This window comes from Hymenobacter sp. IS2118 (assembly GCF_000715495.1).
Classification (GTDB): domain Bacteria; phylum Bacteroidota; class Bacteroidia; order Cytophagales; family Hymenobacteraceae; genus Hymenobacter.
The window spans coordinates 1-57,671 of record NZ_JNLX01000196.1 but is presented as its reverse complement, the minus strand read 5'-3'; the positions used below and the strand labels follow the sequence as shown (position 1 = coordinate 57,671).

Below are 57,671 nucleotides of genomic sequence, written 5' to 3'. Positions count from 1 at the left end.
TGGCTTGGGAAAGCCGCCTGGCTTCCCTGGCCGGCCGCAAGGAGGTGTTCATGGGCAAAGCCAAGTTTGGCATCTTTGGCGATGGTAAGGAAGTGCCGCAGCTAGCCATGGCCCGCGCCTTCCAAAAGGGCGACTTCCGGTCCGGCTACTACCGCGACCAGACTTTTATGGTGGCCATCGGCCAGCTCACCTGGCAGCAATACTTCGCCCAGCTCTACGCCAACCCCGACCCCGAAGCCGAGCCTGCCACCGCCGGCCGCGCCATGAACGGCCACTTCGCCACCCGCATGCTGGACGAGGACGGCAACCTCACCGACCTCACCCAAACCAAAAATTCCTCGGCCGACGTGTCGCCCACCGGGGCGCAAATGCCGCGCCTGCTGGGCATGGCCTACGCCTCCAAGCTCTTCCGCCAAAACCCCGAGCTGCACCAGTTTACCAACCTTTCCACCAACGGCAACGAGGTGGCGTTTGGCACCATTGGCAACGCCAGCACCTCCGAAGGCATGTTTTTTGAGGCGCTGAACGCGGCGGGCGTGCTGCAGGTGCCCATGCTGGTGAGCGTGTGGGACGACCATTACGGCATTTCGGTGCCCGCCGAATACCAGACCACCAAGCAGAGTATTTCGGCCATCATGGCCGGCTTGCAGCGTGAGGGCGAAGGCGAGCAGGGCTTCGAGATTTACGTGGTGCGCGGCTGGGATTATGCCGGCCTCGTGGATACCTACCAGCGCGCCGCCGCCGTGTGCCGCGAGCAGCACGTGCCCGTGCTCATCCACGTTACCGAGCTCACGCAGCCCCAGGGCCATAGCACCAGCGGCTCGCACGAGCGCTACAAAAGCAAGGACCGGCTGGGCTGGGAAGAGGCCCACGACTGCCTGCACAAGCTGCGCGAGTGGCTGCTGGCTGAAGGCCACGCCACCGAAATCAAGCTGGACGAAATCGAAAAAACGGCGGCTGGCGTTATCAAAACGGCCCGCACGGCGGCCTGGTCGGCTTTCTTCGATACCATTAAAGCCGAGCGCGACGAAGCCGTGAAACTGCTCGACCAGCTGGTGGCCGACACCGGCACCGAAAACACCATGCACGAGCTGGTGGAGCAGCTCAAAACCAACCCCACGCCCATCCGGGCCGACATTGTGCGGACCCTGCGCCGGGCCCTGCGCCAGGTGCGCAACGAAAAAAAGAGCTTCGGCCGCCGCAGCGTGCAGCGCCACCTGGAGCAGCTGCTGGCCGAAAATGCCGACCGGTACAACTCCAACCTGTTCAGTCAGAGCGAATACGCCGTTGGCAATATTGAGGAAGTGCCCGCCGTATTTGCCGCCGACTCGCCCACCGTGGATGCCCGCGAAGTGCTGCAGGCCTGCTTCGATGCCAACTTTGAGCGCGACCCCAGCATTTTTGCCATTGGCGAGGACGTGGGCAAGATTGGCGACGTAAACCAGGCCTTTGCCGGCTTGCAGGAAAAGTTTGGCGAGCTGCGCGTGACCGACACCGGCATCCGCGAGTGCACCATTATAGGGCAGGGGATAGGCGCCGCCCTGCGCGGCCTGCGCCCCATCACCGAAATTCAGTACCTCGACTACCTGCTCTACGCCGTGCAGATTTTGAGCGACGACCTCGCCTGCCTGCAATACCGCACCAAAGGCGGCCAGAAAGCGCCCCTGATTGTGCGTACCCGCGGGCACCGTCTCGAAGGCATCTGGCACTCCGGCTCGCCGATGGGCATGATACTGGGCAGCCTGCGCGGCATGCACGTATGTGTGCCCCGCAACATGACCCAAGCCGCAGGCTTCTACAACACCCTGCTGCGTAGCGACGAGCCCGCTTTGGTGATTGAGTGCCTGAACGGCTACCGTTTGAAAGAGCGGATTCCAAGCAATGTGGGCGAATTCACGCTGCCCCTGGGCCGGCCCGAAGTGCTACAAGCCGGCACCGACGTAACGGTGGTAACCTACGGCTCGATGTGCCGCATTGTGATGGAAGCGGCCAAACAATTGGCTGAAGTCGGAATTTCGGTTGAAGTCATCGACGTGCAAACCCTGCTACCGTTCGACATCGAGCACCAGATTGTGGACAGCATCCGCAAGACCAACCGCGTGCTTTTTGCCGACGAGGACGTGCCCGGCGGCGGCACCGCCTTCATGATGCAGCAAGTAGTAGACGAGCAGCAGGCCTACCGCTTTCTGGATTCGCAGCCGCGCTGCCTGGCCGCGCAGCCCCACCGCCCGGCCTACAGCTCCGACGGCGACTACTTCAGCAAGCCCAACGCCGAAGACGTGTTCGACACCCTCTACGAGATGATGAGCGAGGCCGAGCCGGCGCGGTTCCCCGAAATTTACTAAGCGGTGTAAAAATAAAAGAGTTGTCGGTTGCGGGTTGTCAGTTGTTAGGGTGCGTGGCCGCAGGGCTAATAACTGACAACCCGCAACCGACAACTAAGCCAGAACGGCTGAATTTACCGGCCCAGCTTCACCTCGCTGGTTACTATTTTGTTGCTCTGGTGCAGCTGCCGGTCCATGATGCTGATTTCGAAGCGGAAGACATTGCCGGCCGCGAAAACGGAACCATCCAGAAACACCGGCAGCTTGTAGCGTAGCGTGCCGCGGAGCGGAGCAGCCTTGGCATCTTCTTCCTTTTCACTGTCGAGGCGTGGGTAGCGGCCATCGTACTCGCCAAGGAAGCCGCCGGGGGTGATGTAGGGTTCAAAAACGCCGTTGAGGACGTTTTTCTTGAACGGCTGAATGAAGTAATTGAACCGATAGCCACGGTTGTTGGGCCCGCCCGTGGTGGAGTTGAAAGGAGCACTGGTAATGTCACTGCCCGAGAGCCCGAGGTCACCATCACCATCTTTGAAATTGACGGCGAATACCAACGTGTCCACGGCCAGCTGGCCACCCGCCGAGGGCACGGAAATTTTGGTGAGGCTATTGAAATCGATTTCCGGCTCGTCGGGATAATTCGGCGGGGTGAGGCAGCTTGGCAGAGCTGCTGCCGCGAGGCAAACCAGGGCAACTCCGCGCAGGGTACGAAACAGATTCATAGAAGAGCAGTGAATAGACTTGAGCACAACGGCCGAAGCGGCCCCAAAGTACATTTTTTCCAACGAATAGCGGCCCCGGTTGGTTCGCCCGGCGTTGTTAACCTTGGGGCCCGGTCATGAGTTTTCGCGCTGATTTCTTGCGTTCCCTGCCGCAGGTTACGGCCGGCACGTTCGAGGCGGCGGCTTTGGCGCTGTTTCGGCACCAGGCCGTGCACTGCCCCCCCTATGCCGAGTACTTGCAGGCACTCGGGCGCAACCCGGTATCGGTGACGCGCATGGCGGATATTCCGTTCCTGCCCATAGCTTTTTTCAAGACCCACGAGGTGCGCACTGCGCCCGCTGAGTGGGAGGAGCAGGAAGTATTCCTGAGTAGCGGCACCACCTTGCAGCAGCGCAGCCGCCACCTGGTGCGCGACCCCGCCCTATACCGCGAAAACGCCGCCCGCATTTTCGAGAGCAGCTACGGCCCGCTCAGCGGCTGGACGTTTCTGGCGCTGCTGCCGTCGTATCTGGAGCAGGGACAGTCCTCGCTGGTGGCCATGGTGGATTATTTCGCCCGGCAGTCGGGCCAAACCCAGCCCGCTTTTTTCCTGCACGACCACGCCGCCCTGCGCGCCGCCCTGGCCGAAGCCAAGCAAGTGCACGGCCGCCGCGTCATGCTCATCGGCGTGAGCTACGCCCTGCTGGACTTTACAGCCGAAATGGGCCCCGCGCCGGAGCTGCAGGGCCTCACCGTGCTGGAAACCGGCGGCATGAAGGGCCGGCGCCGCGAGATGATTCGGGAAGAACTGCACCAGGAATTGCAACTGTCATTTGGTCCGGCCGGCATCCATTCCGAATATGGCATGACCGAGCTGCTGGGGCAGGCTTACTCCTTGGGCGACGGTCGGTTTCGCAGTCCGGTGGCGCTGCGCGTGCTGCTGCGCGACCCGTCGGACCCGTTTACGATTGGAGGCCGGAACGATGGTGCCATCAATGTAATTGACCTGGCCAACATTGATTCCTGCGCTTTTATTGAAACGAAGGACCTGGCGCGCATGCACCCGGATGGCAGCTTTGAAGTGCTGGGCCGGATGGATAATTCGGACGTGCGGGGGTGCAATCAGCTGGTGTGAGCAGCGTGGGAAATTATTCGCGCGGTGGTAGCTTGTAGCGCAAACACGACCAGCGGTAGTCGGATACCCGCTACTGCATAAGCGAGTGGTGGCGGATATCTGGGTGTTAGCGGTGATTTTAACAAGAAAACCCCTAGAAAGTAAAACCAAAAATAATCTTAAATTATAAAACCAAAATGATATTAAAATATTTGAAATTCGGCATTTCATTAGGATTTATTTCATTTATGGTTGGACTGATAATGATTGCCTTGATTAAAAAAACAGATTTCTACAACATAAAAATATCAAATCTTAACTTTATAAAAAACGAAAATATTAATGAAATTATAGGAGTTGGAGTTATAAAATGGATTGTAAAAAATACTTTTTTTAAGTTTTTCAACCAGACAATAAAAATAAATGGAAGAGTTAATCTTATGGATTTAAAATTTTTAAGAGATGAAATGACAAAATCAGAAATAGCCCACTTATTTGCGTTTCTATTTCCTTGTATTTTTATCATCATTAAACTTCACAATCAAGAATATGTGTTTGCATTTGTAATATTAGTAACAAATATACTTATGAATTTATATCCTTCCTTACTACAACAACAGAATAAGAGGAGAATTGACAAACTAATTGCGAGATTTAAAAATTAAAACAAGATAAAAAAAACTGCCACTAACATGGGTTTGTGGCAAGCGGAGCTGACGTAAGTAATTGAGCTTTAGTGATTTTATTGTAATTTTGTTTCGGCTGACGGAAATCTTTTGAACATTTGTAAGTAACTTAACAGCAGTAATTTATATCGGCTGACGTTCAGGCAGACGAGTTTCAAATTCCCCACCTGCCACAAGCCCTGCACGTAAGCTGAAATCATATTGTGGCAAAAAGGAGCGCCAGCATCAATCGATGCTGGCGCTCCTTTTTGTGCTGCGTGGTACCTTCGCTACTTCCCCGCGAACGCCTTCGCGTCGCCTTCGGAAATTACGTCGTCGCTCATAATCACGAGGCGTTCCACCACGTTGCGTAGCTCGCGGATGTTGCCGCGCCAGTCCAGGCCTTTGAGGTAGGTGAGGGCGGCGGCGTCAATCTTCTTGGGCTTGTTGCCGTAGTCGGCGGCGATGTCGTTCAGGAATTTCTCAATCAGCTCGGGCACGTCGTCGCGGCGGTCGTTCAGCGAAGGGACCTGGATGAGGATGACCGAGAGGCGGTGGTAGAGGTCTTCGCGGAAGTTTTTGTCCGCAATTTCCTGCATCAGGTCTTTGTTGGTGGCGGCGAGGACGCGCACGTTCACCGAGATTTCCTTTTCGCCGCCTACGCGGGTGATTTTGCTTTCCTGCAGCGCCCGCAACACTTTGGCTTGGGCCGAGAGGCTCATGTCGCCGATTTCATCGAGGAACAGCGTGCCGCCGTCGGCCTGCTCAAACTTGCCGATGCGCTGCTTCACGGCCGAGGTGAAGGAGCCTTTTTCGTGGCCGAACAGCTCACTTTCAATCAGCTCCGAAGGAATGGCGGCGCAGTTTACCTCCACCATGGGGCCCTGGGCGCGGTTGCTGAGCTCGTGCAGCTGGCGGGCTACCATCTCCTTGCCGGCGCCGTTGGGGCCGGTGATGAGCACGCGGGCGTCGGTGGGGGCCACTTTTTCAATGGCTTTGCGCACGGCGCCCAGGGCCGCCGAAGAGCCCACCATGGACGAACCTTTGGCAACGGAAAGCTTCTTTTTGAGGGTTTTGGTTTCGCTCACCAGCTTGGTGCGGTCCAGGGCGTTGCGCACGGTCACGAGCAGGCGGTTGAGGTCTGGCGGCTTGGAGAGGAAGTCGTAGGCGCCTTTTTTGGTGGCTTCCACGGCCGTGTCGATGCTGCCGTGGGCCGATACCATGATGAAGGCCGCGTCGGTGCCCATGGCCTGGGCGCGGGTGAGGACTTCGAGGCCGTCCATTTTAGGCATTTTGATGTCGCAGAGCACCACGTCGTACCGCTGCTGAATCAGCATGTCGAGGCCGGCGGGGCCGTCTTCGGCCTGGTCCACGGTGTAGCTTTCGAATTCGAGGATTTCCTTTAGCGTGTGCCGAATGGCGCGTTCGTCGTCGATGATGAGGATGCGGGGCATAGAAACGGAGATGGTAAGTCGGCCCGAAAGTAATGTATAGCAGCCCGACCCCGGCGCGCGGTGGCCGGCGCGGGCAGTTATTATCTTCGCCAACCATCTGCTTGGTGCCCCGGTTACGCTTTTGCGCGTAAGTGACGCAGTGGGGCCGCCACAATGTTGTGGCAGCCAGCAAAAATCAGTTTCAAATGAGACGCGGCGGCGCACTGTTTTCGCCCCTTTGTGGTTTCCCCTCTTCCGTACAAATCGAATCAATTTCATCTATGAAAAGCACCACTAGCCGGTACCTGCTGCTCGCAACGGCCGTAGCCGGCAGCCTGTCCTTAGCCGCTCTGAAAAACGAGGATAAAATAGTGGCCGATGCCGACAACGCCGGGCTCACGCTGCCCGCTGGCTTCGGCGCCCTAAAAGTGGCCGACACCGGCACCCGCGCCCGGCACATCACCGTGACGCCCCAGGGCACCATCTTCGTGAAGCTAAACCGGCCCACCAAAGAAGGCCAGGGCATTTTGCAGCTGCGTGAGGGCGGTACCGGCAAAGCCACCGTGGTGGCCGGCTTCGGCAACTACGGCGGCACGGGCATCTACAGCACCAAGGATTACCTGTACGCTTCTTCCGATGAGGAGGTGTTTCGCTACAAGCTCAACGCCAAGGGCGAAGTGACCAACCCCACCCAGCCCGAAAAAGTCATCACGGGCCTGCTCAACCGGCAGCAGCACGAGAGCAAGTCCATCACCCTGGACCAGGCGGGCAACATTTACGTGAACGTGGGGGCCTACGCCAACTCCTGCCAGGTGAAAGACCGGCAAAAGGGCTCCATGGGCCGGCCCAATTGCCCCATCCTGGATTCGGCCGGCGGCATCTGGCAGTTCCGGGCCGACAAGCTGAACCAGACCTACGGCGACGGTACGCGCTACGCCACCGGCCTGCGCAACGTGGTGGGCCTGGATTGGAACGCCAAGAGCAACCAGCTGTTTGTGATGCAGCACGGCCGCGACCAGCTGCACGACAACTTCCCCGAACTCTACGACACTAAGGAATCGGCGGAGCTGCCGGCCGAGTGCCTCTACGCCCTCAACAAGGGCGATAATGCCGGCTGGCCCTACACCTACTTCGACCCCGCCAAGAACAAAATAATGGTGTCGCCCGAATACGGCGGCGACGGCAAAAAGGTATCGACCGGCAGCTACCTGGCGCCGGCCATGGCCTACCCCGCCCACACCGCTCCCAACGCCCTGCTGTTCTACACCGGCACCATGTTCCCGGAAAAGTACCGCAACGGCGCGTTCATCGCCTTCCACGGCTCCTGGAACCGTGCGCCTGAGCCTCAGAAGGGCTATTACGTGGTGTTCCAGCCGTTCGAAAACGGCAAGCCTTCCGGGCCGTATGAGGTGTTTGCCGACAACTTCGCCGGCACACCCGAAAAAGCCAACGCCGGCCGCCCCGACCACAAGCCCTGCGGCCTGGCCCAGGGCACCGACGGCTCGCTCTACGTCACCGACGACAAGGCTGGCTCCATCTACCGCATCGTGTACGCTAAGAAATAACTCCTTTGATGAAGCAAATGATGTTCGTTTTGGGCGCGCTGGTGTGGGCTGCCACGCCCGCCGCCGCCCAAAAGAAACCAATTTCCAAAGCCAAGCCCGTGGCTAAACCGGCTGCCGCTGCTATTCCCGCCGCCTCCCTGGCGCTGGGCAAGACCTTGTACGTGCAGAATTGCCTGAGCTGCCACCAGGCCGACGGCGGCGGCGTAGACCGCATGAATGCGCCCCTCACCAAGACAACTTGGGTGCTGGGCGACAAAACCCCGCTCGTAAAAGTGCTGCTCAACGGCATGCAGGGCGTGGAAATCGACGGGGAGCGGTACGCCAATGTGATGCCCGCCTTCGACTACCTCACCGACCAGCAAATTGCCGACGTGCTGACCTACGTGCGCAACAGCTTCGGCAACAAAGCCACCGCCGTGAAAGCCGCTGAGGTGAAAGCCGTGCGGGCGGCGAATAAGAAGTAGCCGCTCTACTGCTTCGTGCGGACGAAACCTCACCCCCGGCCCCTCTCCCTCAGGAGAGGGGAGCCAGACGGCGCGGGAGGGATGCTTCGGCTGCGCGGACGCCAGATGAGCATAACGGTTTCTTGTTTTATAATTAAGCCAAAATCAAAAACGGCCGCCCCTTCCAGGGCGGCCGTTTTTAGGTCAGGTGATGGGTCTGTAAGCCGGGTTTTGTCCACTGCCGAGGCAGTTGCCCCACCATTTATCTAGGCCAGTCGTTGCCGAAAGGCTCCATCAACCTACCCGCTGGCGCCGAACGAGCCGCCCGGTGCCGATGCTTCCGAAGAAGCGCCGGCGTACCAGCTTATTTGGTCTTTCAACCCCTGAGGTTTACCCAGCCGGAACGGTCACCCGCCCGCTGGTGCGCTCTTACCGCACCTTTTCACCCTTACCGGTTTCTAGGGTAAGCGGGTGAGGGGGTAGGAGGGCTTGAGTTAAAAACTCCTACCCCCTCATCCGCTTACCCGCCTGCCCTTTAAAACCGGCGGTACTTTTCTGTGGCACTGGCTGTCCTGGTTCGCATTATACTTGCCAGTCCTTCCCGTTAGGAAGCAGGGTGCTCTGCGTTGCCCGGACTTTCCTCGTCGGCCTTCTTGCGTTGGCCGCCGCGGTGGGGCGACCCATCACTGCGGGCAAAGGTACACCTAAGTGCCTGCACCTATTTAATTCTACAATCGTGCCCAGCTGCCAACCTCACCTCCTAGCCCCTCTTTTTTGGGGCTCGCCTTCGTGGGTATGCAAAAAAGTGCCTCAGCCGACTGAGCCAGCTGAGGTGGTATAAGTGAAGGCGGAGTGTCCAGCCCTAGTAGGGGACGTTGGTGAACGAGCCGGTGATGGTCCGGGTGCCCGTGGTGGCGCTGGTAGCGGGGTAGGCCGTTGCGGTGAACGTGCCCGAAACGCGCCGGGGATTGGAGCCAACCGAAGTCACGACAACGCTACCGCTGCCCAGGTTGTTGCTCAGAAAACCTGCCGTGGTCCACTGCTGGGCAGTAGTGCCTACCTGCTCACTATATATGAGTTGTGTGGCGGTAAACAGCTGATTAGCTAGCGAGTAAGTGCGTGCCGTGCTAGTATAGCCATCCAGGTTGAACACGACCGAACGGCCAGTTGTGCTGGCAAGGGTGATGGAAAGATTGCCACTCAACAGATTGCCCAAGATAAGGGTGGGTGTCGTAGTCGTGCTGCCTACGGTAAAGCGGCCGCTACCGCCCTGCGTGAGTGTAACTGCCGCCGCTGTAACCGTTTTGCCGGCCGTGACGGTGAGCGACTGCGTTGCGGGGGCCGAATAGCCTGTTGCCGGGGTGAAGCTCAGGGTGTAGGTGCCAGCAGCCAGTCCGTCAATAGAGTAGGCCCCAGTGCTGGAAGGCTTGGCCGTGAAATCTTTGTTCGAGGCATCGGTAGCCGTTACGGTTGCAACCGAATTGACGGGCTGTACCTGACCGCTGATAATGCCCGTAGTGGGCGTAGGGTCGCTCTTTGAGCTGTCGCAAGCAGAAAAAAGTAGACTGGTAGAGATGGAAAAGACCAAAAACAGAATGTAAGAGAGGTGTTTCATGAACGGTTTTTTTTTATTGTTTGAGGTTAAGTAGTTAGAGACAAAGGTAGGGTAGCACTTTCTCAGTAACCTATGTATTTTATATAAAAAATGTACAGTGCTTTGCGGTTCTATTTGCCTGTCCACACATCGTCCTTCGCATAGCTATCCGAAACCAGCGTGCTACCCAGCGTCACCTGCTTCACCAGCTGGTTTGTGGCCACAGGCACCGTGACGGACGTGGCGCCCGACTCCCAGACGCCGATGGTGCGGTGAATCTGCTGGGTGGTCTTGTCGGCGAAGGTCACAGTTAGGTCTACCGGGACGGGTTTGCTACCTTTGGCTTGCACGATGATGTCGTAGCCGGCAGCGGTTTTGGTGACGGTGGCGATGGCCAAATCCGGGTAGCCGTCGTCGAAGAACCAGCGCTGCCAGAACCAGTTGAGGTTGCGGCCCGCCCCGGCGTTCATGCTGTTGAAGAAGTCGTAGGGCATGGGGTGCTTGCCGTTCCAGTTGCGGATGTAGGTGTGCAGGGCCTTGGTAAACAGCTCGTCGCCCAGCAAATCCTTCACGTACAGGTAGCCCATGCCGGGCTTGGGGTAGGAGTTGAGGAAGAAGGGCACACCGCTCTGCTGGGTGCTGAGCGTGACAATGGGTGCGTCGTTTTCGGTGGCGGCGTGGGTGCCGTAGCGGGCCACGCCGTAGTCGTCCACTATGGTGGGGTCGATGAGGGGCGAAATCAGCCACTCGCCGATGGTGGCCCAGCCCTCGTCCATCCAGCCGTACTTGGTTTCGTTGATGCCCATGTAGAAGGGAAACATCGTGTGGAAGATTTCGTGGTCGGTTAGCTCAATGGCGTCTTTGCGGGTTTCGGTGGGGTTGTCGTTCACCATCATGGGGTACTCCATCTGGTCGAGGCCGTCGAACACGGTTTCATGCGCGTAGGGGAAGGGCCACTTCGGGAAGGTGTAGCTCATGGCCTCCACCGTTTTGCGGCTGAAGTCGATGACTTCCTCGAAATCCTTGTGCTTGGGGTTGTAGGCCACGTCCACGCGGGTGCGGCGCTTGGTGGCGGGGTCCACCACCAGGCTGGTGCTTTGCCACACGTAATGGTCGGCGGTGGCAAACACGAAATCCGTCACGTTGCGGGCCTCAAAGCGCCAGGTGTTCTGGGCGTTGGGCGCGGTAATGTCGCGCCGCTTGGCGTCGTCAGCGCTGATAACGAAAGCTACGGCGTCCTGGCGCTCGGCATCCTGCAGGCGCTGGGCGTACTTTTTGGTGAGCACCTGGTCGGCGTTTTTAAGGTCGCCGGTAGCCCACACCACAAAGTTTTTGGGCACCGTGATGGCCGCCCGGAAATTGCAGAAGTCGTTGTAAAACTCCTGGTCGCCGGTGTAGGGCTGCTTGTTCCAGCCGTCGATGTCGTCGTACACCGCAATGCGGGGGAAGAAATACGCCAGAAACGCGGCGCCCGGCTCAACTTCGCCCGTGCGGATGTGCGACCCTTTGTTCAGCGTGTAAGAGTACGCCACTTTTACCGTGGCCGCCTGGCGCGCGCCAATGGCGCGGCGCAGCGGCACCGTGAGGTTGGTGGCGTCAATGGCCAGCTTCTTCACATCAAACACTTCTCCGTTGATGGTGAGGGCCGAAATAGCCACGCCCTCGCCGATGTCTTCCGGGGAGATGGCCCGGTTGCGGGGCGCGCCCTTTTTATAGAGGTTGGGGTAGAGCTTAAACCAAAGCTGGCGCAGCGAATCGGGGCTGTTGTTCTGGTAGTTGATGGCCAGCGTGCCCGCCACGCGCCGCGTGGTGGGGTCGAAGCTCACGTTTAGGTCGTAGTCAGCCGTGTTTTGCCAGTAGTTGGGGCCGGGCAGGCCGCTCTCGGCGCGGGTGCCTTTGGCGAAGGTGGCCTGCAGGTTGCGCGGCACCGGCAGCGGTTGCTGCGCCAACGCCGGCAGGGTGAGCAGAAGGCAAACGAATGAGAACAGGTGACGCATGAGTAAGAAAGAAGCCGAAGTGAATGAGGGAGAAAATAAAAGAACGTCATGTTGAGCTTGCCGAAGCATCTCTACCGCAATAGTAAATGAATTACTTGCGCAGTAGAGATGCTTCGGCTACGCTCAGCATGACGTTCATTCAATATGACGTTCTGTTGGGAGTATTACCGGAGCAGGGCAACAAAAGCTACTTCAGTCGCACCAGCGTGGCGCCGAAGCCGAACTTCTCCTTGCGGGCATCCTCGAAGAACTTGATGTCCTTGTTGCGGCTCAGCTGACGGTGAATTTCCTTGCGCAGCACCCCGTTGCCCATGCCGTGAATGAACACGATTTCGTGCATGTTGGTGGCCAGCGCCCGCACCAGCGCATCCTCAAACGCATCGAGCTGAATGCGCAGGATGGCCGTGCTGCTCATTTCCTCCTTGTTGTCGGGCCGCAGGGCCTCCAGGTGCAGGTCAAACTCGTGGGGCGGGGCCACTACGGGCGCTGTGGGCGCGGGCGTGGCCGCTGCAATCACGGCCGCCGGCTTGGCCGGCGCGTCGCCGCTGAGCTGGGCTTTCAGGGCCGCGATGTCAACGCCGGCCGGTTTGGTGGGCTCTGGTGTGGGGGCTGGGGCTTCCTGCACCAGCTTCTCGGGCGTGATGGCCGCCGCGGCGCGCTCATCGAGCTGAAACAGGTAGGCATCTTTGCCGATGACGGGCGCGGGGCGGCTGCTCGAATAAAACGTGCTGGCTTTGAAGCCCTGCCGCTTGGTGAGCAGCTCGTAGGCGGCGTCGCCATTCAGGCGGGTGGGCAGGAGCTGGATAATAACGGCCGGCCACGTCTCGAAGTCCTTCATGTGCAGGAAGGAGAGGGGCTTGGTGCTGGACTTGGGCGCCAGCTTGTCGGCTGCCAAGGCGCGGTAGGGGCGGGCGCTGGTTTCCTCGCCGTAGGTGAAGAGCACGTCGGCCTCGGTGTTGTTGATGAGCGTGACGCCCAGCAGCTCGGGCGACTGGTGCACCAGCGCCAGAAACAACCCCTTGGCCGCCGCCGCCTGCTTGGGCGCACCCGCCGCCGGGCCGCCTATTTTGGCCACGCCCGCGCCACTCGACGCCACCGCGGCCAGGGCTTCCTGCAGCGATGGCTGCACGGCTTTAGCCGCTACGGGTGCTGATGGCCGTTTGCTGCGGTCTTTTTTGCTGGCGTTGGCGCTTTTGCCCGGCATTTGGCCCGCGCTGTACTCAATGGCCGTGCGGTCGAAGTTCTTACCTTCTTCCTGGGCCACCACCACCACTTCGCGGCGCAGCACGGGAATGGTAAAATCATTGTCGATGGCTACTTCCACCAGCTCGCTGTCGAGCAGGCGCGTAACGATGCCTTCTTCGGTGCCGGTCAGCAGCCGGACTCTATCTCCTACATTCATAACCACGGATTTTTCGAATTTAGACGGATTTCACGGCTTTTGTGGACGATTATCGGCCCGCCGGAAATGTTCCGTTTTGCTCTCAGTTGACCCTGCCCTAAGGAAGGGGTTTGCAAAAGTACGTTTTTGAGGGGGCGGCAGATACTTTGTGGCCATTTAAAGCCTGCGCCCGGACCCCTGACTGCTCCGAAAATTCAACCAAGCTCCCCATCAGATAGTTGTTCGCAACCAAAAAAGTCAGCTACAGAATCTGTGAAATCTGCTAAAATCCGAGCCAATCCGTGGCTACAGGTAGAGGCTGTGGAAGCGGAAGCCGTTGCGGCCGTTGTACTCCAGCGCCGGGGCCGGGAGGTGGAAAATACTGAGCGTGTAGAATACTTTTTTCAGCAGCGGGCTGCGGGTGGGAATGCGGCGCAGGTCCACATCGAGCGACAGATAGTACTGCCGGTAGGGGCGTAGGCCGGCCGCGGCGTTGGCGGCGGCGTCGTTGTACACCAGGTCCTGGCCGCCGTAGCCCACGGCGGGCTGCAGCCAGCGCGGCCAACGGTTGCCGGGTTTTAGGAAGGCGCCCACGTCGGTGCAAAGCCAATAGGTTTGGCCGTTGTAGTCCTTGAGCCAGCGTTCGGGCACGGTGCTGCCCAGCACGTTGGGGCGCTGGGCGGCGTAGCGGGTGAGGTGAAACGACCATTTGGGCATGATGCGCACGTCGTGCCACGCCAGCTGCTGGGCCAGCAGCGCCGAGGAGCCCAGAAAGTTGGCCACCAGGTCCGTGGCCGAAGCGCCGTAGGCCGGGTCGCGGCCGTCAAGCAGCTCCAGCGGGCTCTGGATGGCAAACCCTACGAAGGAGCCGTACCAAATTGATTTTTTCTCGCTTAGCCCGGCCCAGCGCAGCATGTCAACGGCACCGCGGCTAATCTGGAACGCGCCCCAGAAGTGCCCGGCCTTATCGAGCTGCTTCCATTCCGACAGGTCGTCGAACCAGCGCAGCGGGCCCCGCTCGCCGGTGTACCACGAGGTGGTAAGGCCGGTGTAAATAACGCCATAGCCCACGGCCGAGCCGCCTATCAGCCAGCGCAGGCGGCGTTGGCGCTGCGCCGCGCTATCGGGCACCGTCCCGGCCAGGGCCAGGGGGCGGGTCAGGCTGTCGGCGCCCATCGGCGGCGGCGCCTGGGCCGCGCTGCCAATGGGCGCCGACAGGAGCAAAGCAGCTATAAATGCTGCTTTTGAGCACCGATTTTGGAGCGCAAACGATTGGGGAAAAAAAGGCATCATGCGGGCACAAATTGACCATAAAAGTACGTTGGCAGCAAACGTATGCGGGTTAAGTCGCCGTATATTGTCAGGCAGTTAGGCCTTTTTTGGTCACTTTCCCATCCCTTGTCCATTTTACTATTCCATCTCACATTCCCACTAAAAAATTCCCCAATGCAAATATTTCGACGAATTACGGTTCTGCTCCTAACCCTGGTAGCGTGGACCACCCAGGCGCAGGTTGTGACCACCCAGCCGGTTTTTTTTACTGAAACCACCCCCGTTACCATCACCTTCGATGCGACGCAGGGCAACGCCGCCCTTAAGGACTTTACTGGCCCGGTCTACATCTGGACCGGTACCGTTACCAACCTGAGCGCCAACAACACTACCTGGCGCAACGTGAAGAGCCCCAGCTTTGGCCAGGCCGACCCTGCCGCGCTGATGACCCGCGACGCGACCAACCCCAACCTTTACCGCATCACGTTCACGCCCCGCACTTTTTACCCCGTGCCGGCCAACGAAACCATTCTGCGGCTGGGCATGATTTTCAAGAATGCCGACGGCTCGACAGTGGGCCGCGCCAGCGACGGCGGCGACATTTTTGTCGACGTTTACCAGGGCGGCGCGGCCGTCCGCATCACCACTCCCACCCGCTCGGCTAATCCACAGTTCGTAGCTGCCGGCGTCGCGCTGGCCGTGACGGGCGAAAGCGCGCAGGCCACCAACCTTGTTTTGACCCTGAACGGTACCCAGATTGCGCAGGCGGCCAACGCCACTACCATCAGCGGCAGTGCCACGCCCACGCTGGCCGGCCGCAACGTGCTGAGGCTGACCGCCGGCACCGGCGCCACGGCCGTGTTCGACGAGGTTATTCTGATTGTGCGGCCCATCGTGACCGTGGCTGCGCTGCCCACCGGGGCCAAGGAAGGCATCACCTACCTGCCCGGTGGCACCTCGGTTATTCTGGCCCTCACGGCTCCCAACAAGCAGTTTGTGTACGCCGTGGGCGAGTTCAATAGCTTTCAGGCTGACGCTGCGGGCTTTATGAACAAAACGCCCGATGGCAACATGTGGTGGGTGCAGCTCAACGGCCTCACCCCCGGCCAGGAATACGCCTACCAGTACCTCGTTGATGGTACCATCCGCGTGGCCGACCCCTTCACCGAAAAGGTGCTGGACCCTAACAACGACCGGTTCATTCCCGCCGTCACCTACCCCAACCTGAAGCCCTATCCGGCGGGCCAGACCACGGGCATCATGTCCACGTTCCAAACCAACCAGCCGGCTTATCAGTGGCAGACTACCAACTTCACGCGCCCCGCTAAGGCCGACCTCGTGATTTATGAGCTGCACTTGCGCGATTTCATTGCCCGCCACGACTTTCAGACCCTGCGCGACACGCTGAACTACCTCTCCCGTCTCGGCGTGAACTGCATCGAGCTGATGCCGGTGAACGAGTTTGAGGGCAACGACAGCTGGGGCTACAACCCGAGCTTCTACTTTGCCGTGGACAAGTACTACGGCACCAAGGACGCCTTCAAGGCTTTCATCGACGAAGCCCACCGTCGCGGCATGGCCGTGGTTATCGACATGGTGCTGAACCACTCCTTCGGCCAGAGCCCCATGGTGCAGCTGTACGCCAACGGCGGCGAACCAACAGCCGACAACCCGTGGTTCAACCGCGTGGCACGTCACCCCTTCAACGTCGGCTACGACATGAACCACGAAAGCACCTTCACGCGCGCCTTCAGCAAAAAGGTGATGGACTTCTGGGTGAATGAATTTCGGGTCGATGGCTACCGTTTCGACCTGAGCAAGGGCTTTACGCAGGTGAACTCCGGCAACGACGTGGGTGCCTGGGGCCGCTACGACCAGTCGCGCATCAACATCTGGAACGACTACAACAACCACATGCAGGCCAACAGCCCCAATACGTATGTCATCCTGGAGCACTTTGCCGACAACAGCGAAGAAGTTGTGCTGGCCAATGCCGGCATGATGCCGTGGGGCAACATGCACGGCGCTTACTCGAATGCCATAAAGGGAGCGGCCAGCAGCGCCAACCTTTCGGGCGCTTATCATGGGGCCCGCGGCTATCAGCAGCCCAACCTCGTTTCATACATGGAGAGCCACGACGAGTCGCGCATGGTGTACGAGGCGCTCACTGCGGGCCTGTCCAACAGCACAACGGGTTACAACGTGCGTAACCTGCCCACGGCTCTGGCCCGGGCCGGCATGAACGCCGCTTTCTTCCTGCCTATTCCGGGCCCGAAGATGATTTGGCAGTTTGGCGAGTTGGGCTATGAAGTCGATATCAACCTCAACGGCCGTACCGGGGCCAAGCCCATTCGTTGGAATTACACCCAGGAAGCCGACCGGGCGCGCCTGCGCGACACTTATGCTAACCTGATTGCCCTGCGTAAGCTGCCCGGCTACAGCAACGCTACTTTTACCTACCAGCTGGGCGGCCAGTCCAAGGTTATGCAACTCACCAGCCCCGAGCTTAATGTGACGATTGTTGGCAATTTTGGCATTTTTGGCGACGAGGTGAACCCCCGCTTCCAGCAAGCTGGCAAGTGGTACAACTACCTTACCGGCGACAGCATCACGGTGACTAACCCCAACGCCTTGCTCACCCTGAACGCCGGCGATTACGCGGTGTACACCAAAACGCGCATTCGCCGCGTCACGCTGGCCGCGCGCGGCAGCCAGCAGCAGGACATCTTCCGCTTCAGCGCGGCGCCTAACCCGGCCAGGGGCACTGCCACCGTGTACTACAGCCTGCCAACGGGCGGGGCCGTGCAGCTGTCGGTGCGCAATGTGTTGGGCCAAACGGTGCTAACCTTGCCAGTGGTTCGCCAGTCGGCCGGTGCACACAGCCGCGAGCTGCCATTAGGCAAGCTGGCGCCGGGGGTGTACCTGGTAGAGCTGCGGGCCGAAAGCCGTCAGCAAATGCTTCGTCTGGTAGTGGAATAAGGCCTCAAAAGCCCGCCAGCCGGCCATAAAAAACCCCGCCTGAATTATCAGGCGGGGTTTTTTATGGCCGGCTGGTTGAGTGACTATTTCAAATTAAACACGCAATCCATTGGTCATACTCGTTTGTGAATGCGTGAAAAAAGCTAACGGCTATCAGCTAAAAGCTTACCAATTAGCGGCCTTCTTCGTGGTACGTCACCAGGTCGTCGATGGGGGAGCGGATAATCTTGCCTACTTCCATGCCGTGCGTGCGGGCCACCTGGGTCAGCACGTCACGGAAGTTGTAGCCTACCGAACCGATGCAGTTGAAGGTGTAATCCTGATAGTTCGGGTAGTGCAGCACGAGGTTCTGGAAGAAGGTTTCGAAGCCTTCGAGCACTATTTCGCGGCAGTAGCTCACGTTGTTATGGTCGTAGGCAAACTTGGCGAAGTGGGCCAGGTAGCGGTTGGGCAGCGGCTGATTGTAGATGCGGTCGAGAATGCTGTTGCGCGAGCCCAGGCTGTAGGTTTCGCGAAATGCCTCCTCTAGGCCTTCGGGCAACAGACCGCGGAGGTAGTCGCGCAGCAGGCGCTTGCCGAAATACGAGCCCGAGCCTTCGTCGCCCAGAAAGTAGCCGAGCGAATCGACGTTGTAGGTGATTTTTTTGCCGTCGTAGAGGCAGGAGTTGGTGCCCGTGCCGAGAATAGCGGCAAAACCGGGCTTACGGCCCAGCAAAGCGCGGGCAGCGGCCAACAAATCTTCCGTGACCGTGACCGTGGCCTGGGGAAATAGCTGGCGCAGGGCGGCGGCAATTACCTCCGCTTTTTGGGGCGACGAAACGCCGGCACCGTAGAAGTGAATTTCCCGCACTTCATCACGCGGAAGTGTATCGGGCAAGTGCTGGCTAAGCGAGACCACAATGGCCGCCGTATCCACAAAATCAGGGTTGTACCCTTCGGTGTTGAAATACACGCGGTTGTTGTTCCCATCGAGCTGGCACCAGCTGCATTTGGTCGAGCCGCCGTCGGCAATTAGAATCATAATATCGGTTGGTATGGGGAGTGATGGCGAAAGTAACAACCAGCCGGCTATTCGCCCGTGCGTGAAGATTAAGCAGTGATTTCTAAATAAGATAAAAACAAGCCCGGTATTCTCGTTTGGAGTTGCTTTTTTGGTGCTCACGCGTGTATATTTACTTCGTTAAAACACCCTGCAGCCCATAATTCAGTGGGTCATGGCTTTCTTTTAAAATTCTCACCATTTTCACTTTTCAGGTTCCCATGAAAAAACTATTTACCCTCGCCGCTGCCAGCGTTTTAGCCGCTGGAGCACTTAATGCGCAAGCCCAGGTTGTCCTCGACGGCCAACTGACCGCGCCCGAAATTACGGCCGGCAATTACGTGTTGATTGGCAAGTACACCAACCCCCGCGGCTTCGGCGATTGGGGTTTGCTCAGCCTGTACGCAGCCACTACGCCCACAAAAGTTTATTTCTTTGTTGGCGGCACGGTTCAAGACAACGGTAATGCCTTCCAGCTTTTCCTCGACTTGCCAGGCCGGGCCGGCGTGCCCGTGGGCACGGCTCTGCCCGCTGGCATGGGCGGTACGTCGTTTGAAGGCATGGTAGCTAAGCTTGACCTTGCCACCGATTTAGCCCTGGCCCTGCGTTCAGAAGGAACTGACTTCCAGATTGAAGGTGCTTCGTACACTTCCGCCACGGCAGGTTCTTCGATGAAACTTACCTCTACTGCGGGTGTAGTAGCGGGCAACGGCACGCCACAGACCTTGTCGGCTGCCGCGACAGTTGGCGATTTCGCCGCCCTGGCTGGTACGCGGGTAGCTTACCGCAACTCGAGCGATGGCAAAGTACTCACTAACCCTGGCAGCACCACGCCCAACACGAGTGCTTCTTACGGTGGCGTAGGTTCCTTTGGCTGGGAAATTGAGTTGGACCGTACGGCTACGGGCCTGGCCACCGGTACACCCATGCTCACTTTCTTCGTACTGCAAAACAGCGGAAAAGGCGATTTCCTTTCTTCAGATTACATCCCGCAGACTTCCGTACCTGTTGCAGGCAACGGTAACGTCGGTAGCGCTGGCGCCGCCGACTTCACAAAAATCGCTGACCGTCAGGCGGCTACTATTACCTTGGGCGCTACCGGTGTGCTCGGCACCCGCGCGGCCGATGCCGCTGCCATTGCCATGGGCGTATATCCCAACCCGGCGCAGGGTGTAGCTACGGTGGCCTACAACGTAGGCAGCCGTTCCGAAAACGTCAACATTGTCCTGACTGACCTGGTGGGTCGTCAAGTGCAAGTCCTTTCCAACGGCTTGGAGTCGGCAGGTGTTAAAACCAAATCGGTGAGCACTGCTGATGTAGCAGCCGGTACCTACATGGTCCGCGTGCAGGTTGGCGACAAAGTAGCTACCCGCAAAGTGGTGTTGCTGTAAGCATAATTAATGGCCAAACAAAAAGCCCCGACGCAATTGCGTCGGGGCTTTTTGTTTGGCCATTAAACCCAATAAGAAATGGATTCTATAAGAGAAGGGAATCTGGTCAGCTAGTGCTTACAACAAGTAATAAGACTTACGAAAATGCGCCGTTTGCGAGCCCCAGCGGGGCGGCATATCGGTAGTAATTCATTCGTAATGAGTGATAAAGCCCCAGCGGGGCGATACTCTTTGCGAATCCTGGTGAGTGTCGCCCCGCTGGGGCTTCGTGCTTTACATAAAACACTTTACTACCGACATATCGCCCCGCTGGGGCTTGAAGTGTGTAAGTCCTGAGTAATCAACTATAATGCCGATGAGAGACTAAAAGCATGAGTTGAACCTTCATTTGGAATACTATTATACTCGTCCGAAAGCCGATTAATACCACGAGAATGTGCAGATAGCATTTACTAAAAAAATAATTTAGACGCTTCGCTGATGTCTGCTATTGCATACAGTGACAATGCTTCGGAAAGCACATTGTGGGTGCTTTTCTGCCACGTTTTATCATCCAGAAGTCAGGATGTTATGAGCTCAATACTTTGATTTTATGGCTGAGTAAATACTGCTTTGATAACCGAGCTTTGAAATAATTATGTCTGGCTGAAGCAAAAAAAGAAGCCGCTGAGGTGACCAGCGGCTTCTTTTTTTGTGGTTTTGGAAAAGCTACGGAGTAACAGTCAGCTTAGCCGCAGTTGTGCCAGCACCCGAGCCGGTTACTTCGAGCTTGATGGTATAAACCCCAGCGGTTTTAACGGTCATGTCCTCGCCGCCTGGCTTCAATTCGATGGTAGTAGCACCAGGCGTGATGGGCTTGATGAGGGCACCCAGGTTAGTATCCCATTTTTTGTTCAAACGGAACTTAAAGTCTCCAACATTGAGCGTGGTGGTCAGCACATAAGCTTTGGCGTCGCAATCCCAAACCAATGGGATATCGGTATCGGTAGGACCAGGCCAGCCGTTGCCGGCGGGGCCTACTAGGCCCCAGCTGTCGGTGTTGGGAGCCAGGCAAACTTTGTAAGGGGTTACGGTAAGAGCTACTGGTTTCGAAACAAAGGTCTGTTCATCAGTACCAATTACGGCGGCAACCCGCGCATATACGGTCACCGGGACACCGGGCGTCAGGCCCAAGCCAATCAGCAGGGCTTCGTTTAGCTCTGCCACAGTGATGGATTTGGTACTGCCGGTACCGGCCGCAATCTTAGCCGGATAGCCGAAAATTTTCTCGGATTTAGAAAACTGGATTTGGTAGCTGGGGGTAGGTGCCGCCATCTTACCTGCTCCGCTCATAGTGAACTTGGTGACCGGGGTCCAGGTATAAGTAGCTGCCGTTTGCTCGGCATTAGCCTGCACCAGCACGGCTGCACTAGTAGACGTACTCAGGGTAATAGCATTGGAAGGGGTGATAGTTGCCTTCTCTTCATCCTTTTCACAAGATGCGAGCGTAGCTACGGCAAACAAGCCTGCCACCACTTGGGTAAGCCAATTTTTCATGATTAATGATTTAAAGAATGGTGAGAACCAGAACCGGGTATATTTCTCCGTGCAACAGCACCGTTTTAATAAAAGTGTCGGTGAGGGCATCCGAAATTACGCAAGACCCAAGCATGTGAGAAAAATTATTTCTGGTCATTAAAATTTGTAAAGCAAAAGAGGGGTGAGCCACTCAGCAATGGCTCACCCCATCAAAAACCGGTTAGTAACCTGGGTTTTGCTTCAGATTGGGGTTAGCTGTTAAGTCAGAGGTGGGCAATGGAAACAGGTTCCGAAATTCATCCACGCTCCGGCCAGGGGCAACACCGCCTTTCCAGGGCCACAGGTAAGCAGCACTAGTGAATTTGCCGTGCCGAACGAGGTCGGTGCGGCGCTGGGCTTCCCAATGCAGCTCGCGGGCGCGTTCGTCAAGGATAAAGTCCGTAGTCATCTGCGCATCGGTGATGTCAGCTGCCGCGCTGGAGGCATTGATGTCGAGGCCAAACGCCCGACGGCGAATCTTGTTCACGTACTCAAGGGCAGTAGGCCGGGCGGCGGCGCCGCGGGCAGCCGCTTCGGCATAGATGAGCATCATGTCCGACAGGCGCAGCATGGGAAAGTCGACGCTGGAGAAGTTCCGCGAACCCACGATGACTGAACCGTCTGAATTGATGTTGCGGTACTTAGTTACACCCAACCCCTGCGTAAACTGGCTCTGGTCGTTGATTTCCAAGGTCTGGCCAGCCGTCCAGAAGCGGCCGCGCCGGTCAACCGTGGTGTCGGCGCCTAACAAGAAAAACTTGTTAAACAGCGCCCGCGTGGTGCGCATGCCGCCCCAGCCCGTAGTCTGACCTACGTATCGCTGCCAACCGGCCGATGCTCCATTGGTCGAGCCATTCACCAAGAAGGTGGTGCCTCCGTAGGTAGTAGTGCGGGTGGCATCCAGCAGAATCGACCAGATGATTTCATTGGCGGCCGGAGCCAGGTTATTGTCGGCCAAAAAGTTGCGACCATAAGCCGAGGAGGCCGAGCTTGCTTGCGTCACCAGCGTATAACCGCCATTTATTACTGCCTGTGCTTCGGTAGCCGCCTTGCCATACTGCGGCGTGCCAGTGTACACCCCTGCGTTCAGGTACAGGCGGGCCAGCAGGCCGCTGGCCGCAGCCTGGTCTACGCGGCCAAACTCGTTGCTGCGGGTCGGAGCTAGTTCCGCCTTGAGCGCTAGCAGCTCACTTTCGACGTAGGTGTAGAGTTGCTGCCGGGTATTGTAGGGCGGCGCCGCTACCCCTACAGCGTTGGCTTCGGTCACAAACGGGCCACCACCGAACAAGTCGATGACGTGCATATAGGACACAGCCCGCAGAAAGCGGGCCTCGGCCCGGAAGCGCTTGGCTTCCGCCACGTCGTTCGCCGGCAGGCGGCTGGCTAGCTTGTCATCCGATGACTCCCGGATAAGCTCGTTGCAAAGGCTGATTTCGTAATAGGCTCGGTTGTATAGGCCACGCAACAGTGGGTTGTTGGCGTCCCAGTTCATGTTGTGCCAGTCCTGGATGCCGGGGTCGTTCCAGGCTACTACAGCTTCATCAGTGGTCAGCTCCTGAGCGCTCCACAGCTGGCGCAGGTAGTTGCCGGTACCGCCATCGATGCCCAGAATGTCGCTGCCGCCATCAGCACCACCCAGACTGGTAAGGGCAAAACCGCCATATAGCTTGCCCAGTACGCTTTTGTAAGCAGCCAGGCTCACGTATACCTTGTCGGGCGTGGGCTCAAATTTTGGGGTTTGTTCAAGGTCTTTGTTACAAGAGGTAGCAAGTCCGGTCAGGGCCGTACCCAGTGCGAGGGTAATTAACCCACGGGAAAAGGAGTTATTCTTCATGATTGGTGGGAATTAAATGCCGAGGGCGATGCCCAAAGTGTAGGTACGGGCGACAGGGTAGAAATTACGGTCAATTCCACCGTTGATTTCGGGCTCCACCCCATCATACTTGGTGATAATGAACGGGTTTTGCACGTTGCCAGTAACGCGCAGCGACGAAGCACCGAATACTTTGCCCACGTTGTAGCCCAGCGAGATGTTCTGGCAGCGCAGGAAAGAAGCGTTCTGAACATAGTAGTCCGAGAACAGCTGCGGACGGGCAAAGTTCGTATTGCTCACGTCGGGGGACAAGTTGCTCACGAACAGCGTCGAGGCTTGGGCATTGCCAAAGTTGGCACGGTCGGCGGCGTTGGCGTTGTACACGTAGTTGCCCAGGTTGCTGCGCAGCGTGAAGGCCAGCGCCAGCTTCTTGTAGGTCACGTTCGAGCTGAAGCCCAGCGTCACGAGCGGCGCGGGCTGCTTGTAGCGGTAAAAGTCATCCGTGGTCGAGCCGTTGTTGTTGCGGTCCACGTACGCGCCCTCCACGGGCCGGCCATCGGGGCCGTACACCTGCTGGTACACATAGAAAGCATCAGTTGGGAAGCCCACGCTACGAATCTGAATCTGGTTGCCGGTGCCACCACCAATGCCGCCCACCTGCACGCCGGGGAAAGTGGCATCCTGTAAGCCCAAGCTGGTGATTTTGTTAACATTGTAAGCTCCGTTCAAGTTCACGTCCCAGTTCAGTTCTTCCGAACGCACCACGCCGTAGTTCAGGCCCAACTCGATGCCGCGGTTGCGTAGCGCACCCTGGTTGGCGTTGAGGCGGTTCACGAGGTTCGAGCCAGCCGGCACGTTTACTTCCTGCAACAGGTCGCTGGCAGTGCGCTGGTACACGTCAACGGTCGCCGTGAGGCGGTTGTCGAAGAAGCCCAGGTCCAGGCCGGCATTGTAGGTATTGGTGGTTTCCCAAGTTAAAACCGCGTTGTAGCCCAGCGGACCGGTGATAAAGCCGGTGGCAGCATTGCCGAACAGGTACTGCGACTCCGACGTGCCCAATGCGTAGCGTGGCTGCGTATCGTAAGCGCCGCCGATATCCTGCTGGCCAGTGCGGCCGTAGCCGGCGCGCAGCTTCAACTCCGAGATGGTGTTGTTGTCCTTCAGGAATTCTTCATTCTTCACGCGCCAGGCCAGGCCCAGGGCCGGAAACCAGCCGCTATTGTTGCCATCGCGGAAGCGTGAGGTGCGGTCATTACGCAAGGTCGCCGTCAGCAGGTATTTGTCCTGCACGTTGGCCGTGGCCCGGCTGAAGTACGAAATCAGCACGTATTTATTGTAGAAGCCGGGCACCGCCAGCTTGGCGTCTTTATTAACCAAGGTCTTGCGGTCCGAGCGGAAAGGCAGGAAGTTCGGGCCCTGGTCCGTAAAGGTCTGATAGGCGTAACCACCCTGAATGTCAAACTTGGTGCCGCCAAACTGCTTGCCGTAAGCCAGGTAGGCTTCGAGCAGGTTCATATCTTTTTCCTGCTCTTCCTGGGAGTACGAGCCGTTCAGGCCGGGCGTATTGGGCGCATCGGCGTTGTAACCACCAAAGGCGGCCGGCGAGGTGTCTTTGCTGCCCTTGCTGCGGGTAAGGTCGAGGCCCAGGTTAAGGTTGGCTCGCAGGCCTTCTACGCCGTGTACCTTATAGTCAAACTGCACGTTGCCGATAAGGCGTTTCACCGTGCTGATGTCGTTCAGGTTGTTAAGGGCCGCAATCGGATTGCCTGGGGCATTGCCCAACGGTCCGCCCGTGGGGCCCAGGAACTGATAATAGCCGCCGTAGCGGGCAAATCGCGCCTCAGTGGCACGCACCGGCTGCGTGGGGTCGAAGAAGGCCGCGTTGGCAATCTGGTCGTAATTCGCGAAGCGATTTTCCAGCACACTACCCTTGGCGTTGACGTCGATGCGCAGCCGGTCATCAAGCAGTTTGGGGCTCAGGCTGATAGAGCCCGTGTTACGCTTCAGCTTGTTGGTGATGACAATGCCTTCCTGGTAGAGGTTGCCGTACGATACCCGGAACGGCACCTTGGCCACGCTTCCAAGCAGGCTCACGGTGTTATCGAAGGTGGCACCGTTGCGGAAAACCTCATCCTGCCAGTTGGTGTTGGCCGTGCCGAGGGTGGCTAGCTGCGAAGGAGCACCATTTTCGGTTACCAATCTGCGAAATTCCCCCGCCGATAACGTTTCGTAGCGACGAGCGGTGGTCGAGATGCCGGTTTGCGAGTTCAGCTCCACGCGCAGCTTTTCGCCTTGCAGGCCCTTTTTGGTGGTGATGAGGATAACGCCACCCGAAGCCCGGTTGCCGTAGATAGCCGTGGCCGAGGCGTCCTTCAGCACGGTGAAGGTTTCGATGTCGCTGGGGTTGATGAGCGACAGCGGATTCGAAGCGCCGTTGATGCCGCCTTTATCCACGGGCACCCCGTCGATAACGTACAGCGGGTCGCTGTTGGCGTTTAGCGAAGAATTACCGCGGATGCGAACGGTCGAAGGTGCGCCCGGCGCGCCACCGCTCGTGGTAATGCTCACGCCGGCCACTTTGCCCTGAATAAGTTGGTCGGGGTTGGTTACCTGGCCCTGCACGAACTGCTTGGCGTCGACGGTTGCCACTGCGCCGGTAATATCCTGGCGGCGCTGGGTACCGTAGCCCACGACCACGGCTTCGGCAAGCGCGGTGGCGTTCTCAGCCAGGCTGGCAGCCGTTTCCGTATTCTGGCCGGCCACCACGGTGATGGGGCGGCGTACGGTGTTATAGCCCACAAACGAGATAACCAGGGTTTTGGCCCCGGCCGGCACGTTCTGGATGCTGTAGGTGCCATCCACATTGGACGAGCTGCCCAGTGTAGTGCCTTCAATCAGGACCGTGGCACCAGGAATGCCTTCGTTCTTACTATCGGTAACCCGGCCGCTCACGGAGCCAGTCTGGGCATAAGCCCCCGAAGGAAAACCGAACGCCGCGAATAATAGCAGAAACAGCAGTTTCGCTAGATAGGGGTGCTTCATAGGAAACAAGAATTTGGTGGGAAAATTGGGAATGGTGGGAAAAGAAAAAAATCGATTGGGAAACAGTGTGCAAGTTATCTAATAAATAGCATGTAAGAGCCTGCTAGGCGGGTTTTTGTGGTCGATAAAGCTGCTGTCATCGACTCGATTGTTAACAATTGTCGAAAGGACATAGGCCTTTGCATAGGGTTGGATGCAATCAAGAATTAGGTGGTTAAACAATTGATATCTAATTAATTAAACAGTAATAATGGAATAATATGAGCCTGCCATTCTCCTTCAATCGATTGGGAGAGCTGCAAACGTTGCTTACGACTTTGTAATAAACTGACCTGCAAACGTTTGCGACATGTGCCGGAGCCTGCTAAAAGGTAAGGCCAGTTGATGCGTATTCTCGCTCTAAATCAGTGTAATTAAAGCTGTCAAAATGCATTGGACCCAGCATGTTTTTGGCCAAGCGTAGGTTTTGGGCGAATGACTTTGCTAATTTTCGGCGGTAGCTTAGCTTAAGAGCATCGCCATCGGCCCCGATTGCGGCTAGTACTGGTGGCGCCCGGCTGGTTAGGAGATGGCCTTGTAAGGCTACGTAGTCCTTTTTACATTTGGCTTTCCCTAAGATAATGAAAAAGAACTTTCTGCTCGTGATGTGGCTGCTGCTGGCCACATTGACCAGCGCAGTGGCCCAGTCGCGGTCGGGCTCGCGCAAGCCTTCGCCAGCTAAAAACAGCAAATCGGGTGCGGGCACCAAGGGCAAGCAGCCTGCGGCCTACCCGGCCGGCCGCCGCTCCATCGGGGGCGAGGACGAGGTAGCACCGGAAGTGTTTGTGGGCAAGCTTAAGTTGAAGAAACCGGTGCTGGTGTACTACGAACAGGCCGCGCCCGGCAAATCGGTACAGCAGCTCATCATGGCCGAGGAAAACCTGGGCTTGCTCAAAACCCTGGACCTGGAGCAGCTCATGAACCGGCGCGAGGTGTTCGTGGACGGGCTCGGCAACCGCCCGCTGCCGGGCAGCGACGACCCCAAGTACCGCCTGCTGGGCACCAGCGCCGTGGCGGAGGACGCCCGCCGCCCCGCCGGCGATGGCCGCAGCTTCTACTCCCGACTACGGGTGCCGTCCTCGGGCATCCTCTACGTGGTGCGCGAGTCGGCCGAGGAATACCGCCATTTCGTGAAAGGTCCGCAGAAAAACGGGGCGCTGCTCGACTTCCAGGCCAACGGCCTGCCGGGCCTCGATTCGGTGCGCGCCGTGTACACGCTGCGCAAAATGGATTCGGCCGAGCTCGGCGCGGGCAGCGGCGAAACTATTCGGTAGGGGAATAAGGCTTCAAACTACAAGCGGCAAGCCACAAGCTCTTTTGATAAGTGGGCACGATTGTGCAATTGAATACGACGGTTACTGATTTGATTTATAGTATGATGCGCGTGTTGTTGATTTTGGGCTTGATGGGGTTTTCCGCGCTTGCAGTACCAATTGCCGCCCAGACGGTTTTAAAAGTAACCCGTGTTCCAACCACTACTGCCGCGAATGATACGCTCTTCGTAGCGGGCTCCTTCAACGTCTGGAACCCGCGCAATCCCGCCTATCGCCTCACCAAAGGCGATGACGGAACCTATCAGATTACCCTGCCTGCCAGCCTGGGGGCCGTGGAATACAAGTTCACTCGTGGCAGCTGGGAAACCGCCGAAGCCGGCCCCGCCAACGCGCCCATTGCCAACCGCAAAGCCGACCTGCACCAGGCGGCCGTCGTCACCCACGAGATTCTGGCCTGGAGCCAGCCCGGCCCGGCGGCGACCAAAAAGCACACGGCCTCGCCGCAGGTGCAGGTGCTGAATGAGCAGTTTCAGATTCCGGAGCTGGGCCGCACGCGCCGCGTGCTGGTGTACCTGCCCGCCGACTATGCCCAGCAGCCCCGGCGGCGCTACCCCGTGCTCTACATGCACGACGGCCAGAACGTGTTCGACGAAGCCACCAGCTACAGCGGCGAGTGGGGCGTGGACGAAACCCTGGACCGCCTCCACGCCTTGGGCCAGGACCCTACGAGTTGCATTGTGGTGGCCGTGGACAACGACAGCCAGCACCGTTCCGATGAATACATTCCCTGGCGCAATGCCGAAATCAAAGCCGGCGGTCAGGGTGGGGCCTACATCGATTTTTTGGCCCGCACCCTCAAGCCCTACGTCGACGCCCGCTACCGCACCCGGCCCGACGCCGCGCACACCGGCATTGCCGGGTCCAGTCTGGGCGGACTGATTTCGGTGTATGCTGCGCTGAAATACCCACGGGTTTTTGGCCGGGTGGGCGCTTTTTCGCCGGCCTTCTGGGTTTGCAACGACTCGCTGCTCGCTTTTGCCAAAACGCACCCCGCCGCCCGCAGCACCCGCTTTTACTTCGTGTGCGGCCCCCAGGAATCCGAAACCATGCTGCCGCTCATGGCGGCTTGGCGCAACAAGCTGCGCGCCCAGGGCGTACCGGCCGCCAACCTGTCGTTGCACGCCCCTGTCGACGGCCAGCACCGGGAGTGGTTCTGGCAGCGGGAGTTTCCGGCAGCTTATCAGTTTCTGTTTCGCGCGATGCCGGGCAAGGGGCAGGCCAGTAAGTAATCGAATTAGCGCGCGGCCTGTAGCTGAAAGCTTATGGCTATCAATGTAAAAAGTAAAACGCTTAGTTTGTGATACTGTTGACGATACTGAACATATGCTGCCACTATTGCATGATTTTTTGAATGCGGTTGCTGCTTTTTCAAAAAAGGCGCCATATCTTTGCGTCGCGTTTCAGAAAAGCGCTTATCCAATCATGATACATCGTACTTCCCAGGCTTGGTGGTGGCAGCTCCGAAACATCGGACCGGCCTGCCTGTGCGCCTAGCGAAGTCACCTTTGATTTTGCTTTTGACCACAAAAGCCCGGCCGCCAGCCGGGCTTTTTGCATTTTACTCCAACGCAGGTTCAACGCCTGCCTCGCCTGCCAACTCACCCGTTCCGTGTCGTACCAACTCACCACTGCCCACCGCCGCCTGCTTGCCGACACCGTGACGCCGGTGGGCCTGTACCTGCGCCTTCGCGACCAGTTCTCTAATTGCCTGCTGCTGGAAAGTGCCGACTATCACGGCCAGCAAAACGCCTTCAGCTACCTGGCCTGCGAGCCGCTGGCCACGTTTGAGTTGCGGCGTGGCGGCGAACTGCGTCAGTCGTTTCCCGACGGCCGCACCACGAGCCAGCAGCTGCCCGAACCGCGCCAGGCGCTGGCCGAGCTGCGGGCCTTCGCCGCCGCCTTTGTGCCCGATGCCTCCGCGGCCAAAATGCCGTTCATCAACACTGGGCTCTTCGGCTACATGGGCTACGAGGCCGTGCAGAGCTTTGAAGACGTGACTTTCGATGCCGAAAAAGTGCCGGCCGGCGACGTGCCCCTTATCCGCTACGGCGTGTACCGCTACGTCATTGCCTTCAACCACTTCCGGCAGGAGCTGTTTCTGTTTGAGCACGGCGTGGCCGGGCAGGAAGCCCAACCCGGTGGCCTGGAACGGCTCGAAAACCTCGTGCGCAACCCCAGTGTGCCGGTTTTCAACTTTGCCACGGTAGGAGAGGAGGCCAGCAACCAGACCGATGCCGAGTTCTTGGCGCGCCTCACCAAGGGCCAGGCCCACTGCCTGCGCGGCGACGTATTTCAGATTGTGCTCTCGCGCCGGTTCCAGCAGGAGTTTTCCGGCGATGAATTCAACGTGTACCGGGCGCTGCGTTCCATCAATCCCTCGCCTTATCTGTTTTATTTCGACTACGGCGACTATAAAATTTTCGGCTCCTCGCCCGAAGCGCAGGTATTGGTGCAGGGCCGCGAAGCCAGCCTGTACCCCATTGCCGGCACCTATCGCCGCACCGGCGATGATGCCGCCGATGCCGCCGCCGCCCAGCGCCTCGCCGCCGACCCCAAGGAAAACGCCGAGCACGTGATGCTCGTGGACCTGGCCCGCAACGACCTGGCCCGCCACGGCACCCAGGTAAAAGTGCGTACCCTGCGCGAAATCCAGTTCTACTCCCACGTCATTCACCTCGTCAGCCACGTCACGGCCGAGCTTGACGCCGGTACCGACACCCTGCAAGTGGTGGCCGACACCTTCCCGGCCGGCACGCTCTCGGGCGCCCCCAAGCACCGCGCTTTGCAGCTCATCGACGGGCTGGAGCCCACGGCCCGCGGCTACTACGGCGGCTGCATCGGCCACCTGGGCTTCGATGGCAACTTCAACCACGCCATCATGATACGCTCGTTTTTGAGCACGGGCAACCAGCTGTATTTCCAGGCGGGCGCCGGCGTGGTGGCCGCATCCAGCGTGCAGTCGGAGCTGGAGGAGGTGCACCACAAGCTGGGCGCGCTCCGGGCAGCGCTTGTTGCCGCTAATGATGTTAAGTAGTTAGTAAGCTCGACCTTAAAGTCATGAAAATTCTCGTTCTCGATAACTACGATTCCTTCACCTACAACCTGGTGCATCTGCTGCGCGAGCTGGGCCACGGCGCCAACCTGACCGTGACCCGCAACGACCAGCTGCCCCTGGCCGCCGTGGAGGCATATGATGCCATCATGCTTTCGCCCGGCCCCGGTATCCCGGCCGAGGCGGGCCTGATGCCACAGATTATCAAGCAGTACGCGCCAACCAAACGCATTTTGGGCGTGTGCCTGGGCCATCAGGGTCTGGCCGAGAGCTTCGGGGCCACGCTCTACAACATGCCCGCCGTGCTGCACGGCGTGGCCAACGAAGCGGAAGTAACGGCGCCCGATGAGCGCCTGTTTGCCGGGCTGCCGCCCCGCTTTCAGGTGGGCCGCTACCACTCCTGGGCCGTGCGCCCCGAAACCATGCCCGCCGAGCTGGAAACCACCGCCCGCGACGCCAATGGCGAGGTCCTGGCCTTCCGCCACCGGCAGTTCGACGTGCGCGGCGTGCAGTTCCACCCCGAAAGTATTCTGACCGAGCACGGCCACAAAATGCTGGAAAACTGGTTGAAGTAGCTATTAGCTGACAGCCATTAGCTGTTAGCTTTTCTCTAACAGACTTTAACAATTCGCGAGTAGCCGTAACAAAGGAAGCTAATGGCTAACAGCTACTAGCTAACAGCTAAAAGATGAAACACATTCTCAATAAACTGTTTGACCACCAGCCCCTGACGCACGCCGAGGCGCACGCGGCCATGCGGCAGCTGGGCGAGGGCGGGGCCAACCCCGCCGAAACGGCCGCCTTTCTGGCGGTGTACCGCATGCGGCCCATTACGGTGGCGGAGCTGGCGGGCTTCCGGCAGGCACTGCTGGATTTGAGCCGCGACCCGCAGCTGGGTACCACCGAAGTGCTCGACATTGTGGGGACGGGCGGGGACGGCAAGGACACCATCAACATTTCCACGCTGGCCTGCTTTGTGGTGGCCGGGGCGGGCGTGCAGGTGGCCAAGCACGGCAATTTTGGCGTGTCGTCGGTGTGCGGGGCTTCGAATGTGCTGGCCCATTTTGGGTATGACTTTGAGGCCACTACCGACCAGCTGCGGCGGCAGCTGGAGCGGGCGGGCATCTGCTTTTTGCACGCGCCGGCCTTCCATCCGGCCATGCGGCACGCCGGCCCGGTGCGCCGGGAATTGGGCGTCCGCACGTTCTTCAACATCCTGGGGCCGCTGGTGAATCCGGCCCGGCCGGCCGCTCAGCTGCTCGGCGTGTTCAGCCTGGAGCTGCAACGGCTCTACCACTACCTGATGCAGCCCACCGGCACGCGCTACGCCGTGGTGCACGCCCTGGACGGCTACGACGAGCTGGCCCTGACCGGCCCCGCCAAAGTGGTTTCCTCCCACACCGGCGAACAAATGGTGACGGCCGAAACGCTGGGCCTGACCGCTTGCACGGCCGACGACCTGGCCGGCGGCAGCACCGTGGCCGCTTCAGCCGCCATCTTCAAGCAGGTGCTGGACGGGAGCGCCACCTCCGCCCAGCGCAACGTCGTAACCGCCAACGCTGCCCTGGCGCTGCAATGCGCCCGCCCTGGCCTGAGCTGGGACGATGCCCTGGCCCAAAGCCGCGAATCCTTAGATTCGGGCGCGGCCCGGCGGGCATTCGAAACCATGCTTTCAATTAATTAATAATTAGCAATTAGCAATTAGTAATTAATAATCAGCGAGATGCGACGCTTGCTCTCGCTGATTATTGCCTGTTGAAAAACAGGTACTTGTTCTTGCTAATTAATAATTATTAATTCGTAATTATTAATTAAATAAAATGTCCACCATCCTCCAAACCATCACTGCGCACAAGCGCAAAGAAGTGGCTGCCCGCCGCGAGCTGGTGCCCGTGAAGTTGCTCGAAAGTAGCCTGTATTTTAAGTCGCAGCCCCTGTCGTTGCGGCAGTATTTGCTGCGGGAAAATGGCAGCGGCCTCATCGCGGAATTCAAGCGCAAGTCGCCTTCCAAGGGCTGGATTAATCAGTACGCACCCGTGGAGCGCACCACGCTGGGCTACATGCAAGCCGGCGCAGCGGCACTTTCTATCCTTACTGATGCCGAGTTTTTTGGCGGTAAAAATGAGGATTTGACCACCGCGCGCCGTTTCAACTTCTGCCCCATTATCCGCAAAGATTTTGTGGTGGATGAGTATCAGATTCTCGAAGCCAAGAGCATTGGGGCCGACGCTGTGCTGCTCATTGCCGCTGTGCTCACGCCCGAAGAAATTAAAACCCTGGGCAGCCTGGCGCGTTCGCTGGGCCTGGAAGTGCTGCTGGAAGTGCACGACGGCGAAGAGCTAGCCCGCTCGGTACACGCCGAGGCAGTGGATTTGGTGGGCGTCAACAACCGCAACCTGCACGATTTCAGTCTGAGCCTGGATACCTCGTTGGAGCTGGCCGCCGCTATTCCGAATGAATTTGTGAAAGTTTCGGAGAGCGGAATCTCCACTGCGGCGTCCATTGGGCAGCTGCGGGAGGTGGGCTACCGCGGCTTCCTGCTGGGCGAAGCTTTCATGCGTAACGCCCGCCCCGAACGCGCCTGTGCCGCGCTGGTGCAGGAAATCGCGGCCCTGCCCAAAACAGCCCTCCTCGCCTAACCCGCTTCGAAAGATGAAAACGCCACGCCATTAACAGAATTAAAAATGAAGAATTAAAAATTAAAAATCGGACCGTCAAACTGTCAATTTTTAATTCCTCATTTTTAATTCCCTCTGAAAAATGCCCCTACCTCGAAACCGCTCTAAAGATGAAAACGCCGCGCCATTTGCCTGTTGATATTGCCTTGGCGGCCGGGTTGCCCGTGCCCGCTGGTCTGGCCTCGGCAGCGGGACCTTCGCGGCTGTTGGTGAAGGTGTGCGGCATGCGCGATGCGGCGGCGCTGGCCGGCGTGGCGGCGCTGCTACCCGACTTTCTGGGCTTCATTTTCGCACCTGCTTCGCCGCGCTTTGTGGGCGAGGCGCTGGCCCCGGAACTGGTGCGTGCGCTGCCCGCGAGCATCTGGCGGGTGGGGGTTTTCGTGAATGAAACCACCGAGACGATTCGGGCCACCGCCGCACGGTTTGGGCTGGGGGCCGTGCAGCTGCACGGCCAGGAATCCCCAACGCAATGCGAGGAACTAAGCGAGGCCGGCTTGCTCGTGATGAAAGCTTTTTCGGTGGGCAAGGCCGTGGATTTTGCCGCGCTACTGCCGTATGTGCCGCATTGTGACTTCTTTCTTTTCGATACCAAAGGGGCTGCGCCCGGCGGCAACGGAGCCGTTTTCGACTGGGATTTGTTAAAGACCTACAATCTGCCCGTACCGTATTTTCTGGCCGGCGGGCTGGGCCTGGAACACGCTGCCGAGCTGGTTGCCCTGCGGCTGCCCGGCTTGGTGGGCGTGGACCTGAACAGCACCTTCGAAACCGCGCCCGGTGTGAAAGACGCCGGCCGGCTAGGGCAGATGCTGGCCGCGTTGCGGCCTACTGAGACTCGTTAAAAATTAACCAAACGTCATCGATAATTGCCATGACACCATCTTACCAACAACCCACGGCCCGCGGCTACTACGGCGAATTCGGCGGCGCCTTCATTCCCGAAATGCTCTACCCCAACGTGGAAGAGCTGCGCACCCGCTATCTGGAAATCCTGGCCGACCCGGATTTTCAAATCGACTTGCAGCACCTGCTGCGCGACTATGTGGGCCGGCCCACGCCGCTGTTCGAAGCCAAGCGCTTGTCGGAACGCTACGGCACCCGGATTTTCCTCAAGCGCGAGGACCTCTGCCACACCGGCGCGCATAAAATCAACAACACCGTGGGTCAGATTCTGCTGGCGCAGCGGCTGGGTAAGACGCGCATCATTGCCGAAACCGGGGCCGGGCAGCACGGCGTGGCCACGGCCACCGTATGCGCTCTGATGGGACTGCCGTGCGTAGTATATATGGGTGCCGTGGACATTGAGCGGCAGGCGCCTAACGTGGCCCGCATGCGCCTGCTGGGCGCCGAAGTGCGCCGCGCCGAAAGCGGTAGCCAAACCCTGAAAGACGCCACCAACGAAGCCATCCGCGACTGGATTGCCAACCCCGTGGATACGCACTACATCATCGGCTCGGTGGTGGGCCCGCACCCGTACCCGGATTTGGTGGCGCGACTGCAAGCCGTTATCAGTGAGGAAATGCGTTACCAGCTACTGGAAAAAACCGGTACCGAGCTGCCCGATTTCGTGGTGGCCTGCGTGGGCGGCGGCTCCAATGCGGCCGGCGCGTTTTACCACTTTCTGGACGAGCCTTCGGTACGGCTGGTGGCGGTGGAAGCGGCGGGCCATGGCATCAATTCCGGACATTCGGCGGCTACGTCGGTGCTGGGCACGCCGGGCATTATTCACGGCAGCCGCACGCTGCTGATGCAGGATGAGCACGGCCAGATTACGGAGCCCTATTCGCTGAGCGCCGGCCTGGATTATCCGGGCATCGGCCCGCTGCACGCGCACCTGGACGCTTCGGGCCGGGCTGAATTTATTTCCATCACCGACGATGACGCCCTGAAAGCCGTGAGCGAGTGCAGCCGCCTCGAAGGCATTATTCCAGCGCTGGAAACGGCGCACGCGCTGGCGGCGCTGGGCCAGTTGGGCGCGGGACCTGATGATGTGGTGGTAGTGAACCTCTCGGGTCGCGGCGACAAAGACCTGGAGACGTACCTCAAAAACATGGACAAACTCACCTAACATTTCCCGCCGAGGATGACGCAGTGGTCTGCATTGACCGACCTCTGCGAACCTCCGCGCTTTTCCTCTGCGAACCTCCGCGAGAAAATTTCCATGAACAACCGAATCAAAGACGCCTTTGCGAGCAAGCAAAACCTGCTCAACATGTACTTCACAGCCGGCTACCCCAGCCTGCACGATACCCTGCCGCTGGCCCAGGCGCTGGTGGCGGCCGGCGCCGACATTCTCGAAATTGGCATGCCGTTTTCAGACCCGCTGGCCGATGGGCCGGTTATTCAGCGCAGCAGCTCGGCGGCCCTCGCTAATGGCATGAACCTGCCGGTGCTGTTTGGGCAATTGCAGGAGTTGCGGGCCGCCGTGCCCGAAACGCCGGTTTTGCTCATGGGCTACCTGAATCCCGTGCTGCAGTTTGGCATGGAAGCCTTCCTGAAGCAGGCGGCGGAAGTGGGCATTGATGGCCTGATTTTGCCCGACTTGCCCTTGGACGAGTACGAGGAAATGTACCATCCGCTCTTCCAGCAATACGGGGTGAAGGCCGTGTTTCTCGTTACGCCACAGACGTCGGAGGCGCGTATCCGGCGGCTCGATGCCCTGTCGGACGCTTTCCTTTACCTCGTATCCGGCCCCGGTACCACGGGTGGTACCACGCTCCCCGACGTGGAAGCCCAGCAGGAGTATTTCCAGCGCATCGCGGCTATGAACCTAAAAAACCCGCGCCTGATTGGCTTTGGCATCGCTGATAAATCCGGCTTCGACCATGCTTGTGCGCACGCCGATGGCGCCATTATCGGCTCGGCTCTCATCCGAGCCCTCGGCGATACCGACGATGCACCCGCCACGGCCACCCGGTTCGTGCAAGGCATCAAGGCATAAAAAAGCCTTCCATACCAACCCAGGCAGAAATGCTTGCCCAAAAAAATCGATTTGCTGCTATAAAGAAGAAGCAATCAATCCGTGAAATCCGCCCAATCCGACTAAATCCGTGATAATTCAACTTGAAAACGCGGCCGTGGTGCCCGCCATTAGTGAGCACCTGAAGCAGCAAGGCTATAAAGCCACCGAGGTGACGACCCAACACGCGCACTACCTGGTGGCCATTGGGAAGAAGGAAATCGACATTCGCACCATTGGCCAGCTGCCGGGCGTGCGCGATGTGCACCGCGTGTCGGACGACTACAAGCTGGTAAGCCGCAAGTGGCGCGTGAAGCCCACGGTGCTCGACCTGGGCGACGGCGTAACCATTGGCGAAGGCACGCTGGCCCTGTGCGCCGGCCCGTGCAGCATCGAGAGCGAAGCCCAGATGGAGAAGGTGATGGACCACTTAACGGCAAACGGCGTGCGCCTGATGCGCGGTGGCGTTTTCAAGCCCCGCTCGTCGCCCTACTCGTTCCGTGGCCTAGGCATGGACGGCTTGCGGCTGTTTCACAGCATGGCGCGGGCGCGCGGCATCAAAATAATGACCGAAGTAATGCAGGTGTCGCAGGTAGAAGAGATGCACGATTTCGTGGACGTGTTTCAGGTGGGCGCCCGCAATACCCAGAATTTCAACCTACTCGACGCCCTGGGAGGCGTGGACAAGCCGGTGATGATTAAGCGTGGGATTTCGGGTACCATCGAGGAACTGCTGTCGTCGGCGGAATACGTTTTTTCGGGCGGCAACGAAAAGCTGATTTTATGTGAGCGAGGCATTCGCACCTTCGAAACGGCCAGCCGCAATACGCTGGACCTGAACGCGGTACCTATTCTGAAGGAGAAAAGCCACTTACCAGTCATCGTGGACCCTTCGCACGGCATTGGCATTCGGGAGTACGTGCCGGCCATGGCCCTGGCCGGCGTGCTGGCCGGTGCCGACGGCATCGTGTACGAAACCCACGAAACCCCCGAAACAGCCGCTTCAGATGGCCAGCAAACCCTGGATTTTGATGAGTCGGCGAAGCTGGTGCGCAACCTGCGGCGGGTGTTTGCCCTGCGCGGCGAGCTGGAGTAGCCAAAAGGTCCGCCCGAGCCAGAGGCTCGAAGCCAGTGAGGCAGCGCGTCAGAGACGCGCGCCAGCCTGCTAGATGCGTAACAGTGGTCAAGTGTTATTTTCCAGCTAATTGTTGCATAACCAAAATCGGTTCTTATATTCGTCTCAATCATGCGCCTCCAACTCGTCAATATTACCAACCTAGCGACTTGCCCCAAACAGGGTGGGACTGGGCTGCGATTGGCAAAAAGGAAGAACAAGGCATGATGCCCGTACTTCGCTAGAAACCTTCAAAAGCCCGAATCCAACAGGATATCGGGCTTTTTTTTCGCCCATTCGCTATGTTTACTAACCACCTCCCCGCGCACGTTTCTGGCCAGGACCAGCTGATTTGGAAAATTTTGTTTGACCGCCAGACGGCTTTGCTGCACAGGCGGGCAGCGCCCGCTTTCAGCCAGGGCCTGGCCCGGCTCGGGTTGCGGCGCGAGGCCATTCCGGACCTTGGGGAGCTTAGTACCACGGTTTTTGAGGAAACGGGCTGGCGGCTGGCGCCGGTGGGCCGGCCGTTTGAGCCCGCCGCGTTTTTCGAGCTGCTGGCCGAGCGGCGCTTCCCGATTGTGACCCGCATCCGGCCCATGCACGCCTTCGATTTCAGCCCGCAGCCCGACCTGTTCCACGATTTGTTCGGGCACGTGCCCATGTTGCTGGATAGCGGACTGGCCGATTTTCTGCACATGCTGGGGCAGGCGTACCGGGCGCAGCCGGAGGGCTCGCCAGCCCGCGAGCAGTTGTGGGCGCTGTACTTTTTCACGGCCGAGTTTGGGCTGGTGCAGCACGAGGGCCAGCCGCGCCTGTACGGCGCGGGCCTTCTGTCGTCGGCTGGTGAAATCCACCACTGCGTGAACGAGAATACGCCCCGGATAGCCTTCGACTTGGCCACCGTATTGCGTACGCCGGTGACGGGCGCGCGCTACCAGCAGCAGTACTACGTGCTGCCCGCCTGGGAGCAGCTCACCGACTGCGTGGCCGAGCTGGCCGGCCTGCTCGCGGTGGCGTAGCATCAGCCAAAAAAGCAGTAGGTAGCAAGCCGCCGCGGGTCGTAGCTTCGCGTCGTGCTGTTCGAATTCAGAGCCCAAAGCGCGTTGCTGTTGCCTTTTGTGGTGCCCGGCCTGGCGCTGGCCGGGCATTTGGGGCTGCGGGCCGCTCGCAACGGTACGCTGGCCGATGGCCTACTGGGTTTACTGCTGCTGCTGAATGTGTTGCCGGTGGCGCAGTGGATGTTGGGCTTTGCCGGCTGGTACGACAGTCACGACGCGTATTCCACGGCAATGTTCTACGTGCCGTGGCGGCCCTGGCTGGCTTGGGGGCCGGTGTTCTATCTGTACTTCCGCAGCCTCACCAACCAGGAGTTTTCGCTGCGGCGCCATTGGTGGCACCTGCTGCCGTGGCTGCTGCTGGTAGGGGCTCACCTGGCAGCGGCTGGCTACGATGTTGCCTGGCAGCACGCGCTGCTGGGGCAGGCGATGCCGCATCATTTTGGCACTAAAGGCGCGGCCATGCAGGCGCTGGAAGACGTGAACCTGGTGCCGGATGTGATTGGGTACGCCTCCATGCTGGCTTATGGCGTGGCCACGCTGCGCCGCTACCATCGCTACCGCCGCTACCTCGACAACAACTTTTCTGACACCACCCGGCTGCGATTCCGGGGCCTGCGCGATTTGCTGCTGGCGGCGCTGCTGGCCCTTGCTATCTGGCTGGGCTTCGGGGCGCTGGATTCTTTGATTGGACCGCTGGGCTACAATGATTCCTGGTATGCGTATCTGGCCAATGGCCTGCTGATTTATTACCTCAGCGTGGTGGGCCTGCAGGCTAACTACGCGGCAGTGGTGCCCTTGCGATTCGAGCCCGAAGCCGATGAAAGCACAATTCTTAGCAGCGTAAAAACGGCCGAAATGCCAGTGGAAGGGGAGGAATCCGTCGGAGCGGTGGAGGAAATCGATTTTGCTGCTACCAATGTCTCTGCAGAATCCTTAGCGGCAGATTTGAACGTGAGCGCAGGCTTGCCGGCGGCACCCAGCAATGTTCCGAACGCAGCGGAAATTGCCACCGTTACTCTGGCACCGGAGCTACAGCCGTGGCGGGCAAAACTGCTGCGTCTGATGGATGAGGAGCAGCCCTGGTTGGAGCCCGAGCTTACCCTGGCCGAGCTGGCGCTACGCCTGCGCACCAATACTTCTTTGCTCTCGCACGTCATCAACACGGGCTGCGGCCAGAACTTCAACGACTTCGTGAACCGCTACCGGGTTGCCGAGGCCGAGCGCAAGCTCCAGAACCCGCGCCTCTTGCATTACTCCCTGGTAGGCATTGCGTTAGAGTGCGGGTTCAACTCCAAGTCCACGTTCAATCGGGTGTTCAAGAAAATAACCGGGCGCACTCCCGGCGAGGTAAACCGACCCAAATCATAAGCTGGGACGGCCCAAGCCGTAAGTTGAAGCGCGGGCATGGCGGGGCACGAGGACTTTTGAGTTAGCAATTCTGAACCTCAAAACCCAACTCCCGATGAAGAACCCAACCTCCTCCCTGGCTGCCTGGCGCGGCCCCGCCGCCGCCCTCGGCCTGCTGCTTTTCCGCCTGCACCTGGGCGTGGTCATGGTCGAATCGGGCTTGCCCAAGCTGGAACCGTCCGACTGGTTTACGAGTCAGGTTGCCAACCTTGGCTTCACCTGGCCCTCGCCCGAAATGTGGGCCTGGCTGGCTGCCTGGGGCGAATTTGCCGGCGGTATTATGCTGATTTTGGGCCTGGGAACGCGCCTGGCGGCGGTTCAGCTCAGCTTTCAGTTCTTCGTTATCTCGTTTTGGTGGTACGACAAGCCGGAGTTTTTTACGGGGGTGTATGTGCAGCAGGAGCTTTTTTGGGGCTTTGTGATGCTGCTGGCTACCGGCGCCGGGTCGTGGTCGGCCGATGCGTGGCTGCGGGGCCGGACCTGGCGGCCGATGGGGCGGCAAGCTTCCATTGGCACCGCCACAGCGGGGGTGGCCGCGCTGCTGTTGCTGGCTATGCCGCTCATGGCTTGCTCGTCTTTGGGGCTTAGCGGACTGCGCTCGCAGGTGAGCATTGAAGTCGGCAAGCAGTTTGAGTTGGGCGGCACGCAGCTGCTGGGCTTCCGGGTGGCGGCGCATAACGTAGGCCCGGTGGCAGTCGAAATCAAGGAGGTAACCTCCGGTGGGCAGGTGGTGTCGGTGGGCGTGCTGCCGCCCGGCCAGCAAACCAAAGCCGTATTTGGCATGGGTTCGCGAGCAGTTATAGTCAACCTGGGCCAGCGCGAGGCGAAAATCGACGTCGACATCAGCAATGCGGCGGGCCTGAGTATGGGCTACTCAGCGGCTCAAGCTAGCGTGCTGCCGGCCGCTTCCGGTCCCGTGCCTGTCGGGACGACGGCGGGTACACTTCCCAGCGACCTGCGTTCCGATTTGACGATTGAGCCCGGCAAGCAGTTTTCGCTGGGTGGCGGCCAGCGCGGGCCGTTCAAAGTGGTGGCCAAAAACAAAGGAACGGTATCAGTGGACATCAAGGAGCAGCTCAGCGGCGGCGGCTTGATAAGCAAGGCCACGCTCCGGCCGGGCCAGGGCGGCGCGCTTCGTTTTGCTGCGGGCTCAGCGGCCGTGCTGCTGAATCCGAGTGCTGCCATCGCCCGCCTGGACCTCACCGTAACCGGTGATTTCGGCAACCTGCGCATGGCCACCGAGCAGTTGCCAAAGACCGGCAAAACTGCGGCCCCGCCCCGCCTCACCGGGGCCGAGCTGTCCGATGCGCTGGCCGACTGGCACGGCACGCTCACTTATCGGAACTACGGCACCCAGGAAACCGTGAAGCTGAACACCGCCCTGCGCGGTGAAATGAGCCGCCCCGACCAACTCCTGCTGCGCTTCGACTACGAAGAGCCCAACAAAACCCACGTCTTTGGTACCGACACCTTATATGTAGCCCCCGACGGCACCCGCGTGCGCTGGGACAATATCGATTACGCCGTGCGCAGTAAGGTTTGGCTGCCCGGTCAGGTGCTGAATGTGGTGCTCGAAGGCGCGGGGCAGGACGGCCGCCGCGCCGCCACCATCCGCAAAACCATAGTGCTGAGCCCGCGGCAATTTCTGGTCAAAAAAGAAGTGCGCTACGCGGCTAACACTGCTTTTCTGGAGCGCAACCACTACCAGTTCACGCGCTGAAAAATCTAAAGCGGTTTCGAAATGAGGAATGAGGAATTGGCCGCTGTGGCCAAACTTCCTCATTCTTCATTAAGCGAAGCGTCAATACCCCCAGCCTAACCGCCGGTACACGAAATGCAGGAGCCACAGCGGCCCGATGAGCAGAAACTGCAGGTCTTTGAGGAAGCTGGGTTTTTTGCCCTCCACCTTATGCCCCCAGAACTGGCCCACCCATGCCAGGGCGAAAATGATGAGGCAAATAGCCCACAGCGGCAGTACTGCCGTGCCCGCCACCACGCGCAGCGCTGCCGCCATCGCGGCCCACACCAGCACCATGCCCAAGGCCAGCCGGCCGCTCAGTCGCACGTAGTACCCCAGCGCCAACACCATCACCAAAGTGCCCCAATTCAGCCAGGGGCTAATATTCTGAATGGCTCCGGGCACCGGTACCGACCAGAGCAGCCCCAGCAGCGAAAACATGATGAGGGGCACGCACACCCAATGCACCAGCTTATTAGTCGGGTTCTGATGGCTTTCGCCGTATTCGGCAAGCAAAGAGGTTAGCGGCGCCATAGCGGAAAAAGGGCTGGTGAAATTGCGTGAACGGCGAGCAAAGTACCCAAAAAAAGCCATCCCGATGGGGATGGCTTTTGAAGTTTTGCAGTACAAATGTGCTAGCGCTAGGCTTTTACCTTGAACTTGGTGCGCAGGTACGTCAGGGCCTTGGCGTGGGCGCTGGCAGCGTATGCTTGGTTGAACTTTGGGTTGGATGGGTTGGCGAAGGCGTGGTCGGCGTCGTAGCTCTCGATTATTACTTTTTCGCCGGCGGCGGCCATATCCTTTTTGAACTGGGCAGCTACTTCGGGATTAATCCACTTATCCTGGCTGGCAAAAATGGCCAGTACGTCCGTATTCAACGTTTTGAGCTTGGCCACGTCCTTCTCGGGCATGCCGTAGTACATCACGCAGCCTACGCTCTGCTTGCCGCCAATCAGGGCTTGCTGCAGGCTCCAGCCGCCGCCGAAGCACCAGCCCACGCTGGCAAATTGCGCCTTCGGGCCCGCGTAGGCCTGTGCGCCTTTGAGGATGGCCACGGCGCGCTCCGATTTCACCTCGCCCATAAACTTACCGGCCTCTTCGGGCGTAGTTGCCACTTTGCCGTCGTACAAATCCACGGCGATGACATTCACGCCCGGCATTTCGGCGGCGAACGTGGCGGCTTCTTTTTTAATGTAGTCGTTCAGGCCCCACCACTCGTGAATCACGAACAGGTACTTGTTGCTGGGCGTGGCGCTTTTGATTTCGAAGCCGCGGCCCATCGTGCCGTCAGCCGTCTTGAATTCAATGTTCTGTCCTTCGCCTTTGAACTCAAACGGCAAAGGCGCGTCGTGGCCGCCCGAAAAATCCTTGTCGGCCGCCAGCATCGCAAAGGCTTCCGTGGCCGAAGCCGAAAGGTTACCGGCCGGTTTGGCACAGCAGCTGGCCATTTGTTGGGCCGATGCAGAGAAGGTCAGGCTCAAAAGCGCGACCCCGAGGGTGAGGAGTTTTTTCATTCAGAAATTGGATTGGGGAAATGATGAGCGTGCCAACCAGCTAACGCGCCGGGCCCGGCGCTCATCAAGGGACTTACTCCTCGTTTTGTTTGGCCGGAGCATCCGCGAAGCCGGTGTTTATACTGGCCCGCAGCTCGGTCAGCAAGGCGAAAAGCCCCACGTAGGTGCGGTTGAGGTAGATGAAGTGGGCCGAGCCGCGGGGTTCGCGCTGCTTTTTCAGCTCCGGGTCGGCCATCAGGTCGTCGCCCAGCGCGTAGAGACTCTTCATATAAGCCGGGTCGCCAAAGTCGAAGGTGGCTTGGCGGAAGGGCCGGCCCACCAGCTCCAGCGACACGCGCATCGTGCGCAGGTACAGGGCCCGCAACGCGGCAGGGTCGGCGGCCCGCAGTACGTTGGCTTCGGCAAGCAGGGCTTCAAGCCGGCCCTCCTCGGCGAAGGTTTCGGGGGCCAGCAGCGCCGTGAACAAGGTCAGAACATCGGCCGGTACTTCTTTCACGCAGCCGAAATCAAGCACGCCCACCGTGCCACCGTCATCGGCCCGAAGCAGGAAGTTGCCGGGGTGCGGGTCGGCGTGCACTTTGTGCAGGGTGTTGAGCTGGAATTGGTAAAAATCCCAGAGGGTTTGGCCCAGCTGGTCGCGCACTTCCTGGCTGGGATTGGTGGCCAGAAACTCCTTTAGGTGCTGGCCGGGCAGCCAGTCCATCGTCAGGATGCGGGCCGCCGACAACTCGGGGTAGTAGGCCGGAAACTGTAGGTGTGGAATGTGGGTGCAGCTTGTGGCCATTTCCTGACCGCGCCGCAGCTCCAGGGCATAATCCGTTTCTTCGAGTAGCCGGGCTTCCACCTCTTCCAGGTACGGCCGTACCTGGCTTTCGCTCAGGCCCATTACGCGCAGGGCAATGGGTTTCACGAGGTTGATGTCGGATTTGATACTGGCGGCCACACCGGGGTATTGCACCTTCACGGCTAGTTGCAGGCCGTTTTTACGAGCCATGTGCACCTGGCCGATGCTGGCGGCCTGCCGGGCGTTGGGCTCAAACTCATCAAACAAAGTGGCTGGCGACTGCCCAAATGCATCGCGAAAGGACTTTATGACCAGCGGCCCCGAGAGGGGCGGGGTTTGGTATTGGGCTTTGGCAAACTGGTCGGCGTAGGCGGTGGGCAGCAGGTTTTTCTCCATCGCCATCATCTGCGCCACTTTCAGCACCGAGCCCTTCATCTCGCTCAGGGTGCCGTAGAGCTCGGCCGCATTGGCCGCGTGCAGGTCCTCAGTGGTCGAGGTGGCACCCACGGCCCGTTTGGCGTAGTGCTTCACGTAGTTGGCGCCCACGCTGATGCCGGTTTTGGCAAATCGGGCGGCGCGGGCCACTTTGGTAGTGGGCAGCGAGGTTTGTTCGGACATTTGTGAGGTAAGCTTTAGCTGGCACCGCAGGGCCGTAAATCAGATTGGATGGTTTAATAAACGGCAAGCTGAAGCTTACCGCACGCCCTATCGGCGTACCAGAAAGCGTACGAAATCGAAGGCCGAATCCAGGGTGTTGCGGCCCACGAGGTCGAAGCTCAGGGTCACGGCTTTTTCCACGGCGGCGTCGGTTCGCTCGAAATTCACGGTGTCGTCTTTGGCAAAAAAGCCCAGCACGAACAGCACCTGCTGCCAAAAGAAGCGCGGGTAGCCCTCCTGCAACAGCGGGCGGTTGGCAATTTCGCCGCTCACCCGGCCATCGGCGAGCAGGTCAGTCACGAACACTTCAAAGTCCTGGCGGAAGTCATCGAGCACGCGCGGTGAGAGGGCCGGCACGCGGTGCAGCGAGCGGCGCAGGCTCATGAGAGCGTAGGAGCGGTTTTGCTTAAGGATTTCGAGCAGCGTGTAGTAGAACGCCAGCAGCTTTTCGCGGCTGCCGTAGCCTTCCCACACAGGCTCGGCGGCGGCAGTGGTGCGGGCCTGCTGGCCAAAATCGGCCCACAGCTCCCGGTCCACGGCCTCGAAATTGGGGTAATGCGTGTAGAACTCCTGCTCGGCGATGCCCAACTGCTGCGTGAGCTTGAACACCGATTGTGGCGGGTGGCCTTCGTTGAGCACGAAGCTGAGGTAAGCCTGTTTGATGCGGTCTTTTTCCATGCGGGTATAACCTGTTTCAGGGCCCGCAGGTTCTGGTTTGTGGCATAAGCTTCAGCTTGTGCATCGTCGCGCGAAATCCCTCAGGCGCGGCACAAGCTGAAGCTTATGCTACAGTGGCCCGCACGCTACGAGGCGGCGATGCGTGCCGTCCGAATGGCTTCCACCGACCGTTCGCGGGCAAACTTGTGGTCCACGATGGGGGCGGGGTAACTTTTGGTGCCCACTTCCGGCACCCAGCGCTTCACGTATTTCAGCTCCGGGTCGACCTGCGCCAGCTGGCTTTCCGGGCTGTGGACCCGGAACCAGGGTGCCGAAATAGCGCCGGTACCGGCCATCCACTGCCAGTTGCCCACGTTGTTGGCCATTTCATAATCGAGCAGCTTATCGGCAAAATACTGTTCGCCCCAGCGCCAATCGATGAACAGATGCTTCACCAAAAAGCCCGCTACGGTCATGCGCACGCGGTTGGGCAGGTAGCCGGTTTCGTTGAGCTCGCGCATGCCGGCGTCCACGAGCGGGTAGCCGGTGCGGCCCTCGCACCAGGCCCGGAATTCGTCCTCGTTGTTGCGGTAGGGGACGTCTCGCATCTTGGGGTCGTAGCTCTCCGTGGCGGTGTTGGGGAAATGCCAAAGCAGCATCATGAAGAAGTCGCGCCAGATAATTTCGGCCAGCAGCTTTGCGTTCAAGCCTTTGGCCTGACGCATTACCTCGCGCACGCTGAGCGTGCCGAAGCGCAGGTTCAGCGACTCGCGGGTGGTGCCGTGCTCGTCGGCGGGCGTGTTGCGGGTTTTGTGGTAGTTGCGCACGATGCTTTCGGCGGGCAGCTTCACCGGCGGGAAATACTGCTCTTTGCGCGCGAAACCCATGCTTTCCAGGGTGGGGCGCGGACCGGCTTTCTCTTTAGAAAAACTGTGCAGGTGTGCCTTTTTGAAAGCGTCAGCTGAACCGTAGGGCAGCAGCATTTCGTCGGTCAGCTTCGCCGTATAGGTTTTCAGATAAGCCCCAAATACCTTCGGAACGGTACCCGATTTGGTCATTATCTCCTCCTTGGCAAAGACAACCTGGTCTTTATAGGAGTGGAACTCCACGTCGTGCTTCTTCAACAGCTTACCCACGGCCGCATCGCGCTTGGTGGCGTAGGGCTCGTAGTCCTCGTTGGTGTGCACGGCCGCCACTTCAAATTCCTTCAGCAGCGTTTCCAGTACGGCCAGCGGCGCACCGTAGCGCGCCAGAAAAGTGCCGCCGGCTTTCTCGGTTTCAGCCGCCAGCTTTTCCACTTCATCGTAAATGAACGTGAGTCGGGCATCAGCTTTTTCGGGCAGATGGTCCAGAATTTCCTTATCGTAAATGAACAGCGGCACTACGGGCAGGCCGCTGGCCAGCGCCGCTGCCAGGCCCGCATTGTCGTGGGTGCGCAAGTCGCGCCGGTGCCAGAAGAGACAGATTTTCATGCTTCGGTAATTGTCAGTTGCTGGTTGTTAGTTATCAGTTGCAGATAGGCCGACTCATGGGTCTAACAACTGATAACTAACAACCAGCAACTAAAACCCTATTTTAATTTGCCCATGCCGCCATCCACGGCCAACACCTGCCCGGTGACGAAGGCACTGTGGTCGGAGAGCAGGAACGACGCCGTGTAGGCCAAATCCTGGGGCTGGCCGATGCGCTGCAAGGGGTGGCGCTTGCCGCCGGCTTCCACTTTTTCGGGCGTATTAAGTAGCGCGGCGGCCAGCGGCGTGTTGGTGAGCGAGGGCGCAATGCAGTTCACGCGCACGCCGCTGGGCGCATATTCGGCCGCCAGGGCCCGCGTGAGGCCTTCCACGGCGGCCTTCGCCGTAGCAATGCTGGCGTGAAAGCTCATGCCCGTATCGGCGGCCACGGTGCTGAACAATACCACGGAAGCCCCGCCCTCGGCCTTTTTCAGACGCTTGATGGTGGCTTGCAGCACCCGCACCGCGCCCAGCACGTTGAGGTCGAAATCGGCCTGAAAATCCTCGGTGGGAATGCGCTCGAAGGGACGCAGCTTGATGCTGCCGGGGAAGTAGGCCACGCCGTGCAATACGTCGGGCAGACCGTCGAAAGCCGTGCCCACGGGCTGGGTCGCGTCGTAGGCTATGTGCGTGGTGCCCAGTTCTTCCAGCTCCGGCGAAAGGTGCCGCGACGCCGTGAACAGATTGACCTGAAGCTTGCTGAGCAGCTGCGCCGTGGCCAGGCCAATGCCCGAAGAAGCGCCAATGAGGAGGATGTTTTTGTCGGTGAAATCCATGCGGAGGAAGTGTTGCGGTTGCGTGGGGAATGCTCTGCTAACCCCAATTATGGACGCTTGTTTTGTAAATGAAGGGACCGTACGAATCAGAAATTAAATGGAGATGCCTGTCGATTGCAACAGCAGGCTTTTTCCGTGCTTGCGGCCGAGATGCTTCAACAAGCCCAGCAGTACAGTCAGAAACTTAGCGGTTTGACTGATTCAGATGTAGGTTCAAGGTGTAAAAAATTGATATTGTAATGGTTGACTACGGAAGCTGCAGCTGTTGTCGGGCCCTGAATTCTCTGATGACGGGCTGCAAACGATTGGGGGAAGTGCCATGCGCGGCCTGTGGCGTAATTTCGCCGTACGCGCGGCCATCCCACCACTCATTTTATGAACATAACCAAACTTCTTGTTGCCAATCGGGGCGAAATTGCCATTCGCGTAATGCGAGCGGCTACGGAGCTCAACATTCCCACCGTTGCCGTCTATACCTACGAGGACCGGTACTCGCTCCACCGCTACAAGGCGGACGAGGCCTACCAGATTGGCCGCGACGACGACCCGCTGAAGCCCTACCTCGACATCGAAGGGCTGATTCGCATCGCTAAAGCCAACGGCGCCAACGCCATCCACCCCGGCTACGGCTTCCTGAGCGAGAATGCCACGCTCTCGCGCCGCTGCGCCGAAGAAGGCATCGTCTTCATCGGCCCCCGGCCCGAGGTCATGGAAGCCCTCGGCGACAAGGTGCGGGCCAAGGAAGTGGCCAAGCAGTGCCAGGTGCCTCAAATTGAGAGCAGCGAGGCCGAGCTGGTCGATTTCGAAACCGCCAAAACCGAAGCCAACCGCATCGGCTACCCCGTGATGCTGAAAGCGGCCAGCGGCGGCGGCGGCCGGGGCATGCGCATCATCCGCGACAACGACCAGCTGGAAAAAGGCTTTTTTGAGGCCCGAAATGAGGCGTTGAATGCCTTCGGCGACGACACCGTGTTCCTGGAAAAGTACGTGGAGCGCCCCAAGCACATCGAAGTGCAGCTCGTGGGCGACCAGCACGGCAACCTCGTGCACCTCTACGAGCGCGACTGCTCGGTGCAGCGCCGTTTCCAGAAAGTGGTGGAAGTGGCGCCCGCCATGAACCTGCCCGACCACCAGCGCCACCTGCTTTACGAGTACGCGCTGCGCATTGGCCGCGCCGTGGGCTACGACAACGTGGGCACCGTGGAATTCCTGGTGAACCCCGAGCAGGACCGCATCTACTTCATCGAAGTAAACCCCCGCATCCAGGTCGAGCACACGGTGACGGAGATGATTACGGGCGTGGATTTGATTAAAACCCAGATTTACATCGCCGCTGGTTACAACCTGAAAGACCCCGAAATTGGCCTCGGACCGGATGTTAAGCCCTTGCGCGCCGGTTTCGCCATCCAATGCCGCGTAACCACCGAAAACCCCGAAAACGACTTCAAGCCCGACTACGGCACCATCGTGGCCTACCGGGCGGCCGGCGGGTTCGGCATCCGGCTCGACGAGGGCTCGGTGTACCAGGGCGTGGTGGTGTCGCCCTTCTTCGATTCGATGCTGGTGAAGGTGTCGGCTCACGCGCCCACCCTGCAAGGGGCGGCCCAGAAAATGCTGCGCAGCCTCGACGAGTTCCGGGTGCGCGGCGTGCAAACCAACATTCAGTTTCTGAAGAACATCGTTGGAAATCAGGATTTCCAGTCCGGCCAGGCCAATGTTGATTTTATTAAGGACACGCCCTCGCTCTTCAAGTTTGAAACCCGGCAGGACCGCGCCACGCGCATGCTCGGCTACATTGGCGAGGTGGTGGTGAACGGCAATCCGGACGTAAAAAACCTGCTCGACCCGCGCCACAACCCGCGCCGGCCCGTTTTGCCCAACTCCGACCACACCGACCCCGCGCCCGGCACCAAGCAAAAGCTGCACGAGCTGGGCCCGGAAGGCTTCTCGAAGTGGCTACGCGACGAGCCCCTGATTCACTACACCGACACCACCCTGCGCGACGCCCACCAAAGCCTGCTGGCCACCCGCATGCGCACCTGGGACATGCTGAAAGTGGCCGGCGCCTACGCCCAGCAGCATCCGCAGACCTTTTCGCTCGAAGTTTGGGGCGGCGCTACGTTCGACGTGGCCCTGCGTTTCCTGCACGAAGACCCCTGGGAGCGGCTGGCCAAGCTCCGTGAAGCCATTCCGAACATTTTGCTGCAAATGCTCATTCGCGGGGCCAACGGCGTGGGCTACAAGGCCTACCCGGATAACCTCACCGAACGTTTTGTGCAGCAGGCGGCCGAAACCGGCGTGGACATCTTCCGCATTTTCGACTCACTGAACTGGCTCAAGGGCATGGAATCGTGCATCGGGTTCGTGCGCAACAAAACCGACCGGCTGGCCGAAGCCTGCATCTGCTACACCGGCGACATTCTGGACCCCAGCCGCACCAAATACACGCTCGACTACTACCTGAAGCTGGCCAAGCAACTCGAAGACGCCGGGGCGCACATCCTCTGCATCAAGGACATGGCCGGCCTGCTGAAGCCTTACGCCGCCACCGAGCTGATTGCCGGCCTGCGCGACACCGTGAAGCTGCCCATCCATCTGCACACCCACGACACGTCGTCGTTGCAGGCCGCAACCTACCTGAAAGCCGTGGAAGCCGGCGTTAATGTCATCGACGTGGCGATGGGCGCGCTGTCCGGCCTCACCTCGCAGCCCAACTTCAACTCGGTGGTGGAAATGCTGCGCGGAACGCCGCGCCACCGCGAGTTCAACCAGCAGTCGCTCAATGAATTCAGCAACTATTGGGAGGCGGTGCGCGAAATGTATTACCCCTTCGAGTCGGGCCTGAAAGCGGGCACCTCGGAGGTGTTTCAGCACGAAATTCCGGGCGGGCAGTACTCCAACCTGCGCCCGCAGGCCTCGTCGCTGGGCTTGCTTGACAAGTTTGAGGAAGTGAAGCAGCGCTTTGCCGATGTGAACGACATGTTCGGTGACATTGTGAAGGTGACGCCCAGCAGCAAAGTGGTCGGCGACATGGCCCTGTTCATGGTCTCCAACGGCCTCACGCCCGCCGATGTCATGGAAAAGGGCGAAACCCTGAGCTTCCCCGAATCGGTGCGCGACCTGTTCCGCGGCGACATCGGCCAGCCCGAAGGCGGCTGGCCCGCCGAGCTCCAGAAGCTGATTCTCAAGAACGAAGCTCCATTCACAGACCGGCCCAACGAGCATTTGGCGCCCATCGATTTCAAGAAGGAGTGGAAGGGTTTCCAGGTGAAATTCCCCGGCGCCAAGTTCACCGATATGCTGTCTTCTCTTCTCTATCCCAAGGTGTTTGAGGAGTATTGGGCGCACCGCGTCAAGTACGGCAACGTGAGCAAGGCCCCGACTTCGGTGTTTTTCTACGGCCTCAAACCCGGCGAAGAAACCATTATCGAAATCGCCAAAGGCAAGTCGGTTATCGTGGGCCTCGAATCGGTGGGTACGTTGAACGAGGACGGCTGCCGCACTATTTTCTTCACCCTCAACGGCCAGACCCGCAACCTGCAGGTGCGTGACCAGTCGGTGACCAGCACCAAAATCAGCAACGCCAAGGCCGACAAGGCCAACCCGCGCCAGGTGGGCGCCCCGCTGCAAGGCATGCTGAGCAAAATTCTGGTGAAACCCGGCCAAAAAGCCACCAAAAACACCCCGCTTTTCGTCATCGAGGCCATGAAGATGGAAACCACCATCACCGCGCCCAAGGACGTGGTAATTGAGAGCATCACCCTAACCGAAGGCAGCCGCGTGGGCGCCGACGACCTAGTGCTGACTTTGGCATAGTATTTCCGTAACAAGCCTAAAAAGCAAGTCCCGTTTCTTCCTTAATTGGAGGAAACGGGACTTGCTTTTTGCACTCATCAAGTAGAAGTGCAAGAAGTGACTGTATTCAATTTCGCGATGCTTCGGCTGCGCTCGGCATGACAGCCTGGAAGCTAATTTAACTTTTGAGCTCTTATCAGCTGCCAAGCTAGAATCACTCACACAACGAACCCATCTGATTGAGCAGCAATAAATAATTGCTATTACGCATCCATAAGCTGGCGCGCGTCTCCGACGCGTTGCCGATTGGCTTCGAGCCTCCGGCTCGGACGTGCACTAACGTTGCATACATCCCATACGACCCGAGCCAGAGGCTCGAAGCCAATCGGCAACGCGTCGGAGACGCGCGCCAGCTCTGCATAACAGTAGTAAATATGCAGATAGCTTATTTGCCCAGTTTCACCACCATGCCCGCGCCCAGCAGACCGGTGCCGCTGGCCGCGCCGCCCAGCACGCGCCCGGCGTTCACATCGAGGCGAATCTGGGGCAGGGGCTGCCAGTACAGGCCGGCCGTGGTGCCGCTGTTCAGGGTGCCGCGCCCGCTACCGTAGGCTTCCACGAAGAAGCCAGTTTTAGCAGTGATGGCGCCGTTCAGGGCCAAAGAGCCCAGGAACAGGCCTTTGGAAATGTCGGCCACCGTCAGGCCGGGCTGGCTGAAACCGAGGTTGGCTTCCAAACCGTAGCGCTGGCCCAACTGCTGGCTGACCAGCAGCCGGCCACTGGGCGCCAGGCCTTTCACGGCTAATTCCTTGCTGCCGGTGCCCGGCATGGCCGATTCTACGAGCAGCGCCACTTGGGTGCGGGTGTCGTAGTTGGGCGAAATCATGAATTTTGCTCCCACCACCATCGGCGCCCAACCCGCGCCAATTTGTGAGGTGCCGGCTTCGTTCTGCGGCTGCACGTAGCGGTTCAAATAAGGTTGGGTAATACGCAGCTCCATGCTGTTGAAGAACCCGACGCGCAGCGTGGCGCCGCTAGTGGACAAATGCTCTCCCAGCTTGGGCGTCAGGCGCTGGGTGCCGGCTTCTAGCTGAAAGCGGCCGGGGCGCAGCACCTGCGCGGTGATGGTTTGGCCGGGGCGGTCGGCACGAATGTTTCGCACGAAAGGGGCATCAACATTGGGGTTGTTTTCTTCCGGCGTGTTCTGGGCCAGGGTGAGGCCGGGGGTGCTCAGTAGAGCGCCAACGGCCAACAGAGTGGTCTTTCGCATGAATCCTAGACCCGCGCCGCTCCGGCATGGTTCATATTATTATATTTTCTGTCCGTTTTTATTGAAATAATAATATTTAATTGACGCAAAGTTATTGAACCAATCAAATAATGCTGTCAACTAGCACTTCGATTGAACCCATTCTCACCAACCCCAGTCAGGCTGTGCTGAGAACGAGTCGATTTTCGATAATGCGGGTGAGGTGCCGGTTGCGGAATTGGTTTGAAAGCTGCTGCTACCGGGCCAGGCTTATGTTTGCGCTGCCAAATTGCACTCCGCCCAAAATTGGGTTTGGCGTTCAATGGCGCACTTCTTTCCACGTCCCAGCTTCCCGCTATGAAACGTTGCCTGTTCACTATCACCTTGGCCCTGGCCGCGCTTGGAGCCACTGCCCAGAATCGTAAAGCCGCCAAACGTGTCGAATCTGTGCAGGTTTCGGCCCTTACGGTGGCGCGGGTGGTGACTACCTTGGCGGCCGATGACATGCAGGGCCGGGGCACCGGCCAGCCCGGCGGGGTCAAAGCTGCACAATTTTTGGCGGCTGAATTCCAGCGCATTGGCTTGCAGCCTATGCCGGGTGCTACCGGCTTCGAGCAAGTGTTTTCCGTATATGAGTCGCGGGTAACTTCCCTGAGCGCAACTCTGAACGGGGCGGCCGTACCGGCCGATAAAGCCCTGCTTTTCTCGAACCAGCCCGCGTTGGACTGGACGAACCAAACGCCAGCCGTTGAAGTGCTGACGATTGGGCCCGAGGAGAAGCCAATGGAATTCGTGGGGCGCATCATGCGGCCAGGCCAAAACCTGCTGGTGTTGCTCGATCCAGCCCACGCCGACGTATTCAAGCGCCTGCAAAACGCCAGCCGTCAGGCCCGGCTGCGGGCCACCGAGGCCGGTAATACGTATTCAACTGTGCTGATTATGGCCGCTCCGGCGGCTGCAAAGCCAGTTTTTATCGTGCAGGGCAAAACCCAGCAGCGCGTGGTGGAGCTGCGCAATGTGGTGGGCGTGCTGCCCGGCCGGGATTCGGCCCGGGCGCGGGAGAAAGTGGTTTTTTCGGGCCATTACGACCATTTGGGCATCATTAAGCCCAACATAGCCGGCGACTCCATTGCCAACGGCGCCGACGATGATGCCAGCGGCACCACCGCCGTGGTGGCCTTGGCCGAGTACTTTAAGCAGCGTCAGGACAACGCCCGCCCGCTCATCTTTACGGCTTTCGCGGCTGAGGAAGTGGGCGGTTTTGGCGCCCGTCACTTCTCGCAACAGCTCGACCCCAATCAGGTAGTTGCCATGTTCAACATCGAAATGATTGGCAAGGGGGCCAAGTTTGGCCCCCGCACGGCCTTCATTACCGGCTTCGATAAATCTGACTTTGGCGCCTTGCTGCAAGCCAATCTGACGGGCAGCAAATTCCGGTTTGAACCCGACCCATACCCCGAGCAAAATCTGTTCTACCGCTCCGATAACGCCACGTTGGCCAAGCTTGGCGTGCCGGCCCACACCATCAGCAGCGACCAGATTCCGGATGACAAGCTGTACCACTCCGTGGACGACGAGGTGGAAAGCCTGAACCTGCCCAACATGACAGCCATAATCCAGGCTATTGCTCAAAGTGCCCGCGGCATTGTGGCTGGCCAACAAACGCCTACTCGCATCGCGCCCGAACCAGCGCCCACCAAACCGTAATCAGGTTCGCATAGGGGCAATAAGTTGCCCGATGCGTGCGAGCTCAGCTGTGATTTCGCGGAAAAACGGCCGCGCGGCAACGTTCGGTTGCGCGCATCGTTGCCTCAAGGCATGCAGCGCTGCAACTGTTGCCTGAGCCGCCGGGCTTACCTCGCAGTGCGCTAGTAATTCCTCCAGCAGACACGAAAATGCCCGTGCTTCCAGCTGCTGCCAGGCCGGGCTGGTTTCAGGGTCAGGAAAGGAGAAGAAGCTGGCCGCCCCAAAATCACCCAGCAAAGCCTCGCCCGTAGCCGTGGCCAGCACGTTGTGTGCATACAAGTCGCCATGCAGAATCCCCCGCTCGTGGAGGTGTTGGGTGGCTGCCGCGATGCCCTGGGCAGTGCGCACGACTGTTTCAATTGTGAAGGAAGTGCCGGGCGCGTAAACGTCACGCGTACAGGTGGCCAGGCTTGGCGGGCCGGCCAGGTTGCCAAAAGACGGGCTTATCAGTTCCAGCACCAGGCCCTGGGCCTGGGTCGGATGCTGGCTCACCCGGCCCGCTACCCCAATCAAATGGGGGTGGCCCCCCGCGCTGATGCAGGCCGCCATCTCGCTCTGCGGCAAGCCGTCGCTAGTCAGCGCGCCTTTAAATAGCTTAACGGCCATAGCTTCGGGCGCCGCTTCGTGGCGATGCCAGCGCGCCCGGTAAATCACGCCGGATGCTCCTTCGCCCAACTGCTCCTCTATTGCGAGGCGATTCCAAGGGATGTCGGTAATCGATTTATTATTAGTAACATCAACTTCGGCCTGCGCGCAAAACGGGTTGCCCGCGTAAGCCAGCCAGGCCAGCCTGGGCAAGGCGAGCAGCCAGGTGGGTAGCTCGGTGAGGCGGTTGGCGGCGATGCGCAGCAGTTCCAGGCTGGTACAGTTGGCCAGCGTTTCGGGCAGCGCGGTGAGGCGGTTGCCGGCTAGCATCAGCTTCTGTAGCCGCGTGCAATTACCGATTTCGGCGGGCAATTCTTCCAGCTGGTTATCGCTGAGGATGAGCCAGCGCAGGGCGGGCGTGAGGGCAGCGGCCGGTAGCGTGCGGATGCGGTTGGCCTTGAAGCCCACCATTTGCAGCGCGGGGCACTGGCCCAGCACGGCGGGTACTTCACTAAACTGATTATCGGAGCAAAACAGCACCTGCAAGCGGTGCAGCCGGCCCAGGTCGTCGGGCAGGGAGGTGAGGGCGTTACCCGAAAGGTTGAGGACTTCGAGCGTATCGGCGAGGGCGAATATTTCGCGGGGAAATTCAGTGAGGCCAGCGCTTAAATCAAGGCGTTTGAGGCCGTGGAGCTGGCCGCCGCGCAGTTGGGCAAGGGTGTGCATGGGCGCAAAGGTCGGGCGGTTTGCAGTTGAGCGGAAAGGAAAAGAACGTCATGCTGCGCGCAGCGCCCAGCATGACGTTCCCTTAGCTCACCCCCAAAGGGCCCTAATAGCTCTCCTTCCGGAAGCCCCAGCTGCGCAGCTCCGCCTCGAATGTGTCCGGAAAATTGGCTTTCAGGGCGTATACCACGGCTTGCAGCACCTTGCGCAGCTCCCCCTTGGCGGCGTCTTTCCGGCTCACCGACTTGCTCACTTTGCCGGCCAGGCCGTCGGTCTGGCCCAGCAGGGTTTTGTACTCATCGAAACGGGTTTGCCAGTAGGCAGTGCCGTAGTCGCGGGCGGCAAAGGGGGCGGCGGCCACGCTGGGCAGCAGCAGGTCGCGCAGGGCCTTGAGGCGCTCGTTGCGGTCGGCACTCAGGGCATAGCCGCCGCTTTTGCGCGCTATCAGGCCGAAGCCGGGCAGGCGGGCATCGGTGCGGGCTTTGTCGTAGCCGCTGTCCTCGTTGAGGTATTTTTTCAGAATGCGCAGGCCCTCGTCGAACTGGTCGTCCAGCTCCTGCAAGCGCTGGCTTTGCGGAGTGCGGGCGGCGGCGGCCCCGCGCTTTTCGGTGATGGCCGTGCCAAACTCGGCCGCCAGCTTGGCAAAATCGGCCTGGGTTTTCCAGCGCAGCGCAAACCATGTTTCCTTGCCCCAGGCCTCGGCCACAAGCCGGCCCACCTCGGCCAGCGGGCCGTCTTTCTTGGGGATGAGCAGTTTGGGGTTCACCACCGCATCGGTGGGGGTAGGGGGGGCGGCCGAAGCGGGCGTGGTAGGCTGGTCTGTCATGGGATAAAAAGGAAACAGGATGGGGTGAAAGATGCCGCAGGAACACGGCCGGGCTAAGGTGCGGAGAAATTCCGAGGGGGCAAAATTCCCCGTAACCTTCTGCAGTTTAGTGCGCCCGCAGCCGGCGCGGCGCTCCACGCCCTTGGTCTGCCGGTGCCAGGGGCCGGCGCGGCCTTCAACGGCACCCGACTCGCGGTGACAAGTCCCGTCGAGCCCCTCAACGGCCTTTGGCACCCCGCGCCGGGTGCTCCCGAGGTTCTCAACTGCTCCCAACTCCAGGCAACAAGGGCCGTCGAGGATTTTTCTGGGGTGGGTGGCCCGCTCTCCTATCTTCGCCCCACGCGTAGGTAGTCCCCGGCCAGCCGTTGCCTTTAAAAAGGCGAACCCCCGGCGGGGTGCAATTCAAATTGTCGCTAGGCCTCTCTTGCGGGATTGAAGGGTTCAATTTGCTGTCGCACCAGTTGCCATCGGTTACTCATGGCGCAGACGCGCAGGGTCAAGACGCGTTGGGCGCCGTTTTTGCCCCAGCGTTGGCCCGCCCGCTTCATGCGGCGTTGCATCACCGTGCGGTGGGCGGCCTCAATGGCACCCGAGCCAATCAACAAGCCGCGTTTGCGGTAGGCTTTGTAATCCATCCGGTCGCGGTTGGCTTCGAGGTAAGCACAGACCGATTCGCACAGGGCCGGGGCGATGGCGAGCTGCTTTAGATGGGCTAAGACATGGTCTAATTTACTGTCCAGCAGTAGCTTGCGTTGTTCTTTAAACCAGCCGGAAGCCGCTTTTCCGCTCCCCCAACACGCCTTGCCGGCCTGGCCAATGTGTTCCATGGCATGGTAGAAGTCCAAAATCAGCGTGGCCCGGGGACAGGTTTTTTCGATGAACTGGCGCAGCCAAATGGCCCCGTCGCTGATAAAAACCAGGTCGCGCCCCTGGTCTTTGTAGGGGGCGAGTTGCGCCGCAAATTTGTCCCCAAACGCGGCTGCCGTCCCCAGATGGCCCACAAAAATCGACGCGGCAATGTGCCCGCCGCGCTCCTCGACCACGCTCGTTTGCAAGGCCGTCGCGGCAAAAATGCGGCCCAACTTGGCTTCCTTGTACCCCTCGTCGGTGAGCAGCATCGCCCCGTCGGCCTGCGCATAGACGATGCCCGCTGGGGCGGCTTCA

General features: G+C 59.4%; 41 protein-coding genes, 1 other RNA gene and 1 pseudogene (1 of these 43 running past the window's edge). 22 read left to right on the top strand and 21 right to left on the bottom strand.

What is annotated here, in order from left to right:
* A protein-coding gene (locus GM79_RS22045) for a thiamine pyrophosphate-dependent enzyme (RefSeq protein ID WP_051719190.1) crosses the window boundary here: on the top strand, positions 1–2,345 show its 3' portion. 76 nt of this gene lie to the left of the window's left edge; only the last 2,345 of its 2,421 coding nucleotides appear in the window; the start codon falls outside the window, past its left edge; it ends in the stop codon at positions 2,343–2,345.
* Positions 2,346–2,458: 113 nt separating this feature from the next.
* Here GM79_RS22045 and GM79_RS22040 read toward each other — a convergent pair whose 3' ends face one another.
* Positions 2,459–3,043, bottom strand: a complete 585-nt coding sequence (locus GM79_RS22040; RefSeq protein ID WP_152560141.1) for a hypothetical protein — start codon at positions 3,041–3,043, stop codon at positions 2,459–2,461.
* A 116-nt stretch (positions 3,044–3,159) separates the two neighbouring features.
* On the opposite strand from GM79_RS22040, the gene GM79_RS22035 reads away from it, so the two are divergent.
* Both GM79_RS22035 and GM79_RS22030 read left to right on the top strand, forming a co-directional pair.
* Positions 3,160–4,158 carry an acyltransferase gene (locus GM79_RS22035; RefSeq protein WP_035568083.1) on the top strand — a complete coding sequence of 333 codons (999 nt, stop codon included), beginning with the start codon at positions 3,160–3,162 and terminating at the stop codon, positions 4,156–4,158.
* 191 nt (positions 4,159–4,349) lie between these two features.
* The gene (locus GM79_RS22030) at positions 4,350–4,802 is read left to right on the top strand and encodes a hypothetical protein (RefSeq protein WP_235184139.1); all 453 of its coding nucleotides are present in this window, start codon (positions 4,350–4,352) and stop codon (positions 4,800–4,802) included.
* Positions 4,803–5,092: 290 nt separating this feature from the next.
* Here GM79_RS22030 and GM79_RS22025 read toward each other — a convergent pair whose 3' ends face one another.
* Positions 5,093–6,256 (bottom strand): sigma-54-dependent transcriptional regulator, encoded by a 1,164-nt coding sequence (locus GM79_RS22025; RefSeq protein WP_035568081.1) that lies wholly within the window; start codon positions 6,254–6,256, stop codon positions 5,093–5,095.
* A 260-nt stretch (positions 6,257–6,516) separates the two neighbouring features.
* Here GM79_RS22025 and GM79_RS22020 point away from each other — a divergent pair, with 260 nt between their 5' ends.
* Positions 6,517–7,800, top strand: a complete 1,284-nt coding sequence (locus GM79_RS22020; RefSeq protein WP_035568079.1) for a PQQ-dependent sugar dehydrogenase — start codon at positions 6,517–6,519, stop codon at positions 7,798–7,800.
* Between the two features lie 17 nt (positions 7,801–7,817).
* Complete coding sequence (locus tag GM79_RS22015; protein WP_152560140.1) at positions 7,818–8,264, top strand: c-type cytochrome; 447 nt, start codon at positions 7,818–7,820, stop codon at positions 8,262–8,264.
* Between the two features lie 183 nt (positions 8,265–8,447).
* On the opposite strand, the gene rnpB is transcribed toward GM79_RS22015, so the two are convergent.
* The 5 genes from rnpB to GM79_RS21995 form a co-directional block, all read right to left on the bottom strand.
* Positions 8,448–8,930, bottom strand: an RNA gene (rnpB, locus tag GM79_RS23995) — RNase P RNA component class A.
* Between the two features lie 175 nt (positions 8,931–9,105).
* Positions 9,106–9,858, bottom strand: a complete 753-nt coding sequence (locus tag GM79_RS22010) for a carboxypeptidase-like regulatory domain-containing protein (protein WP_035568075.1) — start codon at positions 9,856–9,858, stop codon at positions 9,106–9,108.
* Between the two features lie 110 nt (positions 9,859–9,968).
* Positions 9,969–11,834: a M1 family metallopeptidase gene (locus GM79_RS22005; protein WP_035568074.1), complete on the bottom strand. Its 1,866-nt coding sequence runs from the start codon at positions 11,832–11,834 to the stop codon at positions 9,969–9,971.
* Positions 11,835–12,021: 187 nt separating this feature from the next.
* Entirely contained in the window at positions 12,022–13,236 is a 1,215-nt protein-coding gene (locus GM79_RS22000; RefSeq protein WP_035568073.1) for a Smr/MutS family protein, read from the bottom strand.
* Between the two features lie 285 nt (positions 13,237–13,521).
* Positions 13,522–14,439 (bottom strand): DUF2279 domain-containing protein, encoded by a 918-nt coding sequence (locus GM79_RS21995; protein WP_235184138.1) that lies wholly within the window; start codon positions 14,437–14,439, stop codon positions 13,522–13,524.
* Between the two features lie 222 nt (positions 14,440–14,661).
* On the opposite strand from GM79_RS21995, the gene GM79_RS21990 reads away from it, so the two are divergent.
* Positions 14,662–17,466, top strand: a complete 2,805-nt coding sequence (locus GM79_RS21990; protein WP_035568071.1) for an alpha-amylase family glycosyl hydrolase — start codon at positions 14,662–14,664, stop codon at positions 17,464–17,466.
* A 172-nt stretch (positions 17,467–17,638) separates the two neighbouring features.
* Here the strand turns inward: GM79_RS21990 and GM79_RS21985 are convergent, their stop codons facing one another.
* The gene (locus GM79_RS21985) at positions 17,639–18,487 is read right to left on the bottom strand and encodes an N-acetylglucosamine kinase (RefSeq protein WP_035568070.1); all 849 of its coding nucleotides are present in this window, start codon (positions 18,485–18,487) and stop codon (positions 17,639–17,641) included.
* A 239-nt stretch (positions 18,488–18,726) separates the two neighbouring features.
* Here GM79_RS21985 and GM79_RS21980 point away from each other — a divergent pair, with 239 nt between their 5' ends.
* On the top strand, positions 18,727–19,896 hold the full coding sequence (locus GM79_RS21980) for a T9SS type A sorting domain-containing protein (RefSeq protein ID WP_035568069.1): 1,170 nt from the start codon (positions 18,727–18,729) through the stop codon (positions 19,894–19,896).
* 708 nt (positions 19,897–20,604) lie between these two features.
* On the opposite strand, the gene GM79_RS21975 is transcribed toward GM79_RS21980, so the two are convergent.
* The 3 genes from GM79_RS21975 to GM79_RS21965 all read right to left on the bottom strand — a co-directional run bounded on the left by GM79_RS21975 (position 20,605) and on the right by GM79_RS21965 (position 26,308).
* Positions 20,605–21,522: a SusE domain-containing protein gene (locus GM79_RS21975; protein WP_081867937.1), complete on the bottom strand. Its 918-nt coding sequence runs from the start codon at positions 21,520–21,522 to the stop codon at positions 20,605–20,607.
* A gap of 112 nt (positions 21,523–21,634) precedes the next feature.
* Positions 21,635–23,287 carry a RagB/SusD family nutrient uptake outer membrane protein gene (locus tag GM79_RS21970; protein WP_035568065.1) on the bottom strand — a complete coding sequence of 551 codons (1,653 nt, stop codon included), beginning with the start codon at positions 23,285–23,287 and terminating at the stop codon, positions 21,635–21,637.
* 12 nt (positions 23,288–23,299) lie between these two features.
* Positions 23,300–26,308: a SusC/RagA family TonB-linked outer membrane protein gene (locus tag GM79_RS21965; protein WP_035568064.1), complete on the bottom strand. Its 3,009-nt coding sequence runs from the start codon at positions 26,306–26,308 to the stop codon at positions 23,300–23,302.
* Between the two features lie 620 nt (positions 26,309–26,928).
* Between GM79_RS21965 and GM79_RS21960 the strand changes: the two genes are divergently transcribed.
* The 13 genes from GM79_RS21960 to GM79_RS23495 all read left to right on the top strand — a co-directional run bounded on the left by GM79_RS21960 (position 26,929) and on the right by GM79_RS23495 (position 41,666).
* The gene (locus GM79_RS21960; protein WP_035568063.1) at positions 26,929–27,621 is read left to right on the top strand and encodes a hypothetical protein; all 693 of its coding nucleotides are present in this window, start codon (positions 26,929–26,931) and stop codon (positions 27,619–27,621) included.
* Positions 27,622–27,752: 131 nt separating this feature from the next.
* Positions 27,753–28,910: an alpha/beta hydrolase-fold protein gene (locus tag GM79_RS21955; protein WP_161787234.1), complete on the top strand. Its 1,158-nt coding sequence runs from the start codon at positions 27,753–27,755 to the stop codon at positions 28,908–28,910.
* 380 nt (positions 28,911–29,290) lie between these two features.
* Positions 29,291–30,715: an anthranilate synthase component I family protein gene (locus GM79_RS21950; RefSeq protein ID WP_035568062.1), complete on the top strand. Its 1,425-nt coding sequence runs from the start codon at positions 29,291–29,293 to the stop codon at positions 30,713–30,715.
* Positions 30,716–30,738: 23 nt separating this feature from the next.
* Entirely contained in the window at positions 30,739–31,308 is a 570-nt protein-coding gene (locus tag GM79_RS21945) for an anthranilate synthase component II (RefSeq protein WP_035568061.1), read from the top strand.
* 113 nt (positions 31,309–31,421) lie between these two features.
* Entirely contained in the window at positions 31,422–32,417 is a 996-nt protein-coding gene (gene trpD, locus GM79_RS21940; RefSeq protein WP_035568060.1) for an anthranilate phosphoribosyltransferase, read from the top strand.
* Positions 32,418–32,553: 136 nt separating this feature from the next.
* Complete coding sequence (gene trpC, locus GM79_RS21935; RefSeq protein WP_035568058.1) at positions 32,554–33,372, top strand: indole-3-glycerol phosphate synthase TrpC; 819 nt, start codon at positions 32,554–32,556, stop codon at positions 33,370–33,372.
* 149 nt (positions 33,373–33,521) lie between these two features.
* The gene (locus GM79_RS21930) at positions 33,522–34,250 is read left to right on the top strand and encodes a phosphoribosylanthranilate isomerase (RefSeq protein WP_235184137.1); all 729 of its coding nucleotides are present in this window, start codon (positions 33,522–33,524) and stop codon (positions 34,248–34,250) included.
* Between the two features lie 29 nt (positions 34,251–34,279).
* Positions 34,280–35,476: a tryptophan synthase subunit beta gene (gene trpB, locus GM79_RS21925; protein WP_035568057.1), complete on the top strand. Its 1,197-nt coding sequence runs from the start codon at positions 34,280–34,282 to the stop codon at positions 35,474–35,476.
* Positions 35,477–35,569: 93 nt separating this feature from the next.
* Positions 35,570–36,349 carry a tryptophan synthase subunit alpha gene (gene trpA / locus GM79_RS21920; protein ID WP_035568056.1) on the top strand — a complete coding sequence of 260 codons (780 nt, stop codon included), beginning with the start codon at positions 35,570–35,572 and terminating at the stop codon, positions 36,347–36,349.
* Between the two features lie 109 nt (positions 36,350–36,458).
* Entirely contained in the window at positions 36,459–37,463 is a 1,005-nt protein-coding gene (aroF, locus tag GM79_RS21915) for a 3-deoxy-7-phosphoheptulonate synthase (protein WP_035568055.1), read from the top strand.
* 320 nt (positions 37,464–37,783) lie between these two features.
* Positions 37,784–38,500, top strand: coding sequence for a hypothetical protein (locus GM79_RS21910; RefSeq protein ID WP_035568054.1), 717 nt, complete (start codon positions 37,784–37,786; stop codon positions 38,498–38,500).
* Between the two features lie 54 nt (positions 38,501–38,554).
* A complete protein-coding gene (locus GM79_RS21905; protein WP_035568052.1) occupies positions 38,555–39,907 on the top strand; it encodes a helix-turn-helix domain-containing protein in 1,353 nt (450 codons plus the stop codon).
* Positions 39,908–40,001: 94 nt separating this feature from the next.
* On the top strand, positions 40,002–41,666 hold the full coding sequence (locus tag GM79_RS23495; RefSeq protein WP_051719188.1) for a DoxX family protein: 1,665 nt from the start codon (positions 40,002–40,004) through the stop codon (positions 41,664–41,666).
* Between the two features lie 81 nt (positions 41,667–41,747).
* Here the strand turns inward: GM79_RS23495 and GM79_RS21895 are convergent, their stop codons facing one another.
* From GM79_RS21895 to GM79_RS21870, 6 genes are all read right to left on the bottom strand, one after another.
* Entirely contained in the window at positions 41,748–42,218 is a 471-nt protein-coding gene (locus GM79_RS21895; protein WP_035568132.1) for a DUF962 domain-containing protein, read from the bottom strand.
* A gap of 107 nt (positions 42,219–42,325) precedes the next feature.
* A complete protein-coding gene (locus tag GM79_RS21890) occupies positions 42,326–43,198 on the bottom strand; it encodes a dienelactone hydrolase family protein (protein WP_035568051.1) in 873 nt (290 codons plus the stop codon).
* A gap of 73 nt (positions 43,199–43,271) precedes the next feature.
* Positions 43,272–44,600, bottom strand: a complete 1,329-nt coding sequence (locus GM79_RS21885) for an ABC1 kinase family protein (protein ID WP_035568050.1) — start codon at positions 44,598–44,600, stop codon at positions 43,272–43,274.
* An 87-nt stretch (positions 44,601–44,687) separates the two neighbouring features.
* Positions 44,688–45,317 (bottom strand): TetR family transcriptional regulator C-terminal domain-containing protein, encoded by a 630-nt coding sequence (locus GM79_RS21880; protein WP_035568049.1) that lies wholly within the window; start codon positions 45,315–45,317, stop codon positions 44,688–44,690.
* A gap of 125 nt (positions 45,318–45,442) precedes the next feature.
* The gene (locus tag GM79_RS21875; RefSeq protein ID WP_035568048.1) at positions 45,443–46,768 is read right to left on the bottom strand and encodes a cryptochrome/photolyase family protein; all 1,326 of its coding nucleotides are present in this window, start codon (positions 46,766–46,768) and stop codon (positions 45,443–45,445) included.
* A 98-nt stretch (positions 46,769–46,866) separates the two neighbouring features.
* Positions 46,867–47,583, bottom strand: a complete 717-nt coding sequence (locus tag GM79_RS21870) for an SDR family NAD(P)-dependent oxidoreductase (RefSeq protein WP_035568047.1) — start codon at positions 47,581–47,583, stop codon at positions 46,867–46,869.
* A gap of 375 nt (positions 47,584–47,958) precedes the next feature.
* Here GM79_RS21870 and GM79_RS21865 point away from each other — a divergent pair, with 375 nt between their 5' ends.
* The gene (locus GM79_RS21865) at positions 47,959–51,399 is read left to right on the top strand and encodes a pyruvate carboxylase (protein WP_035568046.1); all 3,441 of its coding nucleotides are present in this window, start codon (positions 47,959–47,961) and stop codon (positions 51,397–51,399) included.
* 424 nt (positions 51,400–51,823) lie between these two features.
* Here GM79_RS21865 and GM79_RS21860 read toward each other — a convergent pair whose 3' ends face one another.
* Positions 51,824–52,648, bottom strand: a complete 825-nt coding sequence (locus tag GM79_RS21860; protein WP_152560139.1) for a transporter — start codon at positions 52,646–52,648, stop codon at positions 51,824–51,826.
* A 336-nt stretch (positions 52,649–52,984) separates the two neighbouring features.
* On the opposite strand from GM79_RS21860, the gene GM79_RS21855 reads away from it, so the two are divergent.
* Entirely contained in the window at positions 52,985–54,334 is a 1,350-nt protein-coding gene (locus tag GM79_RS21855) for a M20/M25/M40 family metallo-hydrolase (RefSeq protein WP_035568041.1), read from the top strand.
* Here the strand turns inward: GM79_RS21855 and GM79_RS21850 are convergent, their stop codons facing one another.
* The 3 genes and pseudogenes from GM79_RS21850 to GM79_RS25670 all read right to left on the bottom strand — a co-directional run.
* Positions 54,335–55,684, bottom strand: a complete 1,350-nt coding sequence (locus tag GM79_RS21850; RefSeq protein WP_035568039.1) for a leucine-rich repeat-containing protein kinase family protein — start codon at positions 55,682–55,684, stop codon at positions 54,335–54,337.
* Positions 55,685–55,787: 103 nt separating this feature from the next.
* Positions 55,788–56,507 (bottom strand): hypothetical protein, encoded by a 720-nt coding sequence (locus GM79_RS21845; RefSeq protein WP_035568038.1) that lies wholly within the window; start codon positions 56,505–56,507, stop codon positions 55,788–55,790.
* A 413-nt stretch (positions 56,508–56,920) separates the two neighbouring features.
* A pseudogene (locus GM79_RS25670) lies at positions 56,921–57,671 on the bottom strand (ISLre2 family transposase); the annotation flags it as partial.

Excerpts from the sequence above, each read along its gene's own strand:
- GM79_RS22040 (WP_152560141.1), bottom strand. The coding sequence starts at position 3,043 with ATGAATCTGTTTCGTACCCTGCGCGGAGTTGCCCTGGTTTGCCTCGCG.
- GM79_RS22035 (WP_035568083.1), top strand. The coding sequence starts at position 3,160 with ATGAGTTTTCGCGCTGATTTCTTGCGTTCCCTGCCGCAGGTTACGGCC.
- GM79_RS22025 (WP_035568081.1), bottom strand. The coding sequence starts at position 6,256 with ATGCCCCGCATCCTCATCATCGACGACGAACGCGCCATTCGGCACACG.
- GM79_RS22020 (WP_035568079.1), top strand. The coding sequence starts at position 6,517 with ATGAAAAGCACCACTAGCCGGTACCTGCTGCTCGCAACGGCCGTAGCC.
- GM79_RS22015 (WP_152560140.1), top strand. The coding sequence starts at position 7,818 with ATGATGTTCGTTTTGGGCGCGCTGGTGTGGGCTGCCACGCCCGCCGCC.
- GM79_RS22010 (WP_035568075.1), bottom strand. The coding sequence starts at position 9,858 with ATGAAACACCTCTCTTACATTCTGTTTTTGGTCTTTTCCATCTCTACC.
- GM79_RS22005 (WP_035568074.1), bottom strand. The coding sequence starts at position 11,834 with ATGCGTCACCTGTTCTCATTCGTTTGCCTTCTGCTCACCCTGCCGGCG.
- GM79_RS22000 (WP_035568073.1), bottom strand. The coding sequence starts at position 13,236 with ATGAATGTAGGAGATAGAGTCCGGCTGCTGACCGGCACCGAAGAAGGC.
- GM79_RS21990 (WP_035568071.1), top strand. The coding sequence starts at position 14,662 with ATGCAAATATTTCGACGAATTACGGTTCTGCTCCTAACCCTGGTAGCG.
- GM79_RS21985 (WP_035568070.1), bottom strand. The coding sequence starts at position 18,487 with ATGATTCTAATTGCCGACGGCGGCTCGACCAAATGCAGCTGGTGCCAG.
- GM79_RS21980 (WP_035568069.1), top strand. The coding sequence starts at position 18,727 with ATGAAAAAACTATTTACCCTCGCCGCTGCCAGCGTTTTAGCCGCTGGA.
- GM79_RS21975 (WP_081867937.1), bottom strand. The coding sequence starts at position 21,522 with ATGCCCTCACCGACACTTTTATTAAAACGGTGCTGTTGCACGGAGAAA.
- GM79_RS21970 (WP_035568065.1), bottom strand. The coding sequence starts at position 23,287 with ATGAAGAATAACTCCTTTTCCCGTGGGTTAATTACCCTCGCACTGGGT.
- GM79_RS21965 (WP_035568064.1), bottom strand. The coding sequence starts at position 26,308 with ATGAAGCACCCCTATCTAGCGAAACTGCTGTTTCTGCTATTATTCGCG.
- GM79_RS21960 (WP_035568063.1), top strand. The coding sequence starts at position 26,929 with ATGAAAAAGAACTTTCTGCTCGTGATGTGGCTGCTGCTGGCCACATTG.
- GM79_RS21955 (WP_161787234.1), top strand. The coding sequence starts at position 27,753 with ATGGGGTTTTCCGCGCTTGCAGTACCAATTGCCGCCCAGACGGTTTTA.
- GM79_RS21945 (WP_035568061.1), top strand. The coding sequence starts at position 30,739 with ATGAAAATTCTCGTTCTCGATAACTACGATTCCTTCACCTACAACCTG.
- trpD (WP_035568060.1), top strand. The coding sequence starts at position 31,422 with ATGAAACACATTCTCAATAAACTGTTTGACCACCAGCCCCTGACGCAC.
- trpC (WP_035568058.1), top strand. The coding sequence starts at position 32,554 with ATGTCCACCATCCTCCAAACCATCACTGCGCACAAGCGCAAAGAAGTG.
- GM79_RS21930 (WP_235184137.1), top strand. The coding sequence starts at position 33,522 with ATGAAAACGCCGCGCCATTTGCCTGTTGATATTGCCTTGGCGGCCGGG.
- trpB (WP_035568057.1), top strand. The coding sequence starts at position 34,280 with ATGACACCATCTTACCAACAACCCACGGCCCGCGGCTACTACGGCGAA.
- trpA (WP_035568056.1), top strand. The coding sequence starts at position 35,570 with ATGAACAACCGAATCAAAGACGCCTTTGCGAGCAAGCAAAACCTGCTC.
- GM79_RS21910 (WP_035568054.1), top strand. The coding sequence starts at position 37,784 with ATGTTTACTAACCACCTCCCCGCGCACGTTTCTGGCCAGGACCAGCTG.
- GM79_RS23495 (WP_051719188.1), top strand. The coding sequence starts at position 40,002 with ATGAAGAACCCAACCTCCTCCCTGGCTGCCTGGCGCGGCCCCGCCGCC.
- GM79_RS21895 (WP_035568132.1), bottom strand. The coding sequence starts at position 42,218 with ATGGCGCCGCTAACCTCTTTGCTTGCCGAATACGGCGAAAGCCATCAG.
- GM79_RS21890 (WP_035568051.1), bottom strand. The coding sequence starts at position 43,198 with ATGAAAAAACTCCTCACCCTCGGGGTCGCGCTTTTGAGCCTGACCTTC.
- GM79_RS21885 (WP_035568050.1), bottom strand. The coding sequence starts at position 44,600 with ATGTCCGAACAAACCTCGCTGCCCACTACCAAAGTGGCCCGCGCCGCC.
- GM79_RS21880 (WP_035568049.1), bottom strand. The coding sequence starts at position 45,317 with ATGGAAAAAGACCGCATCAAACAGGCTTACCTCAGCTTCGTGCTCAAC.
- GM79_RS21875 (WP_035568048.1), bottom strand. The coding sequence starts at position 46,768 with ATGAAAATCTGTCTCTTCTGGCACCGGCGCGACTTGCGCACCCACGAC.
- GM79_RS21870 (WP_035568047.1), bottom strand. The coding sequence starts at position 47,583 with ATGGATTTCACCGACAAAAACATCCTCCTCATTGGCGCTTCTTCGGGC.
- GM79_RS21865 (WP_035568046.1), top strand. The coding sequence starts at position 47,959 with ATGAACATAACCAAACTTCTTGTTGCCAATCGGGGCGAAATTGCCATT.
- GM79_RS21860 (WP_152560139.1), bottom strand. The coding sequence starts at position 52,648 with ATGCGAAAGACCACTCTGTTGGCCGTTGGCGCTCTACTGAGCACCCCC.
- GM79_RS21855 (WP_035568041.1), top strand. The coding sequence starts at position 52,985 with ATGAAACGTTGCCTGTTCACTATCACCTTGGCCCTGGCCGCGCTTGGA.
- GM79_RS21850 (WP_035568039.1), bottom strand. The coding sequence starts at position 55,684 with ATGCACACCCTTGCCCAACTGCGCGGCGGCCAGCTCCACGGCCTCAAA.
- GM79_RS21845 (WP_035568038.1), bottom strand. The coding sequence starts at position 56,507 with ATGACAGACCAGCCTACCACGCCCGCTTCGGCCGCCCCCCCTACCCCC.